Source organism: Cedecea sp. AS113, assembly GCF_037152415.1.
Lineage (GTDB): Bacteria > Pseudomonadota > Gammaproteobacteria > Enterobacterales > Enterobacteriaceae > Cedecea.
Genome location: NZ_JBBCMI010000017.1, coordinates 57,098 through 102,845, shown reverse-complemented (window position 1 = coordinate 102,845; position 45,748 = coordinate 57,098). Strand labels below are relative to the sequence as shown.

44 protein-coding genes and 3 tRNA genes (1 of these 47 only partly in view) are annotated in these 45,748 nt (G+C 54.1%); 34 read left to right on the top strand and 13 right to left on the bottom strand.

Going from position 1 to position 45,748, the window contains the following annotated elements; translation table 11 throughout:
- Nucleotides 1–1,051: 1,051 nt before the first annotated feature.
- Nucleotides 1,052–1,753, bottom strand: coding sequence for a pirin family protein (locus tag WFN87_RS18445; RefSeq protein ID WP_213714729.1), 702 nt, complete (start codon nucleotides 1,751–1,753; stop codon nucleotides 1,052–1,054).
- A gap of 105 nt (nucleotides 1,754–1,858) precedes the next feature.
- On the opposite strand from WFN87_RS18445, the gene WFN87_RS18440 reads away from it, so the two are divergent.
- The gene (locus WFN87_RS18440) at nucleotides 1,859–2,749 is read left to right on the top strand and encodes a LysR family transcriptional regulator (protein ID WP_008453630.1); all 891 of its coding nucleotides are present in this window, start codon (nucleotides 1,859–1,861) and stop codon (nucleotides 2,747–2,749) included.
- A 46-nt stretch (nucleotides 2,750–2,795) separates the two neighbouring features.
- Here the strand turns inward: WFN87_RS18440 and mscM are convergent, their stop codons facing one another.
- The 3 genes from mscM to rsgA form a co-directional block, all read right to left on the bottom strand.
- Nucleotides 2,796–6,134, bottom strand: coding sequence for a miniconductance mechanosensitive channel MscM (gene mscM / locus WFN87_RS18435; RefSeq protein ID WP_336983526.1), 3,339 nt, complete (start codon nucleotides 6,132–6,134; stop codon nucleotides 2,796–2,798).
- A gap of 145 nt (nucleotides 6,135–6,279) precedes the next feature.
- Nucleotides 6,280–7,239 (bottom strand): archaetidylserine decarboxylase, encoded by a 960-nt coding sequence (gene asd, locus WFN87_RS18430; RefSeq protein WP_336983525.1) that lies wholly within the window; start codon nucleotides 7,237–7,239, stop codon nucleotides 6,280–6,282.
- A 77-nt stretch (nucleotides 7,240–7,316) separates the two neighbouring features.
- Nucleotides 7,317–8,372 (bottom strand): small ribosomal subunit biogenesis GTPase RsgA, encoded by a 1,056-nt coding sequence (gene rsgA / locus WFN87_RS18425; RefSeq protein WP_008453624.1) that lies wholly within the window; start codon nucleotides 8,370–8,372, stop codon nucleotides 7,317–7,319.
- A 113-nt stretch (nucleotides 8,373–8,485) separates the two neighbouring features.
- Here rsgA and orn point away from each other — a divergent pair, with 113 nt between their 5' ends.
- The 4 genes from orn (at nucleotide 8,486) to WFN87_RS18405 (ending at nucleotide 9,517) form a co-directional block, all read left to right on the top strand.
- Nucleotides 8,486–9,031, top strand: a complete 546-nt coding sequence (gene orn, locus WFN87_RS18420; protein ID WP_008453623.1) for an oligoribonuclease — start codon at nucleotides 8,486–8,488, stop codon at nucleotides 9,029–9,031.
- 185 nt (nucleotides 9,032–9,216) lie between these two features.
- A tRNA-Gly gene (locus WFN87_RS18415) sits at nucleotides 9,217–9,292 on the top strand.
- Between the two features lie 37 nt (nucleotides 9,293–9,329).
- Nucleotides 9,330–9,405 (top strand) — tRNA-Gly (locus WFN87_RS18410).
- A gap of 36 nt (nucleotides 9,406–9,441) precedes the next feature.
- Nucleotides 9,442–9,517, top strand: a tRNA-Gly gene (locus WFN87_RS18405).
- Between the two features lie 272 nt (nucleotides 9,518–9,789).
- On the opposite strand, the gene queG is transcribed toward WFN87_RS18405, so the two are convergent.
- Nucleotides 9,790–10,929 (bottom strand): tRNA epoxyqueuosine(34) reductase QueG, encoded by a 1,140-nt coding sequence (gene queG / locus WFN87_RS18400; protein WP_166993296.1) that lies wholly within the window; start codon nucleotides 10,927–10,929, stop codon nucleotides 9,790–9,792.
- Between queG and nnr the strand changes: the two genes are divergently transcribed.
- From nnr to WFN87_RS18325, 15 genes are all read left to right on the top strand, one after another.
- The gene (gene nnr, locus WFN87_RS18395) at nucleotides 10,928–12,439 is read left to right on the top strand and encodes a bifunctional ADP-dependent NAD(P)H-hydrate dehydratase/NAD(P)H-hydrate epimerase (RefSeq protein ID WP_336983524.1); all 1,512 of its coding nucleotides are present in this window, start codon (nucleotides 10,928–10,930) and stop codon (nucleotides 12,437–12,439) included. The two genes, queG and nnr, sit on opposite strands and share 2 nt — an antisense overlap.
- A gap of 4 nt (nucleotides 12,440–12,443) precedes the next feature.
- Nucleotides 12,444–12,905, top strand: coding sequence for a tRNA (adenosine(37)-N6)-threonylcarbamoyltransferase complex ATPase subunit type 1 TsaE (tsaE, locus tag WFN87_RS18390; RefSeq protein ID WP_008453617.1), 462 nt, complete (start codon nucleotides 12,444–12,446; stop codon nucleotides 12,903–12,905).
- Between the two features lie 13 nt (nucleotides 12,906–12,918).
- A complete protein-coding gene (gene amiB / locus WFN87_RS18385) occupies nucleotides 12,919–14,250 on the top strand; it encodes an N-acetylmuramoyl-L-alanine amidase AmiB (protein WP_336983523.1) in 1,332 nt (443 codons plus the stop codon).
- Nucleotides 14,251–14,259: 9 nt separating this feature from the next.
- Nucleotides 14,260–16,137 (top strand): DNA mismatch repair endonuclease MutL, encoded by a 1,878-nt coding sequence (gene mutL / locus WFN87_RS18380; RefSeq protein ID WP_336983522.1) that lies wholly within the window; start codon nucleotides 14,260–14,262, stop codon nucleotides 16,135–16,137.
- The gene (gene miaA / locus WFN87_RS18375; RefSeq protein ID WP_008453610.1) at nucleotides 16,130–17,074 is read left to right on the top strand and encodes a tRNA (adenosine(37)-N6)-dimethylallyltransferase MiaA; all 945 of its coding nucleotides are present in this window, start codon (nucleotides 16,130–16,132) and stop codon (nucleotides 17,072–17,074) included. The genes mutL and miaA overlap by 8 nt, the downstream gene beginning before the upstream one ends.
- Nucleotides 17,075–17,175: 101 nt before the next feature.
- Nucleotides 17,176–17,487 (top strand): RNA chaperone Hfq, encoded by a 312-nt coding sequence (hfq, locus tag WFN87_RS18370; RefSeq protein WP_008453608.1) that lies wholly within the window; start codon nucleotides 17,176–17,178, stop codon nucleotides 17,485–17,487.
- A gap of 75 nt (nucleotides 17,488–17,562) precedes the next feature.
- Entirely contained in the window at nucleotides 17,563–18,843 is a 1,281-nt protein-coding gene (gene hflX, locus WFN87_RS18365; protein WP_336983521.1) for a ribosome rescue GTPase HflX, read from the top strand.
- Nucleotides 18,844–19,053: 210 nt separating this feature from the next.
- Nucleotides 19,054–20,313, top strand: a complete 1,260-nt coding sequence (hflK, locus tag WFN87_RS18360) for an FtsH protease activity modulator HflK (RefSeq protein WP_166877258.1) — start codon at nucleotides 19,054–19,056, stop codon at nucleotides 20,311–20,313.
- Between the two features lie 2 nt (nucleotides 20,314–20,315).
- Complete coding sequence (hflC, locus tag WFN87_RS18355; protein ID WP_008453602.1) at nucleotides 20,316–21,320, top strand: protease modulator HflC; 1,005 nt, start codon at nucleotides 20,316–20,318, stop codon at nucleotides 21,318–21,320.
- A 62-nt stretch (nucleotides 21,321–21,382) separates the two neighbouring features.
- The gene (locus tag WFN87_RS18350) at nucleotides 21,383–21,580 is read left to right on the top strand and encodes a DUF2065 domain-containing protein (RefSeq protein WP_008453600.1); all 198 of its coding nucleotides are present in this window, start codon (nucleotides 21,383–21,385) and stop codon (nucleotides 21,578–21,580) included.
- A gap of 102 nt (nucleotides 21,581–21,682) precedes the next feature.
- A complete protein-coding gene (locus WFN87_RS18345) occupies nucleotides 21,683–22,981 on the top strand; it encodes an adenylosuccinate synthase (RefSeq protein ID WP_008453598.1) in 1,299 nt (432 codons plus the stop codon).
- Nucleotides 22,982–23,158: 177 nt separating this feature from the next.
- Nucleotides 23,159–23,584 carry a nitric oxide-sensing transcriptional repressor NsrR gene (gene nsrR, locus WFN87_RS18340; protein WP_008460383.1) on the top strand — a complete coding sequence of 142 codons (426 nt, stop codon included), beginning with the start codon at nucleotides 23,159–23,161 and terminating at the stop codon, nucleotides 23,582–23,584.
- 38 nt (nucleotides 23,585–23,622) lie between these two features.
- Nucleotides 23,623–26,070 (top strand): ribonuclease R, encoded by a 2,448-nt coding sequence (gene rnr / locus WFN87_RS18335; RefSeq protein ID WP_008460386.1) that lies wholly within the window; start codon nucleotides 23,623–23,625, stop codon nucleotides 26,068–26,070.
- 179 nt (nucleotides 26,071–26,249) lie between these two features.
- Complete coding sequence (gene rlmB, locus WFN87_RS18330) at nucleotides 26,250–26,981, top strand: 23S rRNA (guanosine(2251)-2'-O)-methyltransferase RlmB (RefSeq protein ID WP_008460387.1); 732 nt, start codon at nucleotides 26,250–26,252, stop codon at nucleotides 26,979–26,981.
- 108 nt (nucleotides 26,982–27,089) lie between these two features.
- Nucleotides 27,090–28,724, top strand: coding sequence for an isovaleryl-CoA dehydrogenase (locus tag WFN87_RS18325; RefSeq protein ID WP_336983520.1), 1,635 nt, complete (start codon nucleotides 27,090–27,092; stop codon nucleotides 28,722–28,724).
- 15 nt (nucleotides 28,725–28,739) lie between these two features.
- On the opposite strand, the gene yjfN is transcribed toward WFN87_RS18325, so the two are convergent.
- Together yjfN and bsmA are read right to left on the bottom strand one after the other, a co-directional pair.
- Entirely contained in the window at nucleotides 28,740–29,015 is a 276-nt protein-coding gene (gene yjfN, locus WFN87_RS18320) for a DUF1471 family protease activator YjfN (protein WP_008460389.1), read from the bottom strand.
- A 157-nt stretch (nucleotides 29,016–29,172) separates the two neighbouring features.
- The gene (gene bsmA / locus WFN87_RS18315) at nucleotides 29,173–29,502 is read right to left on the bottom strand and encodes a biofilm peroxide resistance protein BsmA (RefSeq protein ID WP_336983519.1); all 330 of its coding nucleotides are present in this window, start codon (nucleotides 29,500–29,502) and stop codon (nucleotides 29,173–29,175) included.
- A gap of 166 nt (nucleotides 29,503–29,668) precedes the next feature.
- Between bsmA and yjfP the strand changes: the two genes are divergently transcribed.
- Complete coding sequence (gene yjfP / locus WFN87_RS18310) at nucleotides 29,669–30,397, top strand: esterase (RefSeq protein WP_008460391.1); 729 nt, start codon at nucleotides 29,669–29,671, stop codon at nucleotides 30,395–30,397.
- A gap of 3 nt (nucleotides 30,398–30,400) precedes the next feature.
- Here the strand turns inward: yjfP and ulaR are convergent, their stop codons facing one another.
- Both ulaR and ulaG read right to left on the bottom strand, forming a co-directional pair.
- Nucleotides 30,401–31,156: an HTH-type transcriptional regulator UlaR gene (gene ulaR / locus WFN87_RS18305; protein WP_008460394.1), complete on the bottom strand. Its 756-nt coding sequence runs from the start codon at nucleotides 31,154–31,156 to the stop codon at nucleotides 30,401–30,403.
- A gap of 118 nt (nucleotides 31,157–31,274) precedes the next feature.
- On the bottom strand, nucleotides 31,275–32,339 hold the full coding sequence (gene ulaG / locus WFN87_RS18300; RefSeq protein WP_336983518.1) for an L-ascorbate 6-phosphate lactonase: 1,065 nt from the start codon (nucleotides 32,337–32,339) through the stop codon (nucleotides 31,275–31,277).
- 358 nt (nucleotides 32,340–32,697) lie between these two features.
- Here ulaG and ulaA point away from each other — a divergent pair, with 358 nt between their 5' ends.
- The 6 genes from ulaA to WFN87_RS18270 are packed head-to-tail and all read left to right on the top strand — an operon-like array spanning nucleotide 32,698 to nucleotide 37,105.
- Complete coding sequence (ulaA, locus tag WFN87_RS18295) at nucleotides 32,698–34,098, top strand: PTS ascorbate transporter subunit IIC (protein ID WP_008460399.1); 1,401 nt, start codon at nucleotides 32,698–32,700, stop codon at nucleotides 34,096–34,098.
- Between the two features lie 12 nt (nucleotides 34,099–34,110).
- Nucleotides 34,111–34,425: a PTS ascorbate transporter subunit IIB gene (gene ulaB, locus WFN87_RS18290; RefSeq protein WP_008460400.1), complete on the top strand. Its 315-nt coding sequence runs from the start codon at nucleotides 34,111–34,113 to the stop codon at nucleotides 34,423–34,425.
- The gene (gene ulaC, locus WFN87_RS18285; protein WP_008460401.1) at nucleotides 34,425–34,892 is read left to right on the top strand and encodes a PTS ascorbate transporter subunit IIA; all 468 of its coding nucleotides are present in this window, start codon (nucleotides 34,425–34,427) and stop codon (nucleotides 34,890–34,892) included. Before ulaB ends, ulaC begins: the two co-directional genes overlap by 1 nt.
- 12 nt (nucleotides 34,893–34,904) lie before the next feature.
- The gene (locus WFN87_RS18280) at nucleotides 34,905–35,555 is read left to right on the top strand and encodes a 3-keto-L-gulonate-6-phosphate decarboxylase UlaD (protein WP_336983517.1); all 651 of its coding nucleotides are present in this window, start codon (nucleotides 34,905–34,907) and stop codon (nucleotides 35,553–35,555) included.
- 9 nt (nucleotides 35,556–35,564) lie between these two features.
- On the top strand, nucleotides 35,565–36,419 hold the full coding sequence (locus WFN87_RS18275) for an L-ribulose-5-phosphate 3-epimerase (RefSeq protein WP_336983516.1): 855 nt from the start codon (nucleotides 35,565–35,567) through the stop codon (nucleotides 36,417–36,419).
- Nucleotides 36,419–37,105, top strand: coding sequence for an L-ribulose-5-phosphate 4-epimerase (locus WFN87_RS18270; protein ID WP_008460404.1), 687 nt, complete (start codon nucleotides 36,419–36,421; stop codon nucleotides 37,103–37,105). The genes WFN87_RS18275 and WFN87_RS18270 overlap by 1 nt, the downstream gene beginning before the upstream one ends.
- Before the next feature lie 139 nt (nucleotides 37,106–37,244).
- Here the strand turns inward: WFN87_RS18270 and yjfY are convergent, their stop codons facing one another.
- A complete protein-coding gene (gene yjfY / locus WFN87_RS18265; protein WP_008460405.1) occupies nucleotides 37,245–37,520 on the bottom strand; it encodes a DUF1471 family protein YjfY in 276 nt (91 codons plus the stop codon).
- 347 nt (nucleotides 37,521–37,867) lie between these two features.
- On the opposite strand from yjfY, the gene rpsF reads away from it, so the two are divergent.
- From rpsF to rplI, 4 genes are read left to right on the top strand one after another with little or no spacing between them, the layout of a single operon-like run.
- Complete coding sequence (rpsF, locus tag WFN87_RS18260) at nucleotides 37,868–38,263, top strand: 30S ribosomal protein S6 (protein WP_008460407.1); 396 nt, start codon at nucleotides 37,868–37,870, stop codon at nucleotides 38,261–38,263.
- 8 nt (nucleotides 38,264–38,271) lie between these two features.
- A complete protein-coding gene (gene priB / locus WFN87_RS18255; RefSeq protein ID WP_008460409.1) occupies nucleotides 38,272–38,586 on the top strand; it encodes a primosomal replication protein N in 315 nt (104 codons plus the stop codon).
- Nucleotides 38,587–38,590: 4 nt separating this feature from the next.
- Nucleotides 38,591–38,818, top strand: a complete 228-nt coding sequence (rpsR, locus tag WFN87_RS18250) for a 30S ribosomal protein S18 (RefSeq protein WP_000135199.1) — start codon at nucleotides 38,591–38,593, stop codon at nucleotides 38,816–38,818.
- Nucleotides 38,819–38,859: 41 nt separating this feature from the next.
- Nucleotides 38,860–39,309, top strand: a complete 450-nt coding sequence (rplI, locus tag WFN87_RS18245; RefSeq protein WP_008460412.1) for a 50S ribosomal protein L9 — start codon at nucleotides 38,860–38,862, stop codon at nucleotides 39,307–39,309.
- Between the two features lie 69 nt (nucleotides 39,310–39,378).
- On the opposite strand, the gene WFN87_RS18240 is transcribed toward rplI, so the two are convergent.
- Nucleotides 39,379–39,972, bottom strand: a complete 594-nt coding sequence (locus tag WFN87_RS18240; protein ID WP_166993332.1) for an OapA family protein — start codon at nucleotides 39,970–39,972, stop codon at nucleotides 39,379–39,381.
- 271 nt (nucleotides 39,973–40,243) lie between these two features.
- Here WFN87_RS18240 and fklB point away from each other — a divergent pair, with 271 nt between their 5' ends.
- Together fklB and cycA are read left to right on the top strand one after the other, a co-directional pair.
- Nucleotides 40,244–40,864: an FKBP-type peptidyl-prolyl cis-trans isomerase gene (fklB, locus tag WFN87_RS18235; protein ID WP_008460415.1), complete on the top strand. Its 621-nt coding sequence runs from the start codon at nucleotides 40,244–40,246 to the stop codon at nucleotides 40,862–40,864.
- 278 nt (nucleotides 40,865–41,142) lie between these two features.
- On the top strand, nucleotides 41,143–42,555 hold the full coding sequence (cycA, locus tag WFN87_RS18230) for a D-serine/D-alanine/glycine transporter (RefSeq protein ID WP_039289735.1): 1,413 nt from the start codon (nucleotides 41,143–41,145) through the stop codon (nucleotides 42,553–42,555).
- Between the two features lie 65 nt (nucleotides 42,556–42,620).
- Here the strand turns inward: cycA and ytfE are convergent, their stop codons facing one another.
- Nucleotides 42,621–43,286, bottom strand: coding sequence for an iron-sulfur cluster repair protein YtfE (gene ytfE / locus WFN87_RS18225; RefSeq protein WP_008460417.1), 666 nt, complete (start codon nucleotides 43,284–43,286; stop codon nucleotides 42,621–42,623).
- Nucleotides 43,287–43,531: 245 nt separating this feature from the next.
- On the opposite strand from ytfE, the gene WFN87_RS18220 reads away from it, so the two are divergent.
- Complete coding sequence (locus tag WFN87_RS18220; protein ID WP_336983515.1) at nucleotides 43,532–45,187, top strand: methyl-accepting chemotaxis protein; 1,656 nt, start codon at nucleotides 43,532–43,534, stop codon at nucleotides 45,185–45,187.
- A 61-nt stretch (nucleotides 45,188–45,248) separates the two neighbouring features.
- On the opposite strand, the gene WFN87_RS18215 is transcribed toward WFN87_RS18220, so the two are convergent.
- Nucleotides 45,249–45,748: the 3' portion of a DMT family transporter gene (locus WFN87_RS18215; RefSeq protein ID WP_336983514.1), read on the bottom strand. The gene runs 466 nt beyond the window's last position; only the last 500 of its 966 coding nucleotides appear in the window; its start codon lies beyond the right edge, outside the window; it ends in the stop codon at nucleotides 45,249–45,251.

Genomic DNA, 45,748 nt, shown 5'->3' with positions numbered 1-45,748 from the left:
CACCACGCCTTCAGTAGCGGAGCAGGAAGGACAGCTGATAGAAATGGAAGCCACTGGAGCACCTCAAAAACACCATCATACACTAAATCAGTAAGTTGGCAGCATCACCCGCAGTGGCGTTTATCAATGTAATATTTATATTTATGTTTAGGCCGAGCGCGTTCGCCGGTTTTATTCGTTTCCCGGATTTATACTCTGGCGATTTTCTGATTTTTAATTATCAGTATTTGATTTTTTTATTGATGTTTGTTGGCTTTCCAGAGTGGTTCAAAAGAGAGGTCAATCCTAAACGTCTCCTTTTTTTGCCGTAAAGCGGGAACGTTCCAGTTGGTGAGCGTTATCACACATTCTTATTTTGTTTTTAAACCGGAATTTTTAATAACCAGTCTAAAGTTAATATTCATTTTAGACCTTTTAAATAAGGAGTTGTGTTAGCGTTGAGATGTTTGTTTTGAAACTTTAGTCATGATTGGGAATGTTCCCAAGGCGCCGCGAATTTACTCATTCCGAGTCTTTTATTTTGAGCGTCACAGAGTTTACATATTAAGAAATATGTAAGGCGATTTTCCTCTTTACCCTAATAAAAGAGCGCTCTCAGGTATACCGAACCCTTAACTTTGGTATGGGAAGAGTAAAACTCACACCAGGTATTCGTAACTCATTATAAATATTAGGTTATTATTTAAGTCATGATAAATAGTAAGGGCTAGAGGAAACGCAGCCCTTAAATATTTACTTACTATATGGGGCTTTTACAGAAGCAGAACTGGTAGTCTACGCGCGCGCTGATTGCAAGATTGAATGATGATTTATCGAAATATTTGAACGAGTTAGCGGTTGCGCCGACCATGCAAGTGAGCATTAACCAAAGTAATAAAGCACCAAAACCAACGAGAATATATCGGGGATGTTATTCGTAGGCATGGCAATTTTTGGCCGTATGCGGCTTGTGTCCTGGACGAGGCGGTTTTCTACAGAATGAATTTTGCGGAGAAATACCCAGGGATAGAAGGATGCTGCCCCTTTCAGGACGAAAGAGGCAGGCGGTAGGTTAGACCGGTAAGTCGATCAGCAGGCCGCGCAGCGGCGTATCGGCGACCAGGGTGATATTCGCCTCATCACGAATAAACGCGCCATCGCCGCATGTGAGCGCTTCTTTCTCTTCTGATGGCGTCACCGCATGCACCGTGCCGTGAATTGACTGCAGATAGGCCCGTGGGCCATGAAGCTGGAAGCTTAGCTGCTCGCCCTTTTGCATCTCAATATGGTGGATCCACACCTGCTGGCGGAGCTGCAGGCTGTGATTGCTGCCATCCGGCGAGGCAATCAGCTGATGAGATGTTCCCGCTAACGGGATCTTTTGTACCAGCGGATTTTCACGATCCGGGCAGGCATCCAGCCACAGCTGCATACGCGTCAGCGATTTGTCTTTGCTGAGGTTGTGCTCGCTATAGCTGATCCCCGGCTGGGTGGAAAGCAGCAGGACCTCACCGGCGCTGGCCTGGATATGGTTGCCTTCGCTGTCGCGGTATTCCGCTTCCCCTTCCAGAATCAGGTTGAGGATGTCTACTTTCGGGTAGCCGCGCGGTTGAAACGAGGCTCCAGGGGCCAGAACTTCCTGGTTGAGCACGCGCAGAGAGGCGTAGCCCAGCAGTTTCGGGTCGAAGTAGTGTCCAAAAGAAAAGGTGTAGCGAGCCTGCAGCCATCCGTAGTCAGCTTTACCACACTGTTTGGCTGTTCTTGTCGTAATCATAATTCTTGACCTCTCTTTACACTAAACCCATGTTAAGGGTCTGGACGCTGCATTGTTAGCCAGTTAATCTGCTCGGTATGTTCAAATTTCCTGAATGAGAACGAAATGGCGAAAGAAAGGGCGTTGACGCTGGAAGCGTTAAGGGTCATGGATGCGATTGACAGGCGCGGGAGCTTTGCCGCTGCGGCCGACGAGCTGGGACGTGTACCGTCCGCGCTCAGCTACACCATGCAAAAACTGGAAGAAGAATTAGATGTGGTGCTGTTTGACCGATCCGGCCACCGCACCAAATTTACCAACGTGGGGCGTATGCTGCTGGAACGAGGGCGCGTGCTGCTCGAAGCGGCGGATAAGTTGACCACTGACGCGGAAGCGTTGGCGCGGGGCTGGGAGGCAAACCTGACCATCGTCACCGAAGCGCTGGTGCCGACGGAAAAACTGTTCCCGCTGGTGGATAAGCTGGCCGATAAAGCTGACACCCAATTATCTATTTTCACCGAAGTACTGGCCGGGGCCTGGGAGCGCCTGGAGCAGGGCAGGGCGGATATTGTTATCGCGCCGGATATGCACTTCCGCAGTTCCTCGGAGATTAACTCCCGCAAGCTTTACAAAGTGATGAGCGTTTATGTTGCCGCGCCGGATCACCCGATTCATCAGGAGCCGGAGCCTCTTTCTGAGGTGACCCGCGTGAAGTATCGTGGCGTGGCGGTGGCCGATACCGCCCGTGAAAGGCCGGTGTTAACGGTGCGTCTGTTGGACAAACAGCCGCGCCTGACGGTGAGCTCTATCGAAGAGAAGCGGCTGGCGCTGCTGGCCGGGCTTGGCGTGGCGACGATGCCGTATCCGCTGGTTGAGCAGGATATTGCCGAAGGTCGCCTGCGGGTGGTTAGCCCGGAATATACCAACGAGATTGATATCATCATGGCGTGGCGGCGCGACAGCATGGGCGAGGCCAAAGCCTGGTGCCTGCGTGAACTGCCTAAACTGCTGAAATAAAAAAACGCGTTGGTTTTTTGCCAACGCGTTTTGCCCTTCCTTGAAATTACAGGCTGCCAGGCGTTCTGGCGGCTCTGCCCGCGGATTTAATCGTCTTACTGCTACGTTGCCCGCCAAGGCTCTCCAGACGCATCTGGAACGGTGGGAACGGCATCTCGATGTTGTGCTCGCGGAAGCCCTGCAGAATCAGCTGGTGGATTTCGTGGCGCAGCGGCATTCGGTGGCCCATTTCCGCCGCGTGAATACGCAGTTCGAACATCTGGATACCTTGCTGGAGATCAACCAGGAAGGCTTCCGGCGCTGGCGTATCGAGCACCAGCGTGCAGCGGTGTGCGGCTTCCAGCAGGATCTGGGTGACCTCTTCCGTATTTGCTTCTGACGGAGCAGGAATAGTGAGCACCACGCGTGTGACCGAGTCCGAAAGCGACCAGTTGATGAACTGTTCGGTAATAAAGGCCTGATTCGGCACGATGATTTCTTTGCGGTCCCAGTCGCTGATGGTTGTCGCGCGGGTGTTAATTCGCGTGATGGTGCCCGTCAGATCGCGGATGGTGACCGTGTCGCCGATGCGTATCGGCTTCTCGAACAGAATAATCAGGCCGGAGACGAAGTTGGCAAAGATTTGCTGTAAACCGAAACCTAAGCCTACGCTGAGCGCCGCCACCAGCCACTGCAGTTTGGACCATTCAATCCCCACCATCGAGAAGCCAACCAGCCCGCCGATCAGCAGCAACAGGTACTTCGTGATGGTTGTGATCGCATAGCCGGTGCCGGGGGTTAAGTTCAGGTGCTGGAGAATCGCCAGCTCCAGCAGCGCGGGCAGGTTACGCACCAGTTGGGTGGTAATAATCAGCACCAGAATGGCAATCAGTACCGCACCAAGCGTAATCGGCTCTATGCTTTCCACACCCTGAACCGTGGAGGTGACATCCCACAGAGTAATGTTGCCGAGGAAGCCAAACGCCGAGTGGATTTCCGACCACAGAACGATCACCGACAGCAGGGCGATCAGCGTCAGAATCGAGCGAACCAGGCGCAGGGACTGGGCGCTGATGGTATCCAGATCGACTTCCGGTTCGTCCACGGTTTCGGCCGATCCTTCAGTGCTGTTGGCATGCGCCGTCTCTTCTTCGCCACGCGCTCGCTGGGCCAGGATTTCAGCCCGGCGGTGTTTGGCACGATCAAAGGCCAGACGGCGGCGCTGAATCAGCATCCAGCGGCGAATAATGTGATAAATCACCAGCAGCAGGAACCAGATAGCCACGGAGGTTTCCAGCCGCGCCAGTAGCGCCTGAGCCGTCGCCAGATAGCCGACGACAGCCGCCAGAATGGCCATCAGCGGTGCGCAAAGCAGCAGGTTCCAAAGAATGGTATTGACGATGTTGTCGCCATCGCCCTGTTTGTCGAGGTAGAGCGGCAGCCCGGCGCGCTTAAGGCTAAGCGTGACGATAGCCAGCGCGCCGCAAATCATGATGAAGCAAAGCCTGCCCAGAGAGGCAGAAAACTCTCTGTCATTGAGGTTATCGAACATAATCAGCGCCATGATCAGCGGCACAATCAGGCCGATGCTCATGATGTAGTAGCGCATGGCCCGGCCTACGCGCTCGCGCGGCCAGCCGAAATGCACCACAAACAGCCCGGTAGGGCGGGCGAAGGTTGCACAGATCATCACCCCCCAAAGCAGGGGAACCGTGGCGGTTACACCGTCGCCAATCGCCACTGCGATAGGGTAAGGCCATGCCTCCTGCAAACCATAGCCGAGCGTCGCCCACAGTACGGGAAGCGGAGAGGCGACCAGAATCGACCAGAACACGGTGCGCAGCGTCAGGCGGAAGTGATCCTGGGTCACTTTGCCGACTTTGGCGCTGGAGCGCTCCAGGAAGGCGGTGAAGTGTCGGCGCGAGCTAATGCTAAACCCGACCAGAATCAGCGCGCCAAAGAGCGGCAGCAGCGTCTCTTTGCTGGTCACCATCATGATCGCGGCCTTCCCCAACTGACTGAAGGTATCCAGCGAGACCAGACGCCGCAGATCCTGAACGATTTCCAGCGGCCAACTGATGCCGATTGGGCTGACGTCCGATGTCCAGAACAGGTAGCGGTGGGTCGCCTCGTTCACCTCTTTCAGGGCATCTTCCAGCTGGCTGTTGGCCACTTTCAGCTTGGTGAGTTCAAGGATCAGGGTATCGCCGCCCTGCAACAGCGAATTCAGCAGCTCTCGCTGGGTGCGAAGCTGGGCCTGCAGGATCTTATTTTGTTCCGGCGTTAACGGGCTGCCGTCTGCCTGGCGAACCTGTCGCAGTTGAGCATGCTTATTGAGCAAATCTTCATAGTGCAGGCGCTCTACGCGCAGCTGAGCCAGCTCGGTATCCAGCTGCTGCGGTTTGGGCATGTCCGGCAGCCGGGCGACCTGGGCACGAAGCGCTTCACCCAGCACGTTGGAAACGCCGAGCCACTGGGACTGCTCGCGGAGCGTATTCAGCGCCTGGCGGACCTCCAGCGTCTGGTTATTGGCCTGCCGCTGCTGAGAGGCGACCAGGTCCATACGCTGAGCTTGCTGATTGAGTGCCTGGGAAAGCTCGCGGTTATTTTTGAACTGCTCGACGATTTCCGGCGGCAGGTTAGCGCTGGTTTCCGCCAGCAGTTCGGTGCTTTCCAGCGCCTGTTCCGCCTCACGTTGGCGCTGGCTATTGAGCTGATTTCTCAACGCCTGGAGATAGGCATCCAGCTGGGTGCTTTGCTTTTGCGCCAGTTCGGCGCGCATGCGCGAAAGCTCCTGGCGGTTGTTAGCGGAAAGCTGCGCCAGTTCGAGTTCATCAACCTGCGCTTTCAGGCGTGCGGATTCGGCCTGCAGCAGGAAGTGCTGGGCCTGGGCGAGCGGGGTACTGCCGCTTTGCTGGGAACCGGCGCGGCGCTCGATATCGTTCAGCTGGCGGCGCGCATCCGTTTGCTGCTGAGGCAGCTGGCTTAACGAATCGCTGATGTCCCGGGTTCTTTCCTGTTCCTGCTGAGCAAGGCGGCTTTTGTCCAGAAGCTGGCTGCTGACCTGCAGGATCTCCTGGTTCAGCGCGTCACTGCTCATGCCCGGGGAAACTTCCTCGGGTTCATCGCGCAGGTTGGTCAGTTGCTTACGCAGGGTTTGCGATAGTTTAGGGAAATTATCAATGACTTGTTGGTATTGTTCGGCGCGTTCGAGCGAGGCTTTACGCTCGTCCAGCGCATTCAGTGCCGACTGAAGTGCTTCAACAATTTCTGTCTGGTTAGGCGTGTTTTTGGCGGCCTTAGCCTGCTCCAGTTCTTGCGAGATTTGTTTTGCATCGGGGGCTGTCGCTGCGTATGCCCCCAGGCTGAGGCACCAGGCCATCAGGAACGTGATAATCAGGCGCACGTCAGTTACCTATAACGTTGCTGGAAAAGAGGGAAAGCCATGTCTCCCTCTTGGATGTTTTAGCAGAAAATCAATGGGTTGATTTTCGTGGTTAAGTGCTGTGAGCTTGCAGGCTCCGGGGTGACCGGTCGCCTGATTTTAGACGTTATTCTGCAGTTTTTGGCGCTTCGGGTTCGTCTGCTTTGGTGTCCAGCATCTCGGCAGGGATTTCGCTCACCGGAACTTCAGGCTCAATGACGGGTTCGCTTGAGACAGCCAGCACTTCGCCGATTTTGGTGACGGACAGGTTTTTCAGCTGCTCTGCCAGGTTTACTTTACCCGGCGCAAAGAGGTTAATCACCGTCGAGCCCAGCTTGAAGCGACCCATTTCCTGGCCCTTAAGCAGTGCAACGGCACCTTCACTTTCGCCTGCAGGCCATGTCCAGCGTTTAATCACGCCTTCACGCGGTGGCGTAATGGTGCCAGCCCAAACGGTTTCAATGCTGCCAACAATGGTAGCACCAACCAGAATTTGCGCCATTGGGCCAAACTCGGTGTCGAACAGGCAGATCACGCGTTCATTACGGGCAAACAGGTTCGGGACGTTTTGCGCCGTCAGGTGATTGACGGAGAAAAGGTCACCCGGAACATAGATCATTTCACGCAGAATGCCGTTACACGGCATGTGCACGCGGTGGTAGTCACGAGGTGAAAGGTAAGTTGTGGCGAAGCTGCCGTTGCGGAACAGGTCGGCCATCAGGTAGTTACCTGCCAGCAGCGCTTCCAGGCTGTAGTTATGGCCTTTTGCCTGCAGGATTTTATCTTCTTCGATGCGGCCCAACTGGCTTATCACACCGTCGGCAGGCATCACCAGCACGTTAGGGTCGGTATTTACCGGACGTACGTCATCGCGCAGTGGACGCACAAAAAAGTCATTGAAGGTGCGGTAAGCGGCGGTGTCCGGCTTTTGCGCCTCATTCATGTCGACTTTGTAGTATTTGACGAACAGATCGATGACCAGTTTGGTCAGCCAGCCAGCACGTTTGCTTGCGCCCCAGCCCGCCAGGCGAGTCAGCCACAGTTTTGGCAGAATGTACTGCAGCGAAAGTTTAATGTTGTCTAACAAAATAGCCTCCTGGCTAAATGCCCTGCATGTGGGCCGATACAGAAAAGGGGCGATTCTAGCGGCGCCCAGCTTAATTGTCAGTTGTCAGTATCAGAAAAGCTTTTACGCGTTTTTACCTGCGCCATGCTTTCCAGAATTCTGTGGTAGTTTTCGAAACGTGTTTCAGCGATCTGGCCTTGTTCCACGGCTTCTCGCAGGGCACAGCCTGGGTCATTGTCGTGGCGGCAGTCGCGGTATTTACAACGGCCTAAGTAATCATGGAATTCGACAAACCCGTGGGTGATTTGTTCAGGCTCGAGGTGCCAGAGGCCAAATTCACGCACGCCGGGGGAGTCAATGACATCGCCGCCGCCCGGGAAGTGATAAAGGCGGGAAGCCGTGGTGGTGTGCTGGCCAAGACCAGAGACGTCGGAAACGTCATTCACCAGAATTTGTTTATCGGTGAAGCCTAACAGGTGATTCAGCAGGCTTGATTTACCCACACCGGACTGGCCCGCAAAGATGCTGATGCGGCCCACGAGCTCGGCTTCAAGCTCTTTAAGCCCTTCTGCTTTATAGCTGGAAACCATCAGCACGCGATAGCCAATTTTGCGGTAGATATCCATCTGCTCGTTAACGAAGGCCCGGCCTTCATCGTCCAGCAGATCGGTTTTGTTCAGCACCAGCAGTGGCTCAACGTCGAGGGTTTCGCAGGCAACGAGATAGCGGTCGATGATATTCAACGACAGCTCCGGCAGAATGGCCGAAACGATGATGATTTGGTCTATGTTGGCCGCAATCGGTTTTACGCCGTCGTAAAAGTCTGGGCGGGTCAGAACGGAGGTACGCTCATGCACGGCCTCCACAATCCCTTTTTTCGAGACGCCTTCGGCGGCCTCTTTCGCCAGGCGCCAGACTACCTTGTCGCCGGTAACCAGCGAACGAATGGTGCGACGAATGTTGCAGCGATGTACCGTGCCTTCGTGCGACTCGACGTCCGCATGCTGGCCAAAGCGGCTGATGACCGTGCCTTCGCGCGGTTCACCAAACTGGGCATCGTCATAGTCGGCTTTCTCCACGGTTTTTGTCAGACGACGCTGGTGGTTCGCGTTGACGCGGCGCTGCTGTCCTTTGGAGAGTTTATTTTTGCTCAAGCGTACTGGCTCCTGGTCGCCCCTGGGGGGCAAAACCTCTATGATACACACTATTTTATACGAATTAACCCATCGTCAAGGGTGGGCGACGCACAAGAAGGGTGGAAAATAACATGAGTGGAAACGAAAACAATCTGATTTGGATTGATTTAGAAATGACCGGTCTGGATCCCGAGCGGGATCGCATTATTGAGATTGCTACCCTGGTGACTGATGCCAACCTGAACATTCTGGCAGAAGGGCCAACCATCGCGGTACATCAGTCTGATGCACAGCTGGCGTTAATGGATGACTGGAACGTTCGCACCCATACCGCAAGCGGGCTGGTTGAGCGCGTGAAAGCAAGCTCGCTTGACGACCGTGCTGCGGAGTTGGCGACGCTGGAGTTTCTGAAGCAGTGGGTGCCGGCGAATACATCTCCAATTTGCGGGAACAGCATCGGGCAGGATCGTCGCTTCTTGTTTAAGTATATGCCTGAGCTGGAAGCCTACTTCCATTATCGATACCTCGACGTGAGCACGTTGAAAGAGCTGGCGCGCCGCTGGAAGCCAGAAATTCTGCCCGGCTTTAAAAAACAGGGGACCCACCAGGCGATGGACGATATTCGCGAGTCCGTAGCGGAACTGGCTTACTATCGCGAGAATTTTATTAAGCTTTAAAAACAGTCCCCTTGCCGAAAGGTGAGGGGAAAATAGCCAAAGACGACGATAAAATAATCATCATGGCGATTTAACCAGCAGTCAGACGAAAATCGCGAAAAAAAACGCTTGAGGGCTTGCGACAAAAACGAATTCTCGTATAATGCGCCTCCCGTACCGATGCAGAATTTGCAGCGTTACACAGAGCGGGAATAGCTCAGTTGGTAGAGCACGACCTTGCCAAGGTCGGGGTCGCGAGTTCGAGTCTCGTTTCCCGCTCCAAAATTTGATTTGGCCTTTACAGCCATGCACCACCCAAGCGGGAATAGCTCAGTTGGTAGAGCACGACCTTGCCAAGGTCGGGGTCGCGAGTTCGAGTCTCGTTTCCCGCTCCAAAATTTGATTGGCTTTTACAGCCACGCACCACCCAAGCGGGAATAGCTCAGTTGGTAGAGCACGACCTTGCCAAGGTCGGGGTCGCGAGTTCGAGTCTCGTTTCCCGCTCCAAATTTTCCTTTCAAGCATAAATTATCCACAGCGTCCAGCAAGCGTCGCGGATGGTATTTTGCTGTCTTGCAATACAACTATGAACAGACTTATCCACAGCCTTCTGTCGTTCCTCGCGTCTTCTACAAATGTAATATTTATTACACCAATATTTTAATGCATTGATAATTAAGGTATTAATTTAGTGTCGAAATATTAATGTAATGCTTGCAGAAATTTTGACACTTGAATGACAACGTGTTTTTGAATGTTATGCACACGCTGTGGACATATCACGCGTCGCGCGGAAGCCCTTTCTCAATCACCCTCACCAGACGCTGTTTCTTCGGTAACTGAACCTCAACGGCCTGCTCGCTTCGTCTGGCTAATTGTTGCGCAATCGCCCATTCAATGTGCTCATCCAGAAGTGGGTGCTCACCTTGTCTCTGTTCAAGCGCGGCCAGATTCGCCTCATCCCAGGGCGCGTTGCCCAGCGCAACGGCGATATTACGCAGCCAGCGAAGGTGGCCAATGCGACGGATCGCTGAGCCTTCGGTCACGCGCAGGAAGTGCTGCTCACTCCAGGCAAACAGCTCGATCAACGGCGGAGAATGGAGTGCCTTACGAGGGCTGAAGTCATCTTCTTCGCTAAGCTGCGAGTAGCGGTTCCACGGGCAGATTAGCTGGCAGTCATCGCAGCCGTAGATGCGGTTGCCGATAAGCGGCCGGAATTCTTCCGGGATTGCACCTTCAAGTTCTATGGTCAGATAGGAAATACACCGTCTTGCGTCCACCGTGTAGGGCTCGACGATGGCGTTGGTCGGGCAAAGGGTCATGCAGGCTACACAGCGGCCGCAGCCCTCCTCAACGGGGGAATCAATCGGCAGCGGAATGTCGACCAGCAATTCGCCGAGGAAGAAGAACGAACCCGACTCGCGATTAAGGATTAGTGAGTGCTTACCTGTCCAGCCCAGCCCGGCTTTTTCGGCCAGGGGGCGCTCAAGAAGCGGCGCGGAGTCAACAAAAGGTCTAAAATTCAGCGTGGAGCAGTGGGACTGAATCATTTCCCCCAGCTTTTTTAAGCGGTTACGCAAGACTTTATGGTAATCACGGCCCAGCGCGTAGCGGCTGACGTAACCTAGCTGCGGGTTTTTCAGCGTTGAGGCGAAGGCGGCGTTGGTTGGAAGGTAATTCATGCGAACGCTAATGACCCTAAGCGTACCGGGCACCAGTTCGTGTGGGCGCGCGCGCATCATGCCGTGCCGGGCCATCCAGTCCATTTCACCGTGATATTGCTTGTCGAGCCATTCCTGCAGCTGCGGCTCGCTGGCGGTGAGATCGGTATCGGTAATACCGACCTGCTGGAAGCCAAGATCTTTGCCCCATTGTTTAATGCTTTGCGCTAACTGATTGTAATCGAGGGGCTGTGACATGACGGACCATAACCTGAAAAAGTACGTCAAAAGTATACCACATTCGGTCTGGCCGGCAGACTGGCTGCGTAATGCTGAAAAAGACGCCGCCAATAGCCTGGGCATTACGCTTTATGAACTGATGCAGCGTGCCGGTGAAGCGGCATTTCAGATTGCTCGCACGCGTTATCCTGACGCTCGCCACTGGCTGATTGTCTGTGGGCACGGAAATAACGGCGGAGACGGGTATGTCGTTGCCCGGCTGGCGCAGGCGGCTGGTTTTCAGACAACGTTGCTGGCGGTAGAAAGCGATAAGCCCTTGCCCGAAGAAGCCGCTCAGGCGCGTGAAGCGTGGCTTAATGCGGGCGGCGTTCCGCACGATCCCGATAAAATCTGGCCCGCAGACGTTGATTTGATTGTTGATGCCTTGCTGGGCATTGGCTTAAGTAGCGCGCCGCGTGAAGGTATTGCTCAACTGATTGAGCATATAAACGATCACCCTGCACCGGTTGTTGCGTTGGATATTCCTTCTGGTCTGCTGGCAGAAACGGGCGCTGTGCCCGGCACGGTGGTTCAGGCGGCGGATACGGTGACGTTTATCGCACTCAAACCAGGTTTACTCACAGGGAAGGCGCGAGATGTGGTTGGTAGATTGCACTATGCCGCTCTGGGGCTTGAACCCTGGCTCGAAAGGCAGATCGCGCCCATTTCCCGGTTTGATGTTCAGCAGCTTGCCGGGTGGATTAAACCGAGGCGGCCGACTTCGCATAAAGGGGATAACGGGCGGCTGGTACTGATTGGTGGCGACAGCGGCACTGCCGGAGCCATTCGTATGACAGGCGAAGCTTCGCTTCGTGCAGGCGCGGGTCTTGTTCGGGTACTTACTCGTGCTGAAAACGTTGCGCCACTGCTTACCGCTTGCCCTGAGTTAATGGTTCATGAGCTGATGCCACAATCGCTTGATGAGGCTCTGGAATGGGCGGATGTGGTGGCCATTGGGCCAGGGCTTGGGCAGCAGGAATGGGGCAAGAAAGCGCTGCAGAAAGTCGAAAATAGCCGTAAACCGATGCTTTGGGATGCGGACGCGCTTAACCTTCTGGCAATCAACCCGGATAAACGTCAGAATCGCGTGATTACGCCTCATCCCGGCGAAGCGGCACGGCTGCTAAATTGCGCTGTGTCACAAATTGAGAGTGACCGCTTACTTGCAGTAAGGCGTTTGGTCAAACGTTATGGCGGAACCGTGGTCTTAAAAGGTGCCGGCACGCTGGTTGCCAGCCACGATCGGCTGGGCGTTATCGACGTTGGCAATGCCGGGATGGGAAGCGGTGGAATGGGGGATGTGCTGTCGGGGATCATTGCCGCATTGCTGGCACAGAAGCTTACCCCTTATGATGCTGCCTGTGCAGGCTGCGTGGCACACGGCGCGGCGGCTGATGTTTTAGCTCGCCAGCGAGGCATGCGCGGCATGCTGGCAAGCGACCTGCTTTCAACGCTTTACCTGTTTGTTAACCCGGATTTGAATACCTGAAGCCATGATGAATCGAGTTATTGCATTACCTGAAGAAGCGGCAACGTTAGCGTTGGGTGAACGCCTGGCACAGGCCTGTGAGGGCGCGACGGTGATTTACCTTTATGGTGACCTCGGCGCGGGCAAAACCACCTTTAGCCGTGGTTTTTTACAGGCCCTGGGGCACAAGGGCAACGTTAAAAGCCCAACCTATACATTAGTTGAGCCATATCAGCTTGATAACCTGATGGTTTATCACTTTGACTTGTATCGTCTGGCAGACCCCGAAGAGCTTGAATTTATGGGGATCCGTGACTATTTCACCAACGACGCAATTTGCCTGGTGGAATGGCCGCAGCAGGGGACAGGTGTGCTCCCGGACCCGGATGTCGAAATTCACCTGAGCTACGAGGCGCAAGGTCGCGAAGCGCGCATTGCCGCCGTTTCCTCATCTGGTGAAGCGTTACTGGCGCGGTTAGCCAAATAGCAAGGATGACGGGATGATCTATCGCGTGAAAGGTTGGTTGATGGCTGGATTCCTGCTGCTGTGCTGTGCACAAGCGGGGGCGGCGGCGCTGTCTGATATTCAGGTTTCCAACGGTGAAAATCAGGCACGTATCACTTTTAGTTTTATGGGCGACCCGGAATACACTTTTTCACAGGATAATAAGCGAAGCGTTGCGCTGGATATCAAACAAACCGGCGTAATTCGCGGACTGCCTTTGCAGTTTAGCGGCAGTAATCTGGTGAAAAGCATTAGCGCCGGACAGCCAAAAGACGATCAATCTTTGCGCCTGGTCGTCGATTTAACCCAGCCTGGTAAAACCCGCGCGGTGAAACAGCAAAACGGTGCCAACTATACCGTTATCTTTACAATCAACGCTGATGCACCTCCACCTCCACCACCGCCGCCGGTTGTGGCTAAACGCGTTGAGCCCGTTGCCCCCGTTCAGGCTCCAGATCCTGCCCGTAATCCCTTTAAGCCTCAGCAGATCACCGGCGTGATAGGTTCTAATACCGTGACTCGCCCGGCGGCTCGTGCAAAAAACAGTGGCCCGTCGGATACCGTCGTGGTCGCCATTGATGCCGGTCACGGCGGTCAGGACCCCGGTGCGATTGGCCCCGGCGGCACGCAGGAAAAGAACGTCACTATTTCTATCGCGCGGAAGCTGAAAGCCCTGCTGAACGATGACCCGATGTTCCGTGGCGTACTGACGCGCGATGGGGATTACTTTATCTCGGTCATGGGGCGTTCAGACGTAGCGCGTAAGCAGAATGCAAACCTGCTAGTGTCTATTCATGCGGATGCAGCGCCGAATCGCGATGCCACTGGCGCATCCGTCTGGGTGCTTTCTAACCGCCGTGCAAACAGTGAAATGGCGGGCTGGCTGGAGCAGCACGAGAAACAATCTGAGTTGCTGGGCGGCGCGGGAGATGTGCTGGCAAATAGCCAGGCCGATCCCTACCTGAGCCAGGCTGTGCTGGATTTGCAGTTCGGTCATTCTCAGCGCGTCGGGTATGATGTCGCGACCAAAGTGCTGGCTCAGCTGCAGCGCGTAGGCTCTTTGCATAAGCGCCGCCCGGAACACGCGAGCCTGGGCGTGCTGCGTTCACCGGATATTCCTTCTCTGTTGGTTGAAACGGGCTTCATCAGCAACAGTTCCGAAGAGCGCTTGCTTGGCAGCGACTCTTACCAGCAGCAAATAGCTCAGGCCATTTATGAGGGGCTGCGTAACTATTTCCGCGAGCACCCGCTGCAGTCTGCTCCATCGAATGAGCAAACTGCCCGTAGCCAACTGGGTTCGCCGCAGCAGGTCGCGGTGACCAACTAAGGAGATAACATGCCGATTCAGGTTCTGCCGCCGCAGCTTGCGAACCAGATCGCCGCTGGCGAGGTTGTAGAGCGCCCTGCGTCGGTAGTGAAGGAGCTGGTTGAGAACAGCCTTGATGCCGGGGCCACGCGCATAGATATCGACATTGAACGTGGTGGCGCGAAGCTCATTCGTATTCGGGACAACGGCTGCGGTATCAGGCAGGAAGAGCTGGCGCTGGCGCTGGCTCGCCACGCCACCAGTAAAATTGCTTCGCTTGACGATCTGGAGGCCATTATCAGCCTCGGGTTTCGCGGCGAAGCGCTGGCAAGTATCAGCTCCGTTTCCCGCCTGACCCTGACATCGCGTACCGCAGAACAAAATGAAGCCTGGCAGGCCTACGCCGAAGGGCGTGACCAGGCTGTGACGGTCAAACCAGCCGCGCACCCCGTTGGAACAACGCTCGAAGTGCTCGATCTGTTTTACAACACGCCTGCGCGCCGAAAGTTCATGCGCACCGAAAAAACCGAATTTAATCATATTGATGAAGTGGTCCGCCGCATTGCGCTGGCGCGGTTCGACGTTTCTATCACGCTTAATCACAACGGCAAAATGATCCGCCAGTACCGTGCCGTACAGGAAGATGCGCCACGCGAGCGTCGCCTGGGGGCCATTTGCGGTACGCCGTTTCTTGAACAGGCGCTGGCCATTGAGTGGCAGCACGGGGATTTGATGCTACGTGGCTGGGTTGCTGAGCCTTCTGCAACCACTTCGGCCCTGGCGGAGATCCAATATTGTTATGTTAACGGGCGCATGATGCGCGACCGCTTAATTAACCATGCGATTCGCCAGGCCTGTGAAGACAAACTGGGCGTGGATCAGCAGCCAGCCTTTGTGCTGTATCTGGAGATCGACCCGCATCAGGTGGACGTTAACGTTCACCCTGCGAAGCATGAGGTGCGTTTCCATCAGTCACGGCTGGTGCATGACTTTATTTATCAGGGCGTGATAAGCGTACTTCAGCAGCAGGGTGAGAACGCCCTGGCGCTGGAAGAAACGGCGGAAACGCCCGTTGAGCGCTGGCAGCCGGAAAACCGTGTTGCCGCCGGGCGCAATCAGTTTGCCACGCCAGCCGTCGCGCGTGAGCCCCGTGAGACTGCGCCAAGGCAGATTTCGTCTACATCTGGCAGCGGTGGCCGTCCAGCCGGGGTCGGAGGTACGCCCCTTTGGCCACACGCAGCGCCTGGCTATCAAAAGCAGCAGGGTGCCCTTTACCATCAGTTGTTTGAGACGCCCGACGTCGAGCCAAAACCTGCCGTTCGTGCTGAAGAGCCAGCTGCGTTAGACGGCCACTCGCAAAGTTTTGGCCGGGTGTTAACGGTTTTACCGCCGGATAAAGCTTTGCTGGAGCGACAGGGCAAACTTTCGCTGCTTTCGCTGGTGGTGGCCGAACGGTGGCTAAAACAGGCGCAACTGGCGCCGGGGAGTGAAGGCCTGCGTGCTCAGCCGCTGCTGATTCCGCTCCGGCTGAAAGTCAGTCGCGAAGAACATGACGTATTGGTTAAATATCAGGCGCTTTTAAAAGAAATGGGCATTGAGTTTGATACCGATGCCCGGCAGATAACAATTCGCACGGTACCTTTACCTTTACGGAAACAAAATTTACAAATCTTGATTCACGAACTGCCAGGATACCTGGCGCAACAGGCGGACGTTTCGGCGGGCCAGCTGGCTTTGTGGATTGCTCGTCATTTGGCAAGCGATCACGAACAGTGGAGTCAGGCTCAGGCGATTACCCTGCTGGCAGACGTTGAACGTCTTTGCCCGCAGTTGGTGAAATCACCCCCCAGCGGTTTACTGCAACCTGTTGATTTACAATCGGCGATGAACGCCCTGAAAGATGACTGAAGATAAAAAAAGGCCACAGGCGATTTTTTTAATGGGGCCAACGGCCTCAGGTAAGACGGCACTTGCTATTAATTTGCGTAAAACTTTGCCGGTAGAGTTGATAAGCGTAGATTCGGCCCTCATCTATCGTGGAATGGATGTCGGTACCGCTAAGCCAACGGAACAAGAGCAAGCCCAGGCGCCTCACCGGTTACTGGACCTGCTTGACCCGGCTCAGGCGTACTCTGCGGCAGATTTTCGCCGCGATGCGCTGGCCGAGATGGCTGAAATTACCGCCGCCGGGCGTATTCCGCTGCTGGTCGGCGGCACTATGCTCTATTTTAAAGCGCTGCTGGAAGGGCTTTCGCCACTGCCGTCGGCGGACCCGGAAGTCAGGGCAAGAATAGAGCAACAGGCGGCAGAGCAAGGATGGAATGCGCTGCATCGTCAACTGGAGGAAATCGATCCGGTTGCCGCTGCCCGGATTCATCCAAATGATCCGCAAAGGCTTTCCCGGGCACTGGAAGTTTTTTTCATTTCGGGTAAAACTTTAACGGAACTGACGCAAACGTCAGGAGAAGCTCTGCCGTATCAGGTGCATCAGTTCGCCATCGCCCCGGCGAGCCGTGAACTGCTCCATCAGCGAATTGAGCAGCGTTTTCATCAGATGTTAGCTTCAGGTTTTGAAGCAGAAGTGCGGGCGCTTTTTGCTCGCGGAGATTTGCATACGGAGATGCCTTCCATCCGTTGTGTGGGCTACCGCCAGATGTGGTCTTATTTGGCCGGTGAAACGTCATACGATGAAATGGTTTATCGAGGTATTTGCGCGACGCGTCAATTGGCTAAGCGCCAGATGACCTGGCTGCGTGGTTGGGAAGGAGTTCACTGGTTAGACAGTGAAAAACCTGAGCAGGCATACAGCGAAGTGCTACAGGTTGTTAGTGCGAAGCATGGGTGAATGTGTACAATTGAATCGTCAGCGTGCGCAAATTTTTACGCAGTTTTTCAGAGCTAATCGCTCTTGAGTGACAAACAACAAACATATAAGGAAAAGATAGAATGGCTAAGGGGCAATCTTTACAAGATCCGTTCTTGAACGCACTGCGTCGTGAACGTGTTCCAGTTTCTATTTATTTGGTGAATGGTATTAAGCTGCAAGGTCAAATTGAGTCTTTCGATCAGTTCGTGATCCTGTTGAAAAACACGGTCAGCCAGATGGTCTATAAGCACGCGATTTCTACCGTTGTTCCGTCTCGTCCGGTTTCTCATCATAGCAATAACACCGGCACCGGCGGTTCTGGCGGCTACCATCACGGCGGCAGCGCGCAGGCTGGTTCTGCGCCGCAACAAGACAGCGAAGAAACCGAATAAGGTTGCTTGTTGTTTTCCCGGTCGGGGGACCAGTTCAACTGCGTTCCCCGCTGGTCTTTTTGAGAGGTTATACGCTTGTTTGACCGTTATGATGCCGGTGAGCAGGCGGTACTGGTTCACATCTATTTTTCGCAAGACAAAGACATGGAAGACCTGGCGGAGTTTGAATCCCTGGTCTCTTCAGCCGGTGTCGAAGCGCTGCAGGTGGTAACCGGTAGCCGCAAGTCCCCGCACCCAAAGTATTTTGTTGGTGAAGGCAAAGCCGTTGAGATTGCCGAGGCCGTTAAGGCCACTGGGGCGTCGGTTGTGCTGTTTGATCATGCGTTATCGCCCGCCCAGGAACGTAATCTGGAAGCCCTGTGCCAGTGTCGTGTTATCGACCGCACCGGGTTAATTTTAGATATTTTTGCCCAACGTGCACGTACCCATGAGGGTAAATTGCAGGTTGAGCTGGCCCAGCTTCGCCATTTGGCTACGCGCCTGGTACGCGGCTGGACTCACCTTGAGCGCCAGAAAGGCGGGATCGGTTTACGTGGTCCAGGGGAAACCCAGCTCGAGACGGACCGTCGTCTGCTGCGCAATCGTATTATGCTGATCCTTTCGCGGTTAGAGCGCGTAGAAAAACAGCGCGAGCAGGGACGCCGTTCACGTAATAAAGCCGATGTGCCGACGATTTCATTGGTGGGTTACACCAACGCCGGTAAATCCACGCTATTTAATAGAATTACCGCGGCCGATGTTTATGCCGCGGATCAGCTATTTGCCACACTCGATCCTACACTGCGCCGTATTGACGTCGCCGATGTGGGCGAAACCGTGCTGGCAGATACTGTCGGTTTTATTCGCCACCTGCCTCACGATCTGGTAGCGGCGTTTAAGGCCACTTTGCAGGAGACACGTCAGGCCACGCTGTTGTTACACGTGATTGACGCGGCCGACTTCCGGATGCAGGAAAACATTGCAGCAGTCGATACCGTACTGGAAGAGATTGAGGCGAATGAAATCCCTACGCTGTTGGTCATGAATAAAATCGATGCGCTGGATGAGTTTGAGCCGCGTATCGACAGGAACGACGAGAATGTGCCGATCCGCGTCTGGCTTTCCGCACAGACCGGTGCCGGTGTCCCACTGCTTTTCCAGGCTCTGACGGAGCGTTTGTCTGGTGAAATTGCGCAGCATACGCTGCGTTTACCCCCTCAGGCAGGGCGTTTGCGGAGCCGTTTTTATCAGCTTCAGGCAATAGAAAAAGAGTGGACAGAGGAAGACGGGGGCGTGGGGTTAGAAGTTCGTATGCCTATCGTGGACTGGCGTCGCCTCTGTAAACAAGAACCGGCACTCGCGGATTACATCGTTTAGATGTCATCAGACTGGTTCATATACCCTAAATAATTCGAGTTGCAGGCAGGCGACAAGGCCGAGAGTTCCCAGGAGCATAGCCTAACTATGTGACTGGGGTGAGCGGGCGCAGCCAACGCACCTGCGGCTTGAAGTATGACGGGTATAAATGTCCTGAAGACTATTTCCCCCTCGGGGGATATCACCGCACAACAAATATGGAGCATAAACATGGCGTGGAATCAGCCCGGTAATAACGGACAGGACCGCGACCCGTGGGGAAGCAGCAAGCCTGGCGGCGACTCTGGGGGTAACAAAGGAGGGCGCGATCAGGGGCCACCTGATCTGGATGATATCTTCCGCAAGCTGAGTAAAAAACTCGGCGGCCTTGGCGGCGGGAAAAGCGGTGGCAGCGGCGGTGGTAATGCATCGCAGGGGCCGGGCAATCCTATTGGCGGTCGAGTGATCGGTATTGTGGCTGCAGCCGCGGTCATTATCTGGGCCGCAACCGGGTTCTATACCATTAAAGAAGCCGAACGCGGTGTTGTGACCCGCTTTGGTAAATTCAGCCATCTCGTTGAGCCGGGTCTGAACTGGAAACCGACGTTTATCGACAGCGTCCAGGCAGTGAACGTTGAGTCGGTACGTGAACTTGCGGCGTCCGGTGTGATGCTGACTTCTGACGAAAACGTCGTGCGCGTTGAGATGAACGTGCAGTACCGCGTGACCGATCCACAGCGCTATCTGTTCAGCGTGACCAGTGCTGATGACAGCCTGCGTCAGGCCACCGACAGCGCACTGCGGGGCGTTATCGGTAAATACACTATGGATAAGATCCTCACCGAGGGGCGTACCGTAATTCGTAGCGATACCCAGCGTGAGCTTGAAGAAACCATCAAGCCTTACAACATGGGTATCACGCTGCTGGACGTAAACTTCCAGACGGCACGTCCGCCAGAAGAAGTTAAGGCCGCCTTTGATGATGCGATTGCCGCTCGTGAGAACGAACAGCAGTACATCCGTGAGGCAGAAGCTTACAGCAACGAAGTACAGCCGCGTGCAAACGGCCAGGCTCAGCGTATTCTGGAAGAAGCGCGTGCATATAAAGCACAAACCGTTCTGGAAGCGCAGGGTGAAGTGGCTCGCTTCGCTAAGATGCTGCCTGAATATAAAGCCGCACCGCAGATTACCCGCGAGCGTCTGTATATCGAAACCATGGAAAAAGTCCTTAGCCACACCCGTAAAGTGCTGGTTAACGATAAAGGTGGCAACCTGATGGTGCTGCCGTTGGATCAGATGTTGAAGGGCGGCGCTCAGCAGCCGGCCGCGAAGAGCGATAACAGCGCAGCGAACAATTTGCTGCGTCTGCCGCCAGCGTCCAGCTCAAGCAGCAGTGCCAGTACCTCTTCGTCCTCCTCGAGTGGCGATATCATGGATCAGCGCCGTGCCAACGCACTGCGCAACGATACCCAGCGCGTAGGGAGTGAATAACGATGCGTAAGTCTTTTGTGGCAGTAATTATCATCGTGCTGGTCGTGATCTACACCTCGCTGTTTGTGGTGCATGAGGGCGAGCGCGGCATTACATTACGCTTCGGCAAAGTCCTGCGTGATGATGAAAACAAACCGGTCGTGTATGAGCCAGGTCTGCACTTCAAGATCCCGTTCATTGAAACCGTGAAAACTCTGGATGCGCGTATCCAGACGATGGACAACCAGGCCGATCGCTTTGTAACCAAAGAGAAAAAAGACCTGATCGTTGACTCCTACATCAAGTGGCGCATCAGCGACTTCAGCCGTTACTACCTTGCCACCGGTGGTGGTGATGTTTCTCAGGCAGAAGTCCTGCTGAAGCGTAAGTTCAGTGACCGTCTGCGGTCTGAGATTGGTCGTCTGGATGTGAAAGACATCGTGACCGATTCACGTGGTCGCCTGACGTTGGACGTCCGTGACGCTCTGAACTCCGGTTCTGCGGGCACGGATGATGAAGTCGCAACGCCTGCAGCTGACGATGCCATTGCTTCCGCAGCGGCGCGTATTACTGAAGAGACCAACGGTAAAGTGCCGGTGGTTAACCCGAACAGTATGGCGGCGTTGGGTATTGAAGTTGTGGACGTCCGTATTAAGCAGATTAACCTGCCTGCTGAAGTGTCCGAGGCGATTTACAACCGTATGCGTGCAGAGCGTGAAGCAGTTGCCCGTCGTCACCGTTCACAGGGTCAGGAAGAAGCTGAGAAGCTGCGTGCAACCGCAGACTACGAAGTTACCCGTACGCTGGCAGAAGCCGAGCGTGAAGGGCGTATCTCTCGTGGTGAAGGTGATGCTGAAGCCGCGAAGCTGTTTGCTGATGCGTTTAGCCAGGATCCAGACTTCTACGCCTTTATCCGTAGCCTGCGTGCTTATGAAGCCAGCTTCCAGTCTAATCAGGACATCATGGTACTGAGCCCGGACAGCGACTTCTTCCGTTACATGAAAACGCCAGCCAATAGCTCACGCTAATCGCTGAGTAATGAGAAAGAGCCGGTTTACCGGCTCTTTTTTTATGCCCGTAAAGGATGATTATGAATTCAACAATCTGGCTGGCGCTTGCGCTGGTTTTGGTACTCGAAGGCCTGGGACCGATGCTTTATCCGCGCATTTGGCGGCGAATGATTCTGGCTATGGCGCAATTACCGGACACGCTATTGCGCCGTTTTGGCGGTGGTCTTGTGGTTGCTGGCATTGTTATCTACTACATGTTGAGTCGCGCCAGTAGCTGAGTGAAATTTATCCGGCAGAAACTGATTTTGTATACTAAAAGGGCTGTTCATCTGAGAAACCGATGGTAGAATCCATTTTTAAGCAAACGGTGATTTTGAAAAATGGGTAACAACGTCGTCGTACTGGGCACCCAATGGGGTGACGAAGGTAAAGGAAAGATCGTCGATCTTCTGACTGAACGGGCTAAATATGTTGTGCGCTACCAGGGCGGTCACAACGCAGGTCACACTCTCGTAATCAACGGTGAAAAAACCGTTCTTCATCTTATTCCATCAGGCATTCTTCGCGAAAACGTCACCAGCATCATCGGTAACGGCGTTGTGCTGTCTCCAGCTGCGCTGATGAAAGAGATGAAAGGCCTGGAAGACCGCGGTATTCCAGTACGTGAGCGTCTGCTGCTGTCAGAAGCTTGCCCGCTGATCCTTGACTACCACGTTGCGCTGGACGTTGCGCGTGAAAAAGCTCGCGGCGCGAAAGCTATCGGTACTACCGGTCGCGGCATCGGGCCGGCTTACGAAGACAAAGTGGCCCGTCGTGGCCTGCGCGTTGGCGACCTGTTCGACAAAGCCACCTTTGCAGACAAGCTGAAAGAAGTGATGGAATACCATAACTTCCAGCTGGTGAACTTCTACAAAGTTGAAGCCGTTGACTACCAGAAAGTGCTGGACGATGCGATGGCGGTTGCCGACATTCTGACCAGCATGGTTGTGGATGTCTCTGACCTGCTGGATCAGGCGCGTCAACGCGGCGACTTCATCATGTTCGAAGGTGCTCAGGGTACGCTGCTGGACATCGACCACGGTACCTATCCGTACGTAACCTCCTCTAACACCACCGCAGGTGGCGTTGCGACCGGCTCCGGCATCGGTCCGCGCTATGTGGATTACGTTCTGGGTATTATCAAAGCTTACTCCACTCGCGTGGGTGCTGGTCCGTTCCCAACTGAACTGTTCGATGACATCGGCGAATTCCTGTGCAAACAGGGTAACGAATTCGGGGCTACTACCGGCCGTCGCCGTCGTACCGGCTGGCTGGATGCGGTTGCCGTGCGTCGCGCCGTGCAGATCAACTCCTTGTCCGGCTTCTGCCTGACCAAGCTTGACGTCCTGGACGGCCTGAAAGAAGTGAAAATCTGCGTAGGCTATCGTATGCCTGATGGTCGTGAAGTGACCACCACGCCAATGGCTGCGGATGACTGGGAAGGTATCGAACCGATTTATGAAGTGATGCCTGGCTGGTCTGAAACCACTTTCGGCGTGAAAGAGCGCAGCGGTCTGCCGCAGGCAGCGCTGAACTACATCAAACGCATTGAAGAAGTCACCGGCGTACCTATTGATATTATTTCAACCGGCCCGGACCGTACTGAAACCATGATTCTGCGCGATCCGTTCGACGCATAATGATGTCACGGGGTGTGGTTTCACACCCCGTATCGCTTTCTTCCCGCCGCTTTATTCATCATTCCAATCAAATAAATTAGCTGGCAACCATATGGCTGGTTTATCATCAATATGTACCTGCTTTAAGGTACAACTTGCCTTACGCAAAGCGTTTCCCCTCCCACCCATGAGGTTGATGTGCAGTTAACGAGTTTTACTGATTACGGTTTACGTGCTTTGATTTATATGGCTTCTCTTCCCGAAGGGAGAATGACCAATATCTCTGAAGTCACAGAGGTGTACGGCGTGTCCCGTAATCACATGGTGAAAATCATCAATCAACTCAGCCGCGCGGGCTATGTTATGGCCGTGCGAGGAAAAAATGGCGGCATTCGCCTTGGTAAGCCAGCGGAAACGATCCGCATTGGCGACGTGGTGCGCGAGCTGGAGCCGCTCTCATTGGTGAACTGTAGCAGTGAGTTTTGTCATATCACCCCCGCCTGCCGACTCAAACAGGCTTTGGCTGAGGCGGTGCAGAGTTTCCTTCAGGAACTGGACAAGCACACGCTGGCCGACCTGGTGGACCAAAACCAACCGCTCTACAAATTACTGCTGGTGGAATAATCACGATTCCATCTGCGGATGACAACGGAGGACCCGAAATGTCAAAAGATCCTTTCCAGGAACGAGAAGCCGAAAAATACGAAAACCCGATCCCAAGCCGGGAGTTTATTCTCGACCATCTCTCAAAACGTGAAAAACCGGCCAGCCGCGAAGAGCTGGCGGAAGAACTAAAAATCTCCGGTGAAGAACAGCTTGAAGCTTTGCGCCGCCGTCTCCGTGCGATGGAGCGTGATGGCCAACTGGTTTTCACCCGCCGCCAGTGTTACGCGCTGCCGGAACGCCTGGATCTGCTGAAAGGTAAAGTGATCGGCCACCGCGACGGATTCGGTTTCCTGCGCGTTGAAGGAAGTAAAGACGATCTCTATCTTTCATCCGAGCAGATGAAAATGTGCATGCATGGCGATCTGGTGCTGGCGCAGCCGCTCGGCGCGGACCGTAAAGGCCGCCGCGAAGCGCGTATTGTGCGCGTGCTGGAGCCAAGAACCGGGCTGATTGTTGGCCGCTACTTTACCGACGCAGGCGTAGGTTTTGTGGTGCCGGACGACAGCCGCCTGAGCTTCGATATTCTGATCCCGCCGGAAGCGCTGATGGGTGCCCGTATGGGCTTTGTGGTGGTGGTCGAGCTGACCCAGCGTCCGACCCGTCGTACCAAAGCGATCGGTAAGATTGTTGAAGTGCTTGGCGACAACATGGATACCGGCATGGCCGTTGATATGGCGCTGCGTACCCATGAAATTCCGCACGTCTGGCCGAAAGAAGTTGAAGCTCAGGTTGCAAAACTGAAAGAAGAAGTGCCGGAAGAAGCTAAAATCGGCCGTGTTGATCTGCGCGATCTACCGCTGGTGACCATCGACGGCGAAGACGCGCGTGACTTTGACGATGCCGTATTCTGCGAGAAAAAACGCGGCGGTGGCTGGCGCCTGTGGGTTGCGATTGCCGACGTAAGTTACTACGTTCGTCCCCCTACGGCGCTGGATAACGAAGCCCGCAATCGCGGGACGTCAGTTTACTTCCCGTCGCAGGTAGTACCGATGCTGCCGGAAGTGCTTTCAAACGGCCTGTGTTCCCTCAACCCGCAGGTTGACCGCCTGTGTATGGTCTGCGAGATGACCATCTCCGCGGCAGGGCGCCTGACGGGCTATAAATTCTATGAAGCGGTGATGAGCTCCCATGCGCGCCTGACCTACACCAAGGTCTGGCATATGCTGCAGGGCGATCAGGAACTGCGCGAGCAATATGCGCCGCTGGTTAAACACATCGAAGAGCTGCATAACCTCTACAAAGTGCTGGAAGTTTCTCGTGCTCAACGCGGCGGTATCTCGTTTGAAAGCGAAGAAGCGAAGTTTATCTTCAACGCCGAGCGCCGCATTGAGCGCGTCGAGCAGACCGTGCGTAACGATGCACACAAACTGATCGAAGAGTGCATGATCCTCGCTAACATCTCGGCGGCGCGTTTTGTCGAGAAGAATAACGAGCCAGCGCTCTTCCGCGATCACGATCGCCCAAGCAACGATGCGATCACCGCGTTCCGTTCGGTGCTGGCTGAGCTGGGCCTTGAGTTGCCAGGCGGGCAAAAACCAGAACCGCGTGATTACGCCGATCTGCTGGAATCTATCGCCGATCGCCCTGACCACGAAATGCTTCAAACCATGCTGCTGCGCTCGATGAAACAGGCGATTTACGATCCGGAAAACCGGGGGCACTTTGGTCTGGCGCTGCAGTCCTACGCGCACTTTACTTCGCCAATTCGTCGCTACCCGGACTTGTCCCTGCACCGCGCCATTAAATACTTACTGGCAAAAGAGCAGGGGCATACCGGGAACAGCACCGAATCCGGCGGCTGGCACTACAGCATGGAAGAGATGCTGCAGTTGGGTCAGCACTGCTCGATGACCGAACGCCGCGCTGACGAAGCGACTCGCGACGTAGCGGACTGGTTGAAGTGCGACTTTATGCAGGATCAGGTCGGCCAGGTATTCAACGGCATTATTGCCAGCGTAACAGGCTTCGGTTTCTTCGTGCGTCTGGACGATTTGTTTATCGACGGCCTGGTTCACGTCTCGACGTTGGACAACGACTACTACCGCTTTGACCAGATTGGTCAGCGCCTGATTGGCGAATCCGGCGGGCAGACTTATCGTCTGGGCGACCGCGTTGAGGTTCGGGTGGAAGCTGTACACATGGACGAACGTAAAATCGACTTCGCGTTGATCTCAAGCTCGCGTGCGCCGCGTGGCGAAGGTAAAACGGCAAAAGACAAAGCGAAGCGAGGCGGAAAGGGTGGTGCACCATCTAAGCGCCGTCAGGCAGGCAAGCGCGTAAACTTCGAGCCGGACAATGCTTTCCGTAAAGAGAAAGACGGAGCGAAAGCAAAGAAAGAGAAGGCTGGAAAGAAACCGAAGAAAGCCAAAGCGCCGTCTGACAAAACCCGTAAAATAGCCGCAGCAACGAAGGCGAAGCGCGCCGCGAAGAAGCAGGCGAGCTGATATTACCCTCACTCTGACCTATTCCCTCCCGGAAAGGGAGAGGGGGCAAACAGAACGATAATGTATGCTTTTATCGTTTTCCCCCTCGCCCCTTTGGGGAGAGGGCCGGGGTGAGGGGAAAAATCCCGATTATGAACAAACCAACACGGGCGAACCCTCGTCCGCAATGAGTGATATCGATGAGTGAAATTATTTACGGCATTCACGCCGTCCAGGCCCTGCTTGAACGTGCTCCGCAGCGTTTTCAGGAAGTCTTTATCCTGAAAGGTCGCGAAGACAAGCGCCTGCTGCCGCTGATCCACGCTATTGAAGCACAAGGGATCCCGGTGCAGGTGGCAAATCGCCAGTGGCTCGACGAGAAAGCCGAAGGCGCGGTACACCAGGGTATCATCGCCCGAGTGAAGCCGGGCCGCCAGTATCAGGAAAACGATTTGCCTGACCTGATCGCCGAACACGAACGTCCGTTCCTGCTGATCCTGGACGGTGTAACAGATCCGCATAACCTTGGTGCCTGCCTGCGTAGCGCAGACGCGGCGGGTGTGCATGCCGTTATCGTCCCGAAGGATCGTTCCGCGCAGCTGAATGCGACGGCAAAAAAAGTTGCCTGTGGCGCAGCGGAGAATGTGCCGCTGATCCGCGTCACCAACCTGGCCCGCACCATGCGTCTGCTGCAGGAAGAGAACGTCTGGATCGTCGGCACCGCCGGTGAAGCAGACCATACTCTGTTCCAGAGCAAATTCACTGGCCCGATGGCGCTGGTTATGGGCGCAGAAGGTGAAGGCATGCGTCGTCTGACCCGCGAGCACTGCGATGAGTTGGTCAGCATTCCAATGGCCGGGACCGTTTCTTCTCTGAACGTGTCCGTTGCCACCGGCGTTTGCCTGTTCGAAATCGTGCGTCAGCGCGGTTAAGCCACATCATCTGAATGGGGTGGAAACACCCCGTTTGTGATCCCCCTCCGCGCAGAACCCGCATCTCCGTCCATACTTACTGGCATTGCCACAGATGGAGGGAACAGCATGCGCTGGCAAACTCACACCGTTTTTAATCAACCCAAACCCCTCAGCAACAGCAATCTTTTTCTTTCAGACATCCCGTTGCGAGAAGCTGTCGTCCGTGAAGGGGCTGGCTGGGATGTTGAACTGCTGGCCAGCATCGGCCAACAGCTGGGATCTGCAGAATCTCTGGAGCTCGGCCGCCTGGCAAACATCAATCCGCCGGAGCTGCTGCGGTTTGACGCCAGCGGAGAGCGCCTGGACGATGTTCGTTTTCACCCCGCCTGGCATTTGCTGATGCAAGGCCTGTTTGCTAATCGGGTTCACAACCTGACCTGGCAAGAAGATGCTCGTCAGGGCGCTTTTGTTGCCCGTGCGGCTCGGTTTATCCAGCATGCTCAGGTTGAAGCGGGCACGCTTTGCCCGATTACGATGACGTTTGGAGCAACGCCACTGCTGCTACAGCACTTACCCAAAGTATTTGAAGGCTGGCGCAAGCCCTTGCTGAGCGATCGCTATGATGCACATTTGCTGTCGGGTGAACAAAAACGTGGTTTGCTGATCGGTATGGGAATGACTGAAAAGCAGGGGGGATCTGACGTGCTGAGTAACACGACTCGCGCGGAACCGCTGGCTGGCCGAGGGGCCGGTGAGGCTTACCGGCTGGTGGGGCATAAATGGTTTTTCTCCGTGCCGCAAAGCGATGCGCATCTGGTGCTTGCTCAGGCTAAGGACGGACTGTCGTGCTTCTTCTTACCGCGTATTCTGCCGGACGGCCAGCGCAATGCCGTTCGTCTTGAACGGCTCAAGGACAAGCTGGGCAACCGTTCAAACGCCAGCAGTGAAGTCGAGTTCTGTGATGCCACGGCCTGGCTTATTGGTGAGGAAGGCGAAGGCATTCGTCATATTTTGAAGATGGGCGGATTTACCCGCTTTGACTGTGCGCTGGGGAGTCACGGTCTGATGCGGCGAGCACTCTCCGTGGCCTTGTGCCACGCCCTTCAGCGGCAGGCCTTTGGCAAAACGCTTATCGAACAGCCGATGATGCGTCAGCTACTGGGAAAAATGGCGCTGCGGCTTGAAGGCCAGACGGCTTTTCTTTTCCGTCTGGCGCGAGCGTGGGAGTCGCCGGACAATGCTCTACAGCTGGCCTACAGCCGTTTGTTTACCCCGGCCGCGAAATTCAGCATCTGTAAAGCAGGGATCCCTTTTGTGGCAGAAACGATGGAGGTGCTGGGTGGCGTGGGCTACTGCGAAGAGAGCGAGTTGCCTCGGTTATATCGTGAAATGCCTGTAAACAGCATCTGGGAAGGATCGGGCAATATTATGAGCCTTGATGTGCTGCGCGTGTTCGCCAAACAGCCTGCGGCAATGGAGATGCTGTGCAGCGAATTTGATGAGGTTAAAGGGCAAAACCGGCATTTCGATCGCAACTGGCGGCAGTTGCAGCAGCGTTTGCGGAAGCCTCAGGAGGAGAGAGGCAGAGAAATTACTCAGCAGCTGGCTAATCTCGCCTGTGGGGCACAATTACTTAAATCACTTTCACCCCCGGCAGCGGAAGCCTGGTGCCGTATGATGCTGGATGAACGGGGAGAATCGCTTTTGCCCGAGCAGGTCATCAATGACGTGCTGCTGCGGGCAACGGGAGGCGTGGCTTAATAAAATCGCGGGCCTTTACGCGTAGAGAATGGCCTGCGCTCGCCAGCTATCGGCCAGAGAGTTTTCCTGCATCTGAATAATGCGGTACCAGGAAGCGCCTTGCTCGTCAGCTTTCAGCGCGATCATACGTTCGACGTCCTGAGGGCTGCCGGCAATGTTATTGACCGAAATTAATCCGATTTCATTGAGGCCCGTTACGCAGTCCGCGCTGGCAAACTCGGCGGACTGCGCCAGAGTCGGAATGAGGCCAACAGATAACAGCAGTGTCGTTAAGGCAAGGGATCGTTTCATTGTCAGTTCCTTATCATTTTACCCCGAAGTGACAGGGCAATCCTTCGCTTACTCAAAGCTGACCCCGCTTCCTGAGGGCGAGGTCCATTGTGCATAAGAAACGATCAAGCGGCGAAAAGCTGTGTAAATATCAATAAATAACGGCTATCGGCCTCGGCTATTTTCGATACAAAATAGCCTGTGAATACCACTGGCCTGGGATAACCGTCTCATCATTCATAATGATGAGATAATAATCGGCTTTTGCTGCTGCGGCTTTCTTCTTAATAATGGCTTCTGAGTCCATCGGAGAGCCACGTACCACGGCGGTCACGGTGCCTATTTTTGTTAATTCCGCAGTCTGAGTGCGCTGTACTTCCTGCGGATAATTCGTCGGCGACCGTGCTGGTTGCGGTGTACCCTGAAGCACGCTGCAGGCGCTGAGTAAGGCTGCCAAAAATAGTACGGATAGCCGTGGCATGATGGTTTCTCGTTTCTTGACGATCATAGTGTAGTTCCGGGTTTGGCCGTGCAAAGGGGGAATGTTCCCGATTTGTTATCTCAGGCGCGCTTTTGGCTGACTTTCGAATGAAAATCGCTAGCTAGATCTCATCGTTACAATAATCCCTAATCTGCGTTACTTTCCCTGATATTTCGCCGGAGGAGAAGAGAAGATGATCGAAATTTATAATGAGCGGTTTGCCGATGTTGAAGTGCTGCACGCGGTCCCTGCCAGAATGAAGCAGTCCCCGCTGCCGACGGTTATTTTCTATCACGGGTTTACCTCTTCAAAACTGGTCTATAGCTATTTCGCTGTGGCGCTGGCGCAGCGGGGATTTCGTGTTGTCATGCCTGATGCGCTCGATCATGGCGCTCGATACAGCGGTGACGCTCACGCTCGCCTGCAGAAGTTCTGGCCGATTTTAAAAAACAGTATTGATGAATTCCCGGCTCTCTATCAGGCATTAATCAACTCCGGCGGTGTTGCTGAGGGGAGACTTGCCGTGGGAGGGGCTTCTATGGGGGGCATGACGGCGCTGGGGATTATGGCGCGGCAGCCTGAAGTCCGCTGCGTTGCCTGCCTGATGGGATCTGGCTATTTTACGACGCTCGCCCAGACGCTGTTTCCACCTTCGGTGGAGGTACGTGACAAGATTATCGTCAGCCTGAAGGATTACGATGTTGGCGAGCAGCTTGAAGCGCTAAGCAACAGGCCGTTACTGCTCTGGCACGGTGAAGAAGATGATGTTGTGCCCGCCGTCGAAACGTTCAGGTTGCAGCAGGCGCTGGGGGCGAACAAGCTGGATAAAAACCTGACTTGCGTATGGGAAGCGGGCGTCAAACATCGCATTACGCCCGAAGCGTTAGACGCCACAAGCCAGTTTTTTGTCCGGTACCTGTAAGCACTAAACCAGGATGACTTTGATGCCACGTTCCTGAAGTTTTAGCACGACTTCAGGATCGGCCTGCTTGCCGGTAATGACCAGATCTATTTGATCTGTGCGGCTGAACAGCATTCCAGCCCGTTGCCCGACTTTGCTGCTGTCAACCAACACCACCAGTTTGCCCACCACTCCCAGCATCTTCTGCTCTGCCATTGCGGTTAGCATATCGGTTTTATACAAACCTTCGGCGGTCAGTCCCTTGCCACTGGTAAACATCCAGTGTCCGGCATACAGCGACGTTTCATTCTCCTGTGGCCCGAGGGTGATAGAGTGGCTTTTATTGTACTGCCCCCCCATGATAACCACGCTGTCATGCTCCTGTTCGATAAGATAATTTGCCAGCGGTAAGTAGTTGGTAATGATTTGTACCGGTTTACTACAAATCTGTTGGCCGAGCAGAAAGGCTGTGGAGCCGCAGTTGATAACAATGCTTTCACCTGGGCTGACCAACTGAGAAGCCGCGCGGGCAATCCGTACTTTTTCATCATGGTTTTGAGCCTGATGAATGTTCATCGGCGACCAGCGCGGACGCTGCTCACTAACGGCTTCCGCACCGTTGCGGACTTTTTTCAGTTTGCCGCTCTCGTCGAGTTTATTGATATCACGCCGAGCCGTTGCGGGAGAGATTTTCAGCCGGGATATCACTTGCTCCACGGTGACAAACCCCGTTTGTGCAAGCAAATCCAGTAAAATTTGATGTCTTTGCGCTTCCGTCATGAGCAAATCCGATTAAAAGTGATAAGCAAAGATAATATTTAAAATCAGATGAAAATACTAATGTGGACGGAAAGAAATTCCGACGAGCGGCTTGTATTGACCGCTCGCCGGAGACATCTTACAGGAAGGACTTAAAGGGCAGATCGGGTTCCAGGGTGAAGCAGTCATCGAACCCACGTGGATAGTGGTATTCGTAGTTGTCTTTGTCCAACGGCCAGGTGAATTTCCCCCCAACCTGCCAGATAAAGGGCTTAAAGTGATATTTCAGCCGATCTTTCTTCATTTCCCACAGCATGCGGATTTCCTGTGGGTCGGCCTGGAAATTTGACCAGATATCGTGATGGAACGGGATGACCACTTTGGCGTTCAGTGATTCGGCCATACGCAGGATATCCGCGCTGGTCATTTTGTCGGTAATACCGCGTGGGTTCTCGCCATAGGAGCCCAGAGCCACATCGATTTGGTGCTCGTTACCGTGTTTTGCGTAGTAGTTAGAGTAGTGAGAATCACCGCTGTGGTACAGCGTGCCACCCGGCGTTTTGAATAAGTAGTTCACTGCGCGCTGGTCCATCCCGTCCGGCAGCACCCCCGCAGCTTTTTGATCGACCGGTAACGTGATCAGCGCGGTACGGTCAAACGCATCGAGCGCATGGATTTCAATATCTTTTATTTTTATAACGTCGCCGGGTTTTACCACGATGCAGCGTTCTTTCGGTACACCCCAGCCAATCCACAGATTAACGCAGGTTTGTGGGCCAATGAACGGTACGTCATCAGCACAGTTCTGCATGACTGCGGCGGCAACGTTCACATCAATGTGATCATTATGATCGTGCGTGGACAGTACGGCATCTATCTGGCGAATGGCGAATGGATCCAGAACAAACGGTGTAGTACGTAGGTTGGGTTGGAGTTTCTTCACGCCCGCCATGCGTTGCATTTGATGGCCTGTTTTCATCAGCGGGTTGCCGTGACTTTGCTTACCTGTTCCGCACCAGAAATCGGTGCAAATATTGGCCCCGCCTTCTGATTTCAGCCAGATGCCTGTACAGCCCAGCCACCACATGGCAAAGGTGCCCGGCGCAACCTGCTCTTGTTCAATTTCTTCATTCAGCCAGCTCCCCCATTCCGGAAAGGTACTCAGAACCCATGATTCACGGGTGACCGTGTTCACTTTATTCATCGTTTTCACTCCTTTTTAATTCAAAATAAATCATATTTTGATTTCGTTTGATTTAAAGTGGCACTATTTGATTCAACTTGCAATAGCCTGATAGCGGTATTTCGACTTGAAAACGGCAGCGTAAATCTATCTTTATGTTGGTTTGATATCGACGATCTGTGGTTATTTCATTGAATTTAATGATTTATTTTCTTTGATTTGAACGGCGGTGATAATCCATTCTCATCCTATGGAAATAATTTGCGTGATGCATCACAAATAATCAAATTTGATCTTTTTGTGATCATTTGTGATTGCTAGAGTGATGGCACCCACCACGAAGGGATTGCCCCTCGCGTTCTTATTTCTGGAGAGAGTTATGGAGATCCTCTACAACGTCTTTACCGTGTTCTTTAATCAGGTCATGACTAACGCCCCGCTGTTGCTGGGTATCGTGACGTGTCTGGGCTACATCCTTCTACGCAAAAGCGTCAGCGTCATCATTAAAGGCACCATCAAAACCATTATTGGTTTCATGTTGCTGCAGGCGGGTTCCGGCATTCTGACGAGCACTTTTAAGCCCGTGGTGGCAAAAATGTCGGAAGTGTATGGTATCAATGGCGCGATCTCTGACACCTATGCGTCAATGATGGCAACTATTGAGCGTATGGGTGATGCCTACAGTTGGGTGGGATATGCCGTACTACTCGCGCTGGCGCTGAACATCATTTACGTTCTGCTTCGCAGGATCACAGGCATTCGCACCATCATGTTGACCGGCCACATCATGTTCCAGCAGGCGGGGTTGATTGCCGTTGCTTTCTATATCTTCGGCTACCCAATGTTGACGACGATTATCTGTACTGCAGTGCTGGTGTCGCTCTACTGGGGCATTACCGCCAATATGATGTTTAAGCCGACGCAGGAAGTGACTGACGGCTGCGGTTTCTCTATTGGCCATCAACAGCAGTTTGCCTCCTGGGTGGCTTATAAAGTCGCGCCGTATCTTGGTAAAAAAGAGGAGAGCGTTGAAGACCTCAAGCTACCGGGCTGGCTTAATATTTTCCATGACAACATCGTCTCTACGGCGATTGTGATGACCCTCTTCTTCGGTGCCATTTTGCTCTCCTTTGGTATCGACGTTGTCCAGGCGATGGCGGGCAGCACCCACTGGACGGTCTATATCCTGCAAACCGGTTTCTCGTTCGCCGTGGCTATTTTCATCATCACTCAGGGCGTGCGTATGTTCGTCGCCGAGCTGTCCGAAGCGTTCAACGGTATTTCCCAGCGTTTGATTCCTGGCGCAGTGCTGGCGATTGATTGTGCCGCTATCTATAGCTTTGCGCCAAACGCCGTAGTTTGGGGCTTTTTGTGGGGCACCATCGGCCAGTTGATCGCCGTCGGTATTCTGGTGGGCCTCGGTTCTTCCATTCTGATTATTCCGGGCTTTATCCCAATGTTCTTCTCGAACGCCACCATCGGCGTCTTTGCTAATCACTTTGGCGGTTGGCGTGCTGCGCTGAAGATTTGTCTGGTGATGGGGATGATTGAAATCTTTGGCTGTGTCTGGGCGGTAAAACTCACCGGCATGAGCGCCTGGATGGGGATGGCCGACTGGTCAATTCTGGCACCACCGATGATGCAGGGCTTCGCCTCTGTCGGACTGGTCTTTATGGCCGTCATCATTCTGATTGCTCTGGCCTATATGTTCTTCGCTGGCCGTTGTTTGCGAGCGGAGGAAGATGCGGAAAAACAAACAGCAGAAGTTTCTGCTCGCTAAGGAGTCTCGATTATGACCGTACGTATCCTGGCCGTGTGTGGCAATGGGCAAGGGAGTTCCATGATCATGAAGATGAAAGTGGACCAGTTTTTAACTCAGTCAAATATTGACCATACGGTAAACAGTTGCGCGGTGGGGGAATACAAAAGTGAACTCAACGGCGCGGACATCATCATCGCATCCACGCATATCGCGGGAGAAATCACCGTAACAGGCAATAAATATGTTGTTGGGGTGCGAAATATGCTCTCGCCTGCTGATTTTGGGCCAAAACTGCTGGAGGTGATCAATGCTCACTTTCCACAGGATGTGAAGGAGGGCAGCTAATGAAACTACGTAATTCGCTGGCAGACAATAACACCATCCTTTTACAGGCTGAGGCCCGTACCTGGCAGGAAGCGGTAAAGCTGAGTGTTGATCTGTTGGTTAAGGCTGACATTGTTGAGCCGCGTTATTACCAGGCCATTCTTGATGGTGTTGCGCAGCATGGTCCTTACTTTGTGATTGCGCCAGGGCTGGCGATGCCGCATGGCCGCCCGGAAGAGGGGGTCAAGAAAACCGGCTTCGCGCTGGTGACGCTAAAAACGCCTCTGGTGTTCAACCATGAAGATAATGATCCGGTCGATATTCTTATCACCATGGCGGCCATTGACGCCAGCACCCATCAGGAAGTGGGCATCATGCAGATCGTCAATCTCTTTGAAGATGAGGCTAATTTTGACCGTTTACGTGCCTGCCGCACCACGCAGGAAGTACTTGATTTAATTGACAATGCCACTGCGGCGGCTGTTTAAAAGGAGCATCAAATGTCATTACCAATGTTGCAGGTTGCGCTGGATAATCAATCAATGTCTTCCGCATATGAAACAACCCGCCTGATTGCCGATGAAGTGGACATCATTGAAGTTGGTACCATTCTTTGTGTGGCTGAAGGTGTACGCTCCGTTCGCGATCTGAAGTCGCTCTATCCGCAAAAAATTGTGCTGGCTGATGCCAAAATTGCCGATGCCGGTAAAATTCTTTCCCGCATGTGTTTTGAAGCGAGCGCCGACTGGGTAACCGTTATTTGCTGTGCGGATCTTAACACCGTCAAGGGCGCACTGGATGTGGCGAAAGAGTTTGACGGTGACATACAGATTGAACTGACAGGCTACTGGACGTGGTCGCAGGCGAAGGCGTGGCGTGATGCGGGCATCGCGCAGGTGGTTTATCACCGTAGCCGTGATGCACAGGCGGCCGGTATGGCGTGGGGCGAAGCAGATATCAATGCCATTAAATGTCTGTCTGATATGGGCTTTAAGGTCACCGTAACCGGCGGCCTGACGCTGGAAGATTTGCCGCTTTTCCAGGGGATTCCGATTCACGTCTTTATTGCCGGTCGCAGCATTCGCGATGCGGTTGCACCTGCGGAAGCGGCACGGCAGTTTAAACGTTCTATTGCCCAGTTGTGGGGCTAAGGAGCGGTTATGCTGTCGAAACATATTCCGCTCGGCATCTATGAAAAAGCACTTCCCTCCGGGGAGTGCTGGCTGGAACGCCTGCGGCTGGCGAAAACACTCCTTTTTGACTTCGTCGAGATGTCGGTTGATGAAACCGATGCCCGATTGGCTCGCCTGGACTGGCGCAAAGAACAGCGCCTCGCTTTGGTCAATGCGATTGCCGAAACCGGTGTGCGTGTTCCTTCTATGTGCCTCAGTGCTCATCGACGTTTCCCGCTCGGTAGCGAAGACGATGCGGTACGGAACCACGGTCTGGAGATCATGCGCAAGGCGATTCAACTGGCACAGGATGTGGGCATTCGAGTTATCCAACTGGCGGGTTACGACGTTTATTATCAGGAGGCCAATGACGAGACGCGCCGCCGTTTTCGCGAGAGCCTTAAAGAGTGCGTCGAAATGGCAAGCCGCGCGCAGGTGATGCTGGCGATGGAAATCATGGATTACCCGCTGATGAATTCAGTCAGTAAGGCATTGGGCTATGTCCATTACCTGAATAATCCGTGGTTTCAGCTCTATCCTGATATTGGCAACTTGTCCGCGTGGGATAACGATGTGCAGATGGAGCTACAGGCCGGGATGGGGCATATCGTCGCAGTGCATGTGAAGGATGCAAGGCCAGGTGTGTTTAAAAGCGTGCCGTTTGGTGAAGGCGTGGTTGATTTCGAAGGTTGTTTTGAGACTCTCCAACAGAGTGGCTATTGTGGCCCCTACCTGATTGAAATGTGGAGTGAAACGGCCGATGACCCGGCAGCAGAAGTGGCGCGCGCGCGCGATTGGGTGAGAGCGCGGATGGTGCGGGCTGGACTGGGGGAGGCATCATAATGCAAAAGCTCAAACAGCAGGTTTTTGACGCTAATATGGATTTACCGCGCTATGGCCTGGTGACCTTCACCTGGGGCAACGTGAGTGCCATTGACCGCGAGCGTGGGCTGGTGGTCATTAAACCCAGCGGCATAGCCTACGAGATCATGAGTGTGGACGATATGGTGGTGGTGGATCTGGAGGGCAATGTGGTGGAAGGTAAGCTCCGTCCTTCTTCCGATACGGCTACGCATCTGGCGTTGTATCGCCACTATCCGCGTCTTGGCGGCGTGGTGCATACCCACTCGACGCATGCTACGGCCTGGGCGCAGGCCGGTCTTGCCATTCCTGCGCTGGGCACGACTCATGCGGACTACTTCTTTGGCGACATCCCGTGCACCAGAGCGTTAAGCGCCAGTGAAGTTGAAGAGGATTACGAGCTGAACACCGGGCGGGTGATCATTGAAACGCTGGACGTAATGGAGCCATTGCATACGCCGGGAATTGTGGTGTTTCAACACGGGCCTTTTGCCTGGGGCAAAGATGCTCATGATGCGGTGCATAACGCGGTCGTTATGGAAGAAGTCGCCAGAATGGCGTGGATTGCTCGCGGCATTAATCCCCTCCTTGGCCGCATGGATGATTACCTGATAAACAAGCATTTCATGCGTAAGCATGGTCCGAATGCCTATTACGGGCAAAAGTGAACGCGTGTGTTGGATGTTAAAGCCGCTGTCACCAGCGGTATTGGGGCGTTATCCAAAAAAAGCCCCCGCAAGCGGGGGCAAGTCAAACATGGATTTTTAGGTCGTGGTGTCTTCTCTGGTGTTTACGCGTACTCTCAAACTACCGGTAGATGTCAGCGCTGACGTGCATATTGCCGTTGCTGCCCGGTTCTCTCATGATTATCGTGTGATAAAACTTCGCGTTGTGCTGGTCAGCATCCTGTTGAATGGCCGATTCCGCTTCAGAAACGGTAGCGAAGTTGTGGTTGATGTAAATAACGCCCAGGCTCTGAACGTCGTCCATATTTCTGGCCTGGCGGGCGTCGATTTTTATAGCTGCGGCCGCATTTGCGCTAAAGAGCAGAACAGCGGCAAGGGCAATAACGATATTTTTCATGATGCGCTCCACTACAACAAACCTGAAATCCGTGGTCGTCGCTCCTGTTAATGGCTGTGGCGGCCTGTTACCAATAAGTGTAATTCCTGATGGTTGAATAAAAAGTGACCATTTCTGATGGTCTCTTTCAAAATATTTTGACGATCTGCTGCTTTGTTTTGAAATTCACAGGCTTAGCCATTCCCCCTGTCATAAAGAGAATTTATTTGCCTGCGGCCTTGAGTTTGGCGGCCTGGGTAAGTATAATTACGCGTCAATTTTTCAGCCGCAATTCAAACACGTTCCTTGCTTCCATGGGCCGCGGCTGACCCTGACAGGAGGCTGAATAATCCGTAAGGAGCAATTCGATGCGTCATTACGAAATCGTTTTTATGGTCCATCCTGACCAGAGCGAACAGGTTCCGGGCATGATCGAACGTTACACTGGTGCAATCACTGCAGCAGCAGGTACGATCCACCGTCTGGAAGACTGGGGCCGCCGTCAGCTGGCTTACCCGATCAACAAACTGCACAAAGCTCACTACGTTCTGCTGAACGTTGAAGCTCCGCAGGAAGCGATCGATGAGCTGGAAACTAACTTCCGCTTCAACGACGCCGTTATCCGCAGCATGGTTATGCGCGTTAAGCACGCGGTTACCGAAGCATCTCCAATGGTTAAAGCGAAAGACGAGCGCCGTGAGCGTCGCGATGATTTCGCTAACGAAACCGCTGATGATGCAGATGCTGGGGATTCTGAAGAGTAATTCTGATGATGGCCAACCGCCTGGCGTTGTCTGGCACAGTGTGCAAGACGCCCCTTCGCAAGGTCAGCCCCTCAGGAATTCCTCACTGCCAGTTCGTGCTTGAGCACCGTTCTGTGCAAGAGGAAGCCGGTCTTAACCGGCAGGCATGGTGCCGAATGCCAGTGATTGTTAGCGGGCACGCGAACCAAGCCATTACTCACAGTATAACGGTCGGTACGCAAATCACGGTTCATGGGTTCATTACTTGTCATCAGATGAAAAATGGCCTGAACAAAGTGGTCTTGCATGCCGAGCAGATTGAATTGATAGATTCTGGAGACTAGCCATATGGCACGTTATTTCCGTCGTCGCAAGTTCTGCCGTTTCACCGCGGAAGGCGTTCAAGAGATCGACTATAAAGATATCGCTACGCTGAAAAACTACATCACCGAAAGCGGTAAGATTGTCCCAAGCCGTATCACCGGTACCCGTGCAAAATACCAGCGTCAGCTGGCTCGCGCTATCAAACGCGCTCGCTACCTGTCTCTGCTGCCGTACACTGATCGTCATCAGTAATCGGTCACGGTCCATTAATACGACTTTGAGAGGATAAGGTAATGCAAGTTATTCTGCTTGATAAAGTAGCAAACCTGGGTAGCCTGGGTGATCAGGTTAACGTTAAAGCGGGCTATGCTCGTAACTTCCTGGTACCACAGGGTAAAGCTGTTCCTGCTACCAAGAAAAACGTTGAGTTCTTCGAAGCACGCCGTGCAGAACTGGAAGCTAAACTGGCTGACGTTCTGGCTGCTGCTGCAGCTCGCGCTGAGAAAATCAACGCACTGGAAACCGTAACCATCGCGTCCAAAGCTGGCGACGAAGGTAAACTGTTCGGTTCCATCGGTACTCGCGACATCGCTGACGCTGTAACTGCAGCTGGCGTTGCTGTTGCTAAGAGCGAAGTTCGCCTGCCGAACGGCGTTCTGCGCACCACCGGTGAGCACGAAGTGGACTTCCAGGTTCACAGCGAAGTATTCGCTAAACTGACTGTAAACGTTGTAGCTGAATAAGTTTTTATTCACTGCTCGTAAAAACGCCAGCCTCGTGCTGGCGTTTTGCTTTTCTGAGGCCGGACGCGTTTACTGCGCGCGAATAAAGCTGCCGTTCGGCTGGCGGGTAAACAGCACCTGCTGATCGTTGCCGATATCGATGGTTAAGCCCGTCACCACCCCGTTGGCATTCTGCCTGATCTGCACCATTTGCCCGGTCTGTAGGTTGCTCAGCGGCTTGCTGTCACCTTCTACCTGCGCCATCGCGTAAACGTCCGCTGGCGGTAAATTATGATCGCGGAACAGCTGGGCCATCGTCTGGCCGGCCGCTACGCGATAGGAGCGCCACTGCTGCTCAATATCATTGTTGTCATGGGGAACAGGAGCCTGGGGTTGCTCCTCCACGCGTGGAGGCTCAACCGGCGTCGCAGGAACATTGCTATTGGTTGAAGGCGTCAGTTCAGCCTGCATCGGTGACTGAGATTGTACGGAGAGCTGTGCATCGCGTGAGACCGGGCGACTATCGTTATCTGCCCCTGGCAGGAGAAAGCCGAGAATGACGCACGCGAAGCCAAGGATAATGCCTCGGCGGTGCAGGGGAGGTAACGGATCCAACAAGCGGATATGCTCAGGTGCATGCCAAATCCGCGTAAGCCATGGTTTAACAGCGAATTGCATGGGCAACCCTCCTCAAAAGAATACTTTCCAGTATAGACTCGTCCTGCTTCAAGCTGCCGGTATTGGCTGCAACTCGAATTATTTAGAGTGTAAACGCTAACTGTTTGATGCCTGTGGCAATCCCGGTTTCCGTGACGGTGAACCGCAGTTTTGCGCCCGCTTAAGCTATTGTTCCCGTTTCGTTTGCATTTGTCACCTTTCCTCCAATGTCATTTACCCTGCGGATTGACGCTGTTATGCTTCGGGCTTGCTTTTAAACATCATGAAAGGAAAATCCATGACAACCCCTTCTTTTGACAGCGTCGAAGCACAAGCAAGTTACGGTATTGGTCTGCAGGTAGGCCAGCAGCTGAGCGAGTCCGGCCTGCAAGGTTTACTGCCAGAAGCGCTGGTCGCTGGCCTCCGTGACGCGCTGGAAGGGAATGCCCCTGCCGTGCCTGTTGACGTTGTACACCGCGCTCTGCGTGAAGTTCACGAACGTGCGGACGAAGTGCGTCGCGAACGTCAGAAAGAGCTGGCGGTAGAAGGCCAGAAATACCTGGCTGAGAACGCAGAGAAAGAAGGCGTGAGCAGCACCGAATCTGGCCTGCAGTTCCGCGTTATCACTCAGGGTACTGGCCCAATTCCTGCCCGGAAAGATCACGTTCGCGTGCATTACACCGGTAAGCTGATCGACGGCACCGTTTTCGATAGCTCCGTACAGCGTGGCGAACCGGCAGAGTTCCCGGTAAGCGGCGTTATTGCTGGCTGGATCGAAGCGCTGACCCTGATGCCGGTTGGCTCCAAATGGGAACTGACCATTCCACACAACCTCGCCTACGGCGAGCGCGGTGCCGGTGCGTCTATCCCACCATTCAGCACCCTGGTGTTTGAAGTCGAGCTGCTGGAAATTCTGTAAAGCGCTCAGAACCCCGCCAGGCGCGGGGTTTTTAATCGACTAATAATAAATTAGCGTGATATTATCTTGCATTAACCTGTTTTACGGGTATTTTTGTGAGCCATATCGCGCAGTGAATGCGATTTCACACTCAAATTAAACAAAAAATTAACATTGCCCTTGTGCTTATTATTTATCCCACCGATTCTTACCTCGTATCACACAAAACAACATCACGTAAAAACAGTTCACGGGCCAGTAGAGCCTGAAAAAACAGACAGGTACAGGAAAATACAAACATGGTAGATCAGGTCAAAGTCGCGGACGACGCTCAGGCGCCGACCGAGCAGTCGCTGCGGCGTAATTTAACAAACCGCCATATTCAGCTTATTGCCATTGGGGGTGCCATCGGCACCGGCTTGTTCATGGGGTCAGGGAAAACCATCAGCCTTGCGGGGCCGTCCATCATCTTCGTCTACATGATCATCGGCTTTATGCTGTTCTTCGTGATGCGTGCAATGGGCGAGCTGCTGCTATCGAATCTGGAATATAAATCGTTCAGCGATTTTGCCGCAGATTTGCTGGGGCCGTGGGCGGGATATTTCACCGGTTGGACGTATTGGTTCTGCTGGGTGGTGACCGGTATGGCGGACGTCGTGGCGATAACCGCCTACGCCCAGTTCTGGTTCCCCGGGCTTTCCGACTGGGTCGCCTCGCTGGCCGTTGTGCTGGTGCTGCTGAGCCTGAACCTGGCCACCGTGAAAATGTTCGGTGAGATGGAGTTCTGGTTCGCGATGATCAAAATCGTCGCTATTGTGGCGCTGATCGTCATCGGCCTGGTGATGGTGTTGACTAGCTTCCATTCCCCGTCCGGCGTTGAGGCCTCCTTCAACAACCTCTGGAACGACGGCGGCTGGTTCCCGAAAGGCATCAGCGGCTTCTTTGCCGGGTTCCAGATAGCGGTCTTTGCCTTCGTGGGCATTGAGCTGGTGGGCACCACGGCCGCGGAAACCAAAGATCCTGAAAAATCACTGCCGCGGGCGATTAACTCGATCCCGGTGCGTATCATTATGTTCTACGTCTTCTCGCTGATCATCATCATGTCGGTGACGCCGTGGAGCTCCGTGGTGCCGAACAAGAGCCCGTTCGTTGAGCTCTTCATGCTGGTCGGCCTGCCGGCTGCGGCAAGTATCATCAACTTTGTGGTACTGACTTCTGCGGCTTCCTCCGCGAACAGCGGCGTGTTCTCCACCAGCCGTATGCTGTTCGGCCTGGCGCAGGACGGCGTGGCGCCTAAAGCGTTCGCTAAGCTTTCCAAACGTGCGGTACCGGCGAAAGGGTTAACCTTCTCCTGTATCTGTCTGCTGGGCGGCGTGGTAATGCTTTACGTGAACCCGAACGTGATTGCGGCTTTTACTATGATCACCACGGTTTCCGCGATTCTGTTTATGTTCGTCTGGACCATCATTCTTTGCTCGTATCTGGTGTACCGCAAACAGCGCCCTCATCTGCACGAGAAGTCCATCTATAAGATGCCGCTGGGCAAGCTGATGTGCTGGGTGTGCATGGCGTTCTTCGTCTTTGTGATTGTCCTGCTGACGCTGGAAGATGATACCCGTCAGGCGCTGATCGTGACGCCGCTGTGGTTCATTGTGCTGGGGGCTGGTTGGCTGTTCATCGGTAAGAAACGTCTGGCAAATATCGGTAAGTAAGCGCGCAGTATAAATGTTAAAAAACCTCTCCTTTTCTGGAGAGGTTTTTTTGTAAGGCGAACTACTTATTTTTCCCCGCTCAACGCGCGTGGAAACAGAACGTTATTCTCCAGACTGATGTGGTTCATCAGGTCTTCAATCAGTTCATTAATCCCGTTATACATCGCTTTCCACGTCGTGCAAGCTTCCGGCGGAGGCGTGACGTTATTGGTGGTGTGCTTAATCACCTCCAGCAGTTCGCCCGCATCATCATGCTCGCTTTCCATCACGCTAATCGGGCCGCCGGCCTGAGTGCCCATGCCCTGTTTAATCATCGGGAACAGGATTTGTTCCTCTTTCATCATGTGGCTGCTCAGTTCCTGATGCAGCATGGTGAGGTATTTCGCCAGCCCTTTCGGCACGTTGGGCTTATCGGCATGGACACGCTCGACTTTGGTTGCCTGCAGAATCAGCTCCGGCAACTGCTCACGGTGGCGGTCGTGGAAGCGCACAATAATGTGGTCGATGATTTCTGCCAGCGGCGCAGCGCGCCAGTCTTTTTCTACCGGCTCTTCGGATAATGCGGTCAGCTGAGCTTCGATAGCGTCCAGATCCAATTCCTTACGCGTTGCCGCGCGCAGCAGCGTCTGTTTCCCGCCGCAGCAAAAATCCAAATCCAGTTTACGAAACAGCGCGGAAGCGCGTGGAATAGTCAGCGCCAGTTCACCTAAAGGTTGATCGCGGTAGGCCATAGCTTGATTCCTCATCATGAAATATAAGATGCATTTTAAATGCATCTTTATGTGGGCACTATAACCCTTTCGGGGCAGCGATCATAGCGAGATGTGGATCACAAAAAATGTTTTCTGCTTAACATACTGAATGATTACAAAAAATCCCCAAAAATGGTGGTTTGTTGATGGACGAAGCATAAATAACCAGGAGGTACTGCCGATAGTTAGACGTCGGACAATATCTGCATAATAAAAGGCTATACATGTTTAAAAGAATGAAAGTTATCACCTTACTGGTTACCGTGTTAATTGTGCTGGGGCTCATGCAGCTGCTCTCAGCCACGGTTTTCATCAATGCCCTCAATAACGATAAGAACAACTTCACCGTCTCCCAACTCTCCAGCCAGAACGTGGCTGAATTTACCGATGCCTGGATCGGCCTCAACCAGGCCCGTGTCACGCTGAACCGCGGCATGCTGCGTATTCAGGGCAGCATGGCGAATCAGATCAACGGCGGGCAGCTCCAGGAGTTAGTCGCCACGGCTAATTCACTGCTGGCGGAAGCGCAAAGCCATTTCGAAAAGTATCAGGCGTTACCCGATACCCCAGGTTTACGTCCACACCTGAGCGATGAGCTGGAAGCGCAATACCATAACTACGCTTCAACGCTTGCCAAAATGAACACCTTCCTGGCCGAGGGCAACCTCGAGCAAATGTTCAAGCAGAATGCGGAACAAAAGCAGGTGGCGATGCAGAAGGTCTACCGCGAATGGCGCGATGAGCAGGCCGAGCTGTCCAGCCAGGGCGTGCGCGATAATCAGGCCGACTACCAGCGGATTCTGTGGATCCTCAGCGTCGTCATGCTTGGCGTCATCGGCGTGATTGTGGTGAGCTGGGTCGCGATGCGTCGCGTCCTGCTGATGCCGCTGCGTGAAGTGATGGATCATATTCGTGCCATTGCCGCAGGTGACCTGACCAGGCCTATTGAGGCCGAAGGCAAAAACGAAATGGCCCTGCTGGCTAATAGCGTGAAAGAGATGCAAACCGCCCTGGCAAATACCGTCAGCGTAGTGCGCGACGGGGCCGACACCATTTATACCGGCGCCGGTGAAATCTCTGCCGGCAGCAACGATCTCTCTTCCCGTACCGAACAGCAGGCGGCTTCGCTGGAAGAAACGGCGGCCAGCATGGAACAGCTGACGGCGACGGTGAAGCAAAACGCCGACAACGCACGGCAGGCTTCTCGTCTTGCGCTGGACGCTTCCACGACCGCGAAAAAAGGCGGCAATGTGGTCGAAGGCGTGGTGCGGACGATGGATGAAATTGCCACCAGCTCAAGCAAAATCGCCCAAATCACCAGCGTGATTGACGGTATTGCTTTCCAGACTAACATCCTGGCGCTTAACGCTGCGGTAGAAGCGGCCAGAGCGGGTGAGCAGGGGCGTGGGTTCGCCGTGGTCGCGGGTGAAGTGCGGACGCTTGCCCAGCGCAGTGCCCAGGCGGCAAAAGAGATTAAAGCGCTGATCGATGATTCCGGCGAGCGCGTTAACGCAGGCTCAGATCTGGTGAATGAAGCCGGTAAAACGATGGCGGAAATCGTCAGCGCCGTAACCCGGGTTACCGATATTATGGGTGAAATTGCGTCCGCGTCGGACGAGCAAAGCCGGGGTATCGACCAGGTTGGGCAGGCTGTGGCGGAGATGGACCGCGTGACCCAGCAGAACGCCTCGCTGGTCGAAGAGTCCGCGGCCGCAGCGGCTGCGCTTGAAGAGCAGGCTTCGCGCCTTAATGAAGCGGTAGCGGTGTTTAAAATCAGCCGTCGTGCGCCGAGTCTCGTAAAAGCAGCTCACGTAAAAACGCCGCAATTAAAAGCCAAACAGGTGATGCCGGTTTCGGATGCGAACTGGGAAACCTTCTAAAAAATCCCGGCGATATTTAGCCGGGACCTTCTTCTTAAGGCCGGGGTAAATCCCGGCTTTTTTATGCCTCGGAAACCTGAACCACCGTTGCTTTCTCCGGTTTGGATCGCACCGCGAGCACCACGCCAATCGTCAGGCACAGCACCCCGCCGAGCGTCAGCAGCGGCGGCCAGCTCTGGCGAATCATAAAGGTGTAAGCCAGGCCGGCTAAGGTCTCAAAGACGATCAGCGGGCCGACAATGACTGTCGGCAGGCGCTGGCAGGCGATGTTCCAGCACAGATTACCCAGCCACGAACAGAGAACGGCAATCGCCAGCATCAGGGTGATAAAGACTTCCGGGCGCGGGCCGAAGGGCAGGGTAAAGCCTGAATCATGACTGCCCATCCAAATGCACACGGCGACATAACCGATAAGCGAGAAGGGCAGCGTGGAAAGCCCCTGAACCGTGGCCCACATCATTGGGTTTTTATCCTGATTTTCCCGAAGCCAGCGGGCATTGCGCAGGGCATACCAGGCCCAACAGGCCACCGAAACAAAGGCCAACAGAATACCGCTGGCGT

Coding starts and splice junctions, on each gene's coding strand:
- WFN87_RS18445 (WP_213714729.1), bottom strand. CDS start 1,753: ATGATTACGACAAGAACAGCCAAACAGTGTGGTAAAGCTGACTACGGA.
- WFN87_RS18440 (WP_008453630.1), top strand. CDS start 1,859: ATGGCGAAAGAAAGGGCGTTGACGCTGGAAGCGTTAAGGGTCATGGAT.
- orn (WP_008453623.1), top strand. CDS start 8,486: ATGAGTGGAAACGAAAACAATCTGATTTGGATTGATTTAGAAATGACC.
- nnr (WP_336983524.1), top strand. CDS start 10,928: ATGACGGACCATAACCTGAAAAAGTACGTCAAAAGTATACCACATTCG.
- queG (WP_166993296.1), bottom strand. CDS start 10,929: ATGTCACAGCCCCTCGATTACAATCAGTTAGCGCAAAGCATTAAACAA.
- tsaE (WP_008453617.1), top strand. CDS start 12,444: ATGATGAATCGAGTTATTGCATTACCTGAAGAAGCGGCAACGTTAGCG.
- amiB (WP_336983523.1), top strand. CDS start 12,919: ATGATCTATCGCGTGAAAGGTTGGTTGATGGCTGGATTCCTGCTGCTG.
- mutL (WP_336983522.1), top strand. CDS start 14,260: ATGCCGATTCAGGTTCTGCCGCCGCAGCTTGCGAACCAGATCGCCGCT.
- miaA (WP_008453610.1), top strand. CDS start 16,130: ATGACTGAAGATAAAAAAAGGCCACAGGCGATTTTTTTAATGGGGCCA.
- hfq (WP_008453608.1), top strand. CDS start 17,176: ATGGCTAAGGGGCAATCTTTACAAGATCCGTTCTTGAACGCACTGCGT.
- hflK (WP_166877258.1), top strand. CDS start 19,054: ATGGCGTGGAATCAGCCCGGTAATAACGGACAGGACCGCGACCCGTGG.
- hflC (WP_008453602.1), top strand. CDS start 20,316: ATGCGTAAGTCTTTTGTGGCAGTAATTATCATCGTGCTGGTCGTGATC.
- WFN87_RS18350 (WP_008453600.1), top strand. CDS start 21,383: ATGAATTCAACAATCTGGCTGGCGCTTGCGCTGGTTTTGGTACTCGAA.
- WFN87_RS18345 (WP_008453598.1), top strand. CDS start 21,683: ATGGGTAACAACGTCGTCGTACTGGGCACCCAATGGGGTGACGAAGGT.
- rnr (WP_008460386.1), top strand. CDS start 23,623: ATGTCAAAAGATCCTTTCCAGGAACGAGAAGCCGAAAAATACGAAAAC.
- rlmB (WP_008460387.1), top strand. CDS start 26,250: ATGAGTGAAATTATTTACGGCATTCACGCCGTCCAGGCCCTGCTTGAA.
- WFN87_RS18325 (WP_336983520.1), top strand. CDS start 27,090: ATGCGCTGGCAAACTCACACCGTTTTTAATCAACCCAAACCCCTCAGC.
- yjfN (WP_008460389.1), bottom strand. CDS start 29,015: ATGAAACGATCCCTTGCCTTAACGACACTGCTGTTATCTGTTGGCCTC.
- bsmA (WP_336983519.1), bottom strand. CDS start 29,502: ATGATCGTCAAGAAACGAGAAACCATCATGCCACGGCTATCCGTACTA.
- yjfP (WP_008460391.1), top strand. CDS start 29,669: ATGATCGAAATTTATAATGAGCGGTTTGCCGATGTTGAAGTGCTGCAC.
- ulaR (WP_008460394.1), bottom strand. CDS start 31,156: ATGACGGAAGCGCAAAGACATCAAATTTTACTGGATTTGCTTGCACAA.
- ulaG (WP_336983518.1), bottom strand. CDS start 32,339: ATGAATAAAGTGAACACGGTCACCCGTGAATCATGGGTTCTGAGTACC.
- ulaA (WP_008460399.1), top strand. CDS start 32,698: ATGGAGATCCTCTACAACGTCTTTACCGTGTTCTTTAATCAGGTCATG.
- ulaB (WP_008460400.1), top strand. CDS start 34,111: ATGACCGTACGTATCCTGGCCGTGTGTGGCAATGGGCAAGGGAGTTCC.
- ulaC (WP_008460401.1), top strand. CDS start 34,425: ATGAAACTACGTAATTCGCTGGCAGACAATAACACCATCCTTTTACAG.
- WFN87_RS18280 (WP_336983517.1), top strand. CDS start 34,905: ATGTCATTACCAATGTTGCAGGTTGCGCTGGATAATCAATCAATGTCT.
- WFN87_RS18275 (WP_336983516.1), top strand. CDS start 35,565: ATGCTGTCGAAACATATTCCGCTCGGCATCTATGAAAAAGCACTTCCC.
- WFN87_RS18270 (WP_008460404.1), top strand. CDS start 36,419: ATGCAAAAGCTCAAACAGCAGGTTTTTGACGCTAATATGGATTTACCG.
- yjfY (WP_008460405.1), bottom strand. CDS start 37,520: ATGAAAAATATCGTTATTGCCCTTGCCGCTGTTCTGCTCTTTAGCGCA.
- rpsF (WP_008460407.1), top strand. CDS start 37,868: ATGCGTCATTACGAAATCGTTTTTATGGTCCATCCTGACCAGAGCGAA.
- priB (WP_008460409.1), top strand. CDS start 38,272: ATGGCCAACCGCCTGGCGTTGTCTGGCACAGTGTGCAAGACGCCCCTT.
- rpsR (WP_000135199.1), top strand. CDS start 38,591: ATGGCACGTTATTTCCGTCGTCGCAAGTTCTGCCGTTTCACCGCGGAA.
- rplI (WP_008460412.1), top strand. CDS start 38,860: ATGCAAGTTATTCTGCTTGATAAAGTAGCAAACCTGGGTAGCCTGGGT.
- fklB (WP_008460415.1), top strand. CDS start 40,244: ATGACAACCCCTTCTTTTGACAGCGTCGAAGCACAAGCAAGTTACGGT.
- cycA (WP_039289735.1), top strand. CDS start 41,143: ATGGTAGATCAGGTCAAAGTCGCGGACGACGCTCAGGCGCCGACCGAG.
- ytfE (WP_008460417.1), bottom strand. CDS start 43,286: ATGGCCTACCGCGATCAACCTTTAGGTGAACTGGCGCTGACTATTCCA.
- WFN87_RS18220 (WP_336983515.1), top strand. CDS start 43,532: ATGTTTAAAAGAATGAAAGTTATCACCTTACTGGTTACCGTGTTAATT.